This is a genomic window from Bradyrhizobium sp. LTSP857, from assembly GCF_000938285.1.
Taxonomy (GTDB): domain Bacteria; phylum Pseudomonadota; class Alphaproteobacteria; order Rhizobiales; family Xanthobacteraceae; genus Bradyrhizobium.
This window is the reverse complement of the sequence record NZ_JYMS01000019.1, coordinates 55,632-111,812: the sequence shown is the minus strand read 5'-3', so window position 1 is coordinate 111,812 and position 56,181 is coordinate 55,632. Positions and strand designations below refer to the sequence as shown.

Annotated in this window: 57 protein-coding genes (2 of these 57 running past the window's edge); 21 read left to right on the top strand and 36 right to left on the bottom strand. The window is 63.5% G+C overall.

The genetic code is table 11. The annotated features are described in order from the left end of the window. On the bottom strand, positions 1–287 hold the beginning of the coding sequence (locus tag UP06_RS10305; RefSeq protein ID WP_045002434.1) for a LysR family transcriptional regulator. It extends 619 nt beyond the left edge of the window; 287 of the gene's 906 nt are visible here — the first part of the coding sequence; its start codon is at positions 285–287; its stop codon lies off the left edge, out of view. A 252-nt stretch (positions 288–539) separates the two neighbouring features. Here UP06_RS10305 and UP06_RS10300 point away from each other — a divergent pair, with 252 nt between their 5' ends. The 6 genes from UP06_RS10300 to UP06_RS10280 all read left to right on the top strand — a co-directional run bounded on the left by UP06_RS10300 (position 540) and on the right by UP06_RS10280 (position 5,094). Further along, positions 540–1,475 carry a hypothetical protein gene (locus UP06_RS10300; RefSeq protein ID WP_045002433.1) on the top strand — a complete coding sequence of 312 codons (936 nt, stop codon included), beginning with the start codon at positions 540–542 and terminating at the stop codon, positions 1,473–1,475. A gap of 75 nt (positions 1,476–1,550) precedes the next feature. Beyond that, the gene (locus tag UP06_RS10295; protein WP_045002432.1) at positions 1,551–2,192 is read left to right on the top strand and encodes a glutathione S-transferase family protein; all 642 of its coding nucleotides are present in this window, start codon (positions 1,551–1,553) and stop codon (positions 2,190–2,192) included. A gap of 47 nt (positions 2,193–2,239) precedes the next feature. Further along, the gene (locus tag UP06_RS10290; RefSeq protein ID WP_045002431.1) at positions 2,240–2,563 is read left to right on the top strand and encodes a DUF1330 domain-containing protein; all 324 of its coding nucleotides are present in this window, start codon (positions 2,240–2,242) and stop codon (positions 2,561–2,563) included. A gap of 154 nt (positions 2,564–2,717) precedes the next feature. Beyond that, the gene (locus tag UP06_RS10285) at positions 2,718–3,422 is read left to right on the top strand and encodes a zinc-dependent alcohol dehydrogenase family protein (protein WP_349509928.1); all 705 of its coding nucleotides are present in this window, start codon (positions 2,718–2,720) and stop codon (positions 3,420–3,422) included. Continuing rightward, positions 3,419–3,637: a zinc-binding dehydrogenase gene (locus tag UP06_RS42525; protein ID WP_349509927.1), complete on the top strand. Its 219-nt coding sequence runs from the start codon at positions 3,419–3,421 to the stop codon at positions 3,635–3,637. Before UP06_RS10285 ends, UP06_RS42525 begins: the two co-directional genes overlap by 4 nt. Continuing rightward, positions 3,634–5,094, top strand: a complete 1,461-nt coding sequence (locus UP06_RS10280) for an MFS transporter (protein WP_045002430.1) — start codon at positions 3,634–3,636, stop codon at positions 5,092–5,094. The genes UP06_RS42525 and UP06_RS10280 overlap by 4 nt, the downstream gene beginning before the upstream one ends. A gap of 30 nt (positions 5,095–5,124) precedes the next feature. Here UP06_RS10280 and UP06_RS10275 read toward each other — a convergent pair whose 3' ends face one another. Both UP06_RS10275 and UP06_RS10270 read right to left on the bottom strand, forming a co-directional pair. Next, complete coding sequence (locus tag UP06_RS10275; protein ID WP_197087165.1) at positions 5,125–6,339, bottom strand: MFS transporter; 1,215 nt, start codon at positions 6,337–6,339, stop codon at positions 5,125–5,127. Between the two features lie 99 nt (positions 6,340–6,438). Further along, positions 6,439–7,185 (bottom strand): SDR family NAD(P)-dependent oxidoreductase, encoded by a 747-nt coding sequence (locus UP06_RS10270; RefSeq protein ID WP_045002428.1) that lies wholly within the window; start codon positions 7,183–7,185, stop codon positions 6,439–6,441. A 180-nt stretch (positions 7,186–7,365) separates the two neighbouring features. On the opposite strand from UP06_RS10270, the gene UP06_RS10265 reads away from it, so the two are divergent. Further along, on the top strand, positions 7,366–8,271 hold the full coding sequence (locus UP06_RS10265; protein WP_045002427.1) for a LysR family transcriptional regulator: 906 nt from the start codon (positions 7,366–7,368) through the stop codon (positions 8,269–8,271). Positions 8,272–8,296: 25 nt separating this feature from the next. Here the strand turns inward: UP06_RS10265 and UP06_RS10260 are convergent, their stop codons facing one another. The 6 genes from UP06_RS10260 to UP06_RS10235 form a co-directional block, all read right to left on the bottom strand. Continuing rightward, positions 8,297–9,355 (bottom strand): SDR family oxidoreductase, encoded by a 1,059-nt coding sequence (locus tag UP06_RS10260; RefSeq protein WP_045002426.1) that lies wholly within the window; start codon positions 9,353–9,355, stop codon positions 8,297–8,299. Between the two features lie 14 nt (positions 9,356–9,369). Further along, on the bottom strand, positions 9,370–9,744 hold the full coding sequence (locus UP06_RS10255) for a DUF427 domain-containing protein (protein ID WP_045002425.1): 375 nt from the start codon (positions 9,742–9,744) through the stop codon (positions 9,370–9,372). 38 nt (positions 9,745–9,782) lie between these two features. After that, positions 9,783–10,487 carry a flavodoxin family protein gene (locus UP06_RS10250; RefSeq protein ID WP_082081321.1) on the bottom strand — a complete coding sequence of 235 codons (705 nt, stop codon included), beginning with the start codon at positions 10,485–10,487 and terminating at the stop codon, positions 9,783–9,785. A 48-nt stretch (positions 10,488–10,535) separates the two neighbouring features. Continuing rightward, a complete protein-coding gene (locus UP06_RS10245; RefSeq protein ID WP_045002424.1) occupies positions 10,536–11,396 on the bottom strand; it encodes an alpha/beta fold hydrolase in 861 nt (286 codons plus the stop codon). Between the two features lie 137 nt (positions 11,397–11,533). Further along, a complete protein-coding gene (locus UP06_RS10240) occupies positions 11,534–12,280 on the bottom strand; it encodes an SDR family NAD(P)-dependent oxidoreductase (RefSeq protein WP_045002423.1) in 747 nt (248 codons plus the stop codon). A gap of 199 nt (positions 12,281–12,479) precedes the next feature. Next, positions 12,480–13,400 carry a LysR family transcriptional regulator gene (locus UP06_RS10235; protein WP_045002422.1) on the bottom strand — a complete coding sequence of 307 codons (921 nt, stop codon included), beginning with the start codon at positions 13,398–13,400 and terminating at the stop codon, positions 12,480–12,482. Positions 13,401–13,609: 209 nt separating this feature from the next. Here UP06_RS10235 and UP06_RS10230 point away from each other — a divergent pair, with 209 nt between their 5' ends. After that, positions 13,610–14,131: a redoxin domain-containing protein gene (locus UP06_RS10230; RefSeq protein ID WP_045002421.1), complete on the top strand. Its 522-nt coding sequence runs from the start codon at positions 13,610–13,612 to the stop codon at positions 14,129–14,131. A gap of 64 nt (positions 14,132–14,195) precedes the next feature. Here UP06_RS10230 and UP06_RS10225 read toward each other — a convergent pair whose 3' ends face one another. Further along, positions 14,196–16,352: an alpha/beta hydrolase fold domain-containing protein gene (locus UP06_RS10225; protein ID WP_045002420.1), complete on the bottom strand. Its 2,157-nt coding sequence runs from the start codon at positions 16,350–16,352 to the stop codon at positions 14,196–14,198. A 126-nt stretch (positions 16,353–16,478) separates the two neighbouring features. On the opposite strand from UP06_RS10225, the gene UP06_RS10220 reads away from it, so the two are divergent. Next, entirely contained in the window at positions 16,479–17,120 is a 642-nt protein-coding gene (locus tag UP06_RS10220; RefSeq protein WP_245305448.1) for a TetR/AcrR family transcriptional regulator, read from the top strand. Between the two features lie 163 nt (positions 17,121–17,283). Here the strand turns inward: UP06_RS10220 and UP06_RS10215 are convergent, their stop codons facing one another. Continuing rightward, positions 17,284–17,745 (bottom strand): DUF6314 family protein, encoded by a 462-nt coding sequence (locus tag UP06_RS10215; RefSeq protein WP_045002419.1) that lies wholly within the window; start codon positions 17,743–17,745, stop codon positions 17,284–17,286. 115 nt (positions 17,746–17,860) lie between these two features. On the opposite strand from UP06_RS10215, the gene UP06_RS10210 reads away from it, so the two are divergent. Next, positions 17,861–18,094: a hypothetical protein gene (locus tag UP06_RS10210; RefSeq protein ID WP_045002418.1), complete on the top strand. Its 234-nt coding sequence runs from the start codon at positions 17,861–17,863 to the stop codon at positions 18,092–18,094. 127 nt (positions 18,095–18,221) lie between these two features. Here the strand turns inward: UP06_RS10210 and UP06_RS10205 are convergent, their stop codons facing one another. Next, entirely contained in the window at positions 18,222–19,181 is a 960-nt protein-coding gene (locus UP06_RS10205; RefSeq protein ID WP_045002417.1) for a helix-turn-helix transcriptional regulator, read from the bottom strand. Positions 19,182–19,475: 294 nt separating this feature from the next. Between UP06_RS10205 and UP06_RS10200 the strand changes: the two genes are divergently transcribed. From UP06_RS10200 to UP06_RS10190, 3 genes are all read left to right on the top strand, one after another. Further along, positions 19,476–19,718, top strand: a complete 243-nt coding sequence (locus UP06_RS10200; protein WP_045002416.1) for a hypothetical protein — start codon at positions 19,476–19,478, stop codon at positions 19,716–19,718. Positions 19,719–19,736: 18 nt separating this feature from the next. After that, positions 19,737–19,988 carry a GCG_CRPN prefix-to-repeats domain-containing protein gene (locus UP06_RS10195; RefSeq protein WP_050031594.1) on the top strand — a complete coding sequence of 84 codons (252 nt, stop codon included), beginning with the start codon at positions 19,737–19,739 and terminating at the stop codon, positions 19,986–19,988. Between the two features lie 293 nt (positions 19,989–20,281). Further along, positions 20,282–22,984, top strand: a complete 2,703-nt coding sequence (locus UP06_RS10190) for a T6SS phospholipase effector Tle1-like catalytic domain-containing protein (protein ID WP_045002415.1) — start codon at positions 20,282–20,284, stop codon at positions 22,982–22,984. 54 nt (positions 22,985–23,038) lie between these two features. On the opposite strand, the gene UP06_RS10185 is transcribed toward UP06_RS10190, so the two are convergent. The 13 genes from UP06_RS10185 to UP06_RS10120 all read right to left on the bottom strand — a co-directional run bounded on the left by UP06_RS10185 (position 23,039) and on the right by UP06_RS10120 (position 35,381). Next, a complete protein-coding gene (locus UP06_RS10185; protein WP_045002414.1) occupies positions 23,039–24,928 on the bottom strand; it encodes a PQQ-binding-like beta-propeller repeat protein in 1,890 nt (629 codons plus the stop codon). A gap of 2 nt (positions 24,929–24,930) precedes the next feature. Next, positions 24,931–25,398 carry a hypothetical protein gene (locus UP06_RS10180; protein ID WP_045002413.1) on the bottom strand — a complete coding sequence of 156 codons (468 nt, stop codon included), beginning with the start codon at positions 25,396–25,398 and terminating at the stop codon, positions 24,931–24,933. 9 nt (positions 25,399–25,407) lie between these two features. Next, the gene (locus UP06_RS10175) at positions 25,408–27,150 is read right to left on the bottom strand and encodes an alpha-amylase family protein (RefSeq protein ID WP_045002412.1); all 1,743 of its coding nucleotides are present in this window, start codon (positions 27,148–27,150) and stop codon (positions 25,408–25,410) included. A 146-nt stretch (positions 27,151–27,296) separates the two neighbouring features. After that, a complete protein-coding gene (locus UP06_RS10170; RefSeq protein WP_045002411.1) occupies positions 27,297–27,980 on the bottom strand; it encodes a hypothetical protein in 684 nt (227 codons plus the stop codon). Between the two features lie 87 nt (positions 27,981–28,067). Then, positions 28,068–28,799: a hypothetical protein gene (locus tag UP06_RS10165; RefSeq protein WP_045002410.1), complete on the bottom strand. Its 732-nt coding sequence runs from the start codon at positions 28,797–28,799 to the stop codon at positions 28,068–28,070. Between the two features lie 132 nt (positions 28,800–28,931). Continuing rightward, a complete protein-coding gene (locus UP06_RS10160; protein WP_045002409.1) occupies positions 28,932–29,180 on the bottom strand; it encodes a hypothetical protein in 249 nt (82 codons plus the stop codon). A 564-nt stretch (positions 29,181–29,744) separates the two neighbouring features. Continuing rightward, entirely contained in the window at positions 29,745–30,518 is a 774-nt protein-coding gene (locus UP06_RS10150; RefSeq protein WP_045002407.1) for a thioesterase family protein, read from the bottom strand. A gap of 188 nt (positions 30,519–30,706) precedes the next feature. Then, a complete protein-coding gene (locus tag UP06_RS10145) occupies positions 30,707–31,675 on the bottom strand; it encodes an NAD(P)H-dependent flavin oxidoreductase (RefSeq protein ID WP_045002406.1) in 969 nt (322 codons plus the stop codon). A 155-nt stretch (positions 31,676–31,830) separates the two neighbouring features. Then, positions 31,831–33,231: an aspartate ammonia-lyase gene (locus tag UP06_RS10140; RefSeq protein ID WP_045002405.1), complete on the bottom strand. Its 1,401-nt coding sequence runs from the start codon at positions 33,229–33,231 to the stop codon at positions 31,831–31,833. 35 nt (positions 33,232–33,266) lie between these two features. After that, positions 33,267–33,803, bottom strand: a complete 537-nt coding sequence (locus tag UP06_RS10135; RefSeq protein ID WP_045002404.1) for a hypothetical protein — start codon at positions 33,801–33,803, stop codon at positions 33,267–33,269. 46 nt (positions 33,804–33,849) lie between these two features. Continuing rightward, a complete protein-coding gene (locus UP06_RS10130) occupies positions 33,850–34,452 on the bottom strand; it encodes a YqaA family protein (RefSeq protein WP_015688913.1) in 603 nt (200 codons plus the stop codon). A 36-nt stretch (positions 34,453–34,488) separates the two neighbouring features. Continuing rightward, on the bottom strand, positions 34,489–34,893 hold the full coding sequence (gene hisE, locus UP06_RS10125; protein ID WP_045002403.1) for a phosphoribosyl-ATP diphosphatase: 405 nt from the start codon (positions 34,891–34,893) through the stop codon (positions 34,489–34,491). Between the two features lie 116 nt (positions 34,894–35,009). Beyond that, complete coding sequence (locus tag UP06_RS10120; RefSeq protein WP_045002402.1) at positions 35,010–35,381, bottom strand: hypothetical protein; 372 nt, start codon at positions 35,379–35,381, stop codon at positions 35,010–35,012. Between the two features lie 386 nt (positions 35,382–35,767). On the opposite strand from UP06_RS10120, the gene UP06_RS10115 reads away from it, so the two are divergent. The 4 genes from UP06_RS10115 (at position 35,768) to UP06_RS10100 (ending at position 41,852) form a co-directional block, all read left to right on the top strand. Next, complete coding sequence (locus UP06_RS10115; protein WP_045002401.1) at positions 35,768–37,576, top strand: glucan ABC transporter ATP-binding protein/ permease; 1,809 nt, start codon at positions 35,768–35,770, stop codon at positions 37,574–37,576. A gap of 188 nt (positions 37,577–37,764) precedes the next feature. Continuing rightward, positions 37,765–39,216 (top strand): D-alanyl-D-alanine carboxypeptidase family protein, encoded by a 1,452-nt coding sequence (locus UP06_RS10110; protein ID WP_045002400.1) that lies wholly within the window; start codon positions 37,765–37,767, stop codon positions 39,214–39,216. Positions 39,217–39,410: 194 nt separating this feature from the next. After that, complete coding sequence (locus UP06_RS10105; RefSeq protein WP_045002399.1) at positions 39,411–41,096, top strand: long-chain fatty acid--CoA ligase; 1,686 nt, start codon at positions 39,411–39,413, stop codon at positions 41,094–41,096. A gap of 270 nt (positions 41,097–41,366) precedes the next feature. Beyond that, on the top strand, positions 41,367–41,852 hold the full coding sequence (locus UP06_RS10100) for a peroxiredoxin (RefSeq protein ID WP_045002607.1): 486 nt from the start codon (positions 41,367–41,369) through the stop codon (positions 41,850–41,852). Between the two features lie 200 nt (positions 41,853–42,052). Here the strand turns inward: UP06_RS10100 and rnhA are convergent, their stop codons facing one another. The 3 genes from rnhA to ispH are packed head-to-tail and all read right to left on the bottom strand — an operon-like array spanning position 42,053 to position 44,472. Beyond that, positions 42,053–42,517: a ribonuclease HI gene (gene rnhA, locus UP06_RS10095; protein WP_045002398.1), complete on the bottom strand. Its 465-nt coding sequence runs from the start codon at positions 42,515–42,517 to the stop codon at positions 42,053–42,055. Next, positions 42,514–43,497 carry a homoserine kinase gene (locus UP06_RS10090; RefSeq protein ID WP_045002397.1) on the bottom strand — a complete coding sequence of 328 codons (984 nt, stop codon included), beginning with the start codon at positions 43,495–43,497 and terminating at the stop codon, positions 42,514–42,516. The genes rnhA and UP06_RS10090 overlap by 4 nt, the downstream gene beginning before the upstream one ends. A gap of 6 nt (positions 43,498–43,503) precedes the next feature. Then, a complete protein-coding gene (gene ispH / locus UP06_RS10085; RefSeq protein ID WP_045002396.1) occupies positions 43,504–44,472 on the bottom strand; it encodes a 4-hydroxy-3-methylbut-2-enyl diphosphate reductase in 969 nt (322 codons plus the stop codon). 242 nt (positions 44,473–44,714) lie between these two features. On the opposite strand from ispH, the gene UP06_RS10080 reads away from it, so the two are divergent. Beyond that, positions 44,715–45,410, top strand: a complete 696-nt coding sequence (locus UP06_RS10080) for a DUF1013 domain-containing protein (RefSeq protein ID WP_045002395.1) — start codon at positions 44,715–44,717, stop codon at positions 45,408–45,410. Between the two features lie 89 nt (positions 45,411–45,499). Here UP06_RS10080 and UP06_RS10075 read toward each other — a convergent pair whose 3' ends face one another. The 4 genes from UP06_RS10075 to UP06_RS10060 form a co-directional block, all read right to left on the bottom strand. Continuing rightward, positions 45,500–45,769 (bottom strand): hypothetical protein, encoded by a 270-nt coding sequence (locus UP06_RS10075; RefSeq protein WP_045002394.1) that lies wholly within the window; start codon positions 45,767–45,769, stop codon positions 45,500–45,502. Between the two features lie 143 nt (positions 45,770–45,912). Further along, positions 45,913–47,823 (bottom strand): propionyl-CoA synthetase, encoded by a 1,911-nt coding sequence (locus UP06_RS10070; RefSeq protein ID WP_045002393.1) that lies wholly within the window; start codon positions 47,821–47,823, stop codon positions 45,913–45,915. 191 nt (positions 47,824–48,014) lie between these two features. Continuing rightward, complete coding sequence (locus tag UP06_RS10065; RefSeq protein ID WP_045002606.1) at positions 48,015–49,391, bottom strand: tetratricopeptide repeat protein; 1,377 nt, start codon at positions 49,389–49,391, stop codon at positions 48,015–48,017. A 128-nt stretch (positions 49,392–49,519) separates the two neighbouring features. After that, positions 49,520–50,299: a tetratricopeptide repeat protein gene (locus UP06_RS10060; RefSeq protein WP_045002392.1), complete on the bottom strand. Its 780-nt coding sequence runs from the start codon at positions 50,297–50,299 to the stop codon at positions 49,520–49,522. A 104-nt stretch (positions 50,300–50,403) separates the two neighbouring features. On the opposite strand from UP06_RS10060, the gene UP06_RS10055 reads away from it, so the two are divergent. Then, the gene (locus UP06_RS10055) at positions 50,404–51,948 is read left to right on the top strand and encodes a cation:proton antiporter (protein ID WP_045002391.1); all 1,545 of its coding nucleotides are present in this window, start codon (positions 50,404–50,406) and stop codon (positions 51,946–51,948) included. A gap of 137 nt (positions 51,949–52,085) precedes the next feature. Here UP06_RS10055 and UP06_RS10050 read toward each other — a convergent pair whose 3' ends face one another. Together UP06_RS10050 and UP06_RS10045 are read right to left on the bottom strand one after the other, a co-directional pair. After that, a complete protein-coding gene (locus UP06_RS10050; RefSeq protein WP_045002390.1) occupies positions 52,086–52,892 on the bottom strand; it encodes an SDR family NAD(P)-dependent oxidoreductase in 807 nt (268 codons plus the stop codon). Positions 52,893–53,004: 112 nt separating this feature from the next. Further along, on the bottom strand, positions 53,005–53,484 hold the full coding sequence (locus UP06_RS10045; protein ID WP_045002389.1) for a hypothetical protein: 480 nt from the start codon (positions 53,482–53,484) through the stop codon (positions 53,005–53,007). A 195-nt stretch (positions 53,485–53,679) separates the two neighbouring features. On the opposite strand from UP06_RS10045, the gene UP06_RS10040 reads away from it, so the two are divergent. After that, entirely contained in the window at positions 53,680–53,982 is a 303-nt protein-coding gene (locus UP06_RS10040; protein WP_045002605.1) for a hypothetical protein, read from the top strand. 141 nt (positions 53,983–54,123) lie between these two features. Here the strand turns inward: UP06_RS10040 and UP06_RS10035 are convergent, their stop codons facing one another. Together UP06_RS10035 and UP06_RS10030 are read right to left on the bottom strand one after the other, a co-directional pair. Further along, positions 54,124–55,344 carry a hypothetical protein gene (locus tag UP06_RS10035; protein ID WP_045002388.1) on the bottom strand — a complete coding sequence of 407 codons (1,221 nt, stop codon included), beginning with the start codon at positions 55,342–55,344 and terminating at the stop codon, positions 54,124–54,126. Between the two features lie 56 nt (positions 55,345–55,400). After that, positions 55,401–56,030 (bottom strand): NUDIX hydrolase, encoded by a 630-nt coding sequence (locus UP06_RS10030; protein ID WP_156162882.1) that lies wholly within the window; start codon positions 56,028–56,030, stop codon positions 55,401–55,403. A gap of 67 nt (positions 56,031–56,097) precedes the next feature. Here UP06_RS10030 and UP06_RS10025 point away from each other — a divergent pair, with 67 nt between their 5' ends. Then, on the top strand, positions 56,098–56,181 hold the 5' portion of the coding sequence (locus UP06_RS10025) for a PaaI family thioesterase (protein ID WP_045002604.1). 342 nt of this gene lie beyond the right edge of the window; only the first 84 of its 426 coding nucleotides appear in the window; the start codon lies at positions 56,098–56,100; its stop codon lies beyond the right edge, outside the window.

The following is a 56,181-nucleotide window of genomic DNA, read 5'->3' as shown; positions in this document are numbered from 1 at the left end:
CCGATCCTTAGCCGGTTTGGCTGACCAAGGACGGTCTTCCTGCAATCGTCCAGCGTGGCATGCAGAACCAGCGCGGCGGGTTCAACGCCGAGGCGAAACTTCTCGCCAAGAGAGGTCAGCTGAACGCGCCTGCTCGTTCGGACCAGCAGCGGTCCACCCACTTCCTGCTCCAGGGAGCGTATCGCTTCGGAGACGGAGGATTGCGCGAGAGAGAGTCTTTTCGCCGCTTTTCCGAAATGGAGATCCTTCGCAACCGCCAGGAAGCAGTCGATCTGCCGCAGTTCCACGCTGATCCTCGCGTCAACCGATTGATCGGATGGGTCGATTGAACGCGAGCCTACGCTGCGGTGATGCTGCCTGCAATCCGAATGAAGCAGCAGGCGCACAACCTCGCTCAGCGCTGGACATCAGCTTGCAAGCAACGGCCGATCAATCGGCGTTGCCGATTGAATGCACGGCTATTGGCCCTTGTTGCGAACGACCCCAAGGAAAACATCAGTCGGCGAGTTGGCCCGACCCAACGCCGCTAGGATTTTTCCATGACCCAGCACAGCCACCCGAACGAACCGACACAGTTCGTGGACACCGCCAACTTTGCAGGGCGCGATGGGAATCTCCGTTGCCTTTCCTACGGTGTCCTCCGCAAGCTTGCCGGGCTTCCGCAGGATCTGTTCGCCGACTATTGGCGCGATGTCCTCGGGCCGCTCTGCGCGCGGCTTCCCGGCATCAGCTACTACGTGCAGCACCACTTTTCACAGGACCGCCGGGCAAACCTCTGGCCTCTGCCGGATGGCGTTCGCCACATGGACGTCGTGCTCGACGGCGCCGCGGAGATCGGCTTTGCCGACATCGACGGCCTCAACCGCTACGCCGAGGCAAGCCCGGTGTTGTTCGGAGACGTGTTCCATCTGTTCGAGCACATCGTCGCCTACAATCTGCCGAGGGGGTCCCACACGCTGGTTGATCGCGAACCCGACGGCATTCCAAACGGGCCGGACCGATTGTACCGCCTGCATTTGCACCTGAACGGCGGATCTGCCGAGGGATTTCGGCCCTGGCTGTCGGAATGGGCACGACATCTGTCATCCGCGCCGGCGGTGCGGAAGTTGCGCCTGCATTTGCCGGAGCCGTACGACAACGCGCGTCCATCGCCGGCGTCGCCCCATGGCGATCATCGGGTCAGCGACGAACGCAAGGACATCGGCGTCATCGAGATCGGTTTCGCAAGCGCGCTCACCGCACGAGAGTTCTGCGAAAGCGAGATCTATCGCGCAACCATCGCGGACCAGCGCAGGCATCTCCGCTCGGTCGGCGCTTTCCTGGTGAGCGGTGTCTACACCTATGTCAGCGACGGCGTGATCACCACGGCCGGTTTGAGAGGCAGCCGGACCGCGGAGCTCATCGAGCGAATCGGGGCCGTCAACCAGACGCGGAATGAGGTGACACGGCGCTTCGTGCAGGACACGCAGCGGTGACGTCGCCCCGAACCGAGGTCCCTGACCGAGGACGAGCGCATTAGGCCATCCAAGTCGAACACGAGGAGTCACGGGATGTCAGACACATTGAAGCTTTACCACGCCGCCAACTCGCCCAATTCGCGGCGCGTCCGAATTTTCCTGGCCGAGAAGGGACTCAAGCCGACGCTGATCTCCGTCGATCTCGGCGCCGGCGAGCAACACTCGGAAGCCTACAAGGCAATCAATCCCGGCCGCGTCGTGCCGGCACTCGTGCTCGAAGATGGCACCGCCATCGGCGAGGTGCCGGCCATCATGCGGTATCTCGATGAAGCCTTTCCCGAAACGCCGTTGCTGGGCGCGACGCCCAAGGACAAGGGCTTGGTCGTGATGTGGGAGCGGTTCGCTGAGCTCGAAGGTTTTGCGCCGGTGATGGAAGGCGTGCGCAACAAGGCGGAGCGGCTGAAGGGCCGCGCCATCGCCGGACCGCACGGCTATGAGCAGATCCCGGGATTGGTCGACCGCAGCATGCTGCGCGTGAAGAACTTTCTCACCGACTTGAACGAACGGCTCGAACAGGTGCCCTTCGTCGCCGGGGAAAGGTTTTCGGCAGCAGACATCACTGCGCTGGTGACGATCGATTTCGCAAAGGCGCTCGACATATCGATTCCGGCGGAGCACCGAGCGCTGATGCGCTGGAAAGATGTGGTTTCGGCGCGGCCCAGCACAAATGCATGACGCGAAAGCAACCCCGTGGCTGACTGCAGGCCAATAGGAGATAGGTCATGCCCAAAGGATACTTCTTTGTCGAAATCGAGATCACTGATCCGGCGGCTTATGAGGCCTATCGCACGAGCGTTCCGGATATCATCGCAGCACACGGCGGCAGGATTCTCGTGCGCGGCGAAGACGCGCAACCGCTGGATGGCCTCGTTCAGCACCGCCGCCGGGTAATCGTCGAATTCGATAGCCCCGAGGCCGTGAAGAACTTCTATCACTCCGAGGCATATCAGGCGGTGCAGCCGATCCGGCTCAAAGCCAGCAAGGGCTTCGTGTGCCTCCTGACCGGAACGGAACAGATCCTCCAGCTTTCCGGACACCTTCTCTAGACGCGCGCGCTCGTAACCGGCTCTGCGCAGACTGCCGTTTCGCGCACGTGCCGAATACCATGCCCCAACCCCACTTGACGGAAGCATCATGTCCCGCACGATCAAATTCGCACAGGCCGGAGGACCGGAGGTCCTCGAATTCATCGAGACGGATGTGCCCGATCCCGGCCCGCACGAGGTTCGCATCGAGGTGAAAGCAATCGGCATCAACCGCGCCGATTCAATGTGGCGCAACGATAGATATGTCGAGTCACCGATATTCCCGGCTGGTCTCGGATATGATTGCGCCGGCCTTGTCGACGCCGTGGGCAAGGACGTCACCGATTTTGCAGTGGGCGACACAGTCAGCACGATCCCCGCATTCTCCCTAAACAAGTACTTCACCTACGGAGAGATCATTCTTGCGCCCGATCATGCTGTCGTGAAGCATCCGAAATCGCTGTCATTCGCTGAAGCGGCGTCGGTTTGGATGATGTTCATAACGGCCTACGGCGCGCTCGTCTTCGACGCCGACGTCAAAGCCGGTGAATTCGTCATCATTCCCGCAGCTTCGAGCTGCGTCGGCCTGGCGGCGATTCAAATTGCCAACCATGCCGGTGCGACTCCGATCGCGCTGACCCGCACGTCGGACAAGAGAAAACGGCTGCACGAGGCCGGCGCAGCCCATGTCGTTGCGACCCAGGAGCAGGATATGGTCGCCGAGGTGATGCGCATCACCAACGGTCATGGCGCACGCGTCGCCTTCGATCCCGTAGGCGGTGCAGACTTTCCCAAGCTGATCGCCGCGCTGACGAACCAGGGCATCGCCTACATCTACGGCGCACTGAGGATGACACGCCGATCCCGGTGCTGGAGATGATCCGCAAGATGACGATCGTCAAAGGGTACAGTATCCGGCTGGTCACGGGCGACGCGGCGCGCCGGAAGGCCGCGGTGGAGTACGTTACCAAGGGTCTTGCGAGCGGCGCTCTCAAGCCGATCATCGATCGTATCTTCAAGTTCGACGATATGGTGGAAGTGCACCGCTATCTGGAGAATAGCGGCCAATTCGGCAAGATCGTCGTTACCCTTTGAGCGACCACGAGCCGAGCGCAGAGGTCGCCAGCGCGGGCATCGGCGCCCGCCGCTGGGTTGCGCTCGCCGTCGTCCTCTCGGGCATTTTCGTGACAGTCATGGACAATTCGATCGTCAACATTGCGATTCCGGCAATCAGAAGCTCGCTGCACGCGAGCTTCGGCGAGGCCGAGCTCACGGTAGCAAGCTACGCACTGGCCTTCTCAGCAGGCATGATCACCGGGGGACGACTTGGCGACATCTGGGGCCAGCGTCGTGTTTTCATGGTGGCCTTTGCAGCGTTCACGCTGACGTCGTTCGCCTGCGGGGTCGCGCCGAACATTGAGGTTCTGATTGCCGCCAGGCTGCTACAGGGCGCCTCGGCGGCGATGCTCGCGCCCCAGGTATTTGCCTTGGTGCGAATGTCCTTTGCCGATGGCGGCGAGCGCACGGCAGCGTTCGGCGCAATGGGCGTGGCGATCGGCCTTGCCAACATCGCCGGGCTTATCCTTGGGGGATTCCTCGTCCAAGCCGACCTGTTCGGCCTTGGCTGGCGCATGATCTTTCTGGTGAACCTCCCAATTGGGATCGCTGCAATGCTCCTGACACCGCTCGTGCTGGCCGACGTCCGTTCTGGTGAGCACAAGCGCCTTGACCTTGCGGGTGTCGCGCTGAGCACACTCGCTATGTTGCTGCTGATGCTGCCGCTGGTCGAGGGCCCGGAGCGCGGCTGGGCCGGGTGGCCGACCGCGATGCTGGTCGCGTCCCCGGTCGCCTTCGTCGGGTTCTACCTCCACCAACGCTGGAAGTCCCGGCGCGGTCTCTCTCCGCTGCTCGATACCGACCTGTTTGGCGACCGCGCGTTCAATGTCGGCGCGCTTCTGATCCTCATCTTCTGGGCATCCACGACGCCCTTCAGCTTCTCCTACGTGTTGCTCATGCAGATCGGCTATGGGTACTCGCCACTGGCCACAGCAGCGAGCCTGGCAATGCTTGGTGGTGCGTTTGGAATCGTTTCGCCGATTGCAAGTCGGCTTGTGTCGTTCGGGGTGCGCCGCATCATGATGGCAGGCGTCCTCGTGGACTTGACCGGCATGCTTTTGGCGCTGGTCCTGTGCAGGACGATCGATCCGCTTCCGGCCGCATGGCTCCTTCCGTCCCTGTTGCTCGTTGGCATCGGTATGGGCCTTTTCATGACGCCCATCCTGAACGTGGTGATGAGCGGCATCCACGACCGCCACGTCGGATCCGCATCCGGGGTCCTGACGACGATGCAGCGCGGCGGCAATGCATTGGGGGTAGCGGCACTGGAGGTTCCTTTCTTTCTGACGCTGTCTGGTGCCGGATCGAGAGGCCTCAACCAGACGGCATCCTATGTCCAGGCGTTTGGTGCGGTCGCCCTTTGCAACGTGCTGATGCTGCTCGCAGTCGTTGGACTGCTTCTCCTCCTGCCCGACAGGACATCGGGTCCGTCATAACCGACCGACGCACGATCGTTCGCGTGGTCATCACGTGGATACAGGTCCGGTGGCAGAAGGCGATATGGTGGGCGTCGCCGTTGCGAGCACGAGCGTGGCGACGTTCATCAGGATGATCGCAGCCGCACCGATATCGACGGCGAGACTGAGTCCCCTCGCCGTCGCAATAGCGCCCAGAACGAGGGCGAGCGCGCCCATCGACAGATAACCCAGGAGATAGAGGGCGGAGAGTATGCCGCCGCGGTTGCGCTCGGGAGCCATCGCGCTGATCAGCTGCAGGCCGCCGACAAACAACAGGCTGTAGGCCCCTCCAGCGGCGGCGGTCGCCAGCAGATAGATAACCAGATCGCGCAAGCTGACCGCGAGGACGAGCAGCACCATGCCCGAACACGAGATCAGCGCACCGACGATTAGCGCCGCCCGCGGCGAGAACGGCCGGGCGATGATCCCAATCGCGCCCATCACGATGGGAAACAACGAAAGAACGGCGCTGTTGAGAAAGGCGTTGGGCGAGCCGATGAGATCATGCGCGACCTGGCCGCCGAGCGAGAGGATCAGGACGCCGAATGTATAGGCCGCGACCATGGCGGTCGATGACACCGCAAAAGCCCGACGTACATGCTTCGGAACGAATGGCATCCGCGAACGCCAGTCACCGCCCGCATAGCCAAGTGTATGACGGGGCAAGAACCACGTCCCGATCAGAAGGACGATGAGAAAAAGGGCAAGTACCCAGAAGCAAAGGCGCGTCGGCCATGGCCCGTATTCCGTCAACGCGCCGCCGAGCAGTAAAGCCGCAACGAATCCGATGGCCTGCGCCCCCATCGTAAGCGAGGCGGCGCTCTTCGCATGCTCCGGGCTTGTGAACTCCAGAATCGCGGCGGTCGACGGGCTCGCCGCCAGGCCGACGCCGATGCCCATCAGCGCGCGCCCTGCAAACACCCACCACACGCTAGGTGCGACCGCAAACAATAGCGCACCGACGAGTGAGGCAAAGAGGCCCGCCAGCATCGTGACACGGCGGCCAATCTGGTCGGAAATGCCGCCGAAGCCGACCAGCATGACGACGACGGTCATCGGATAGATGGCGAAGATGCCCGCCGTCATCGTATGGGTGAGATGCCACTCCTCGGCATAAAGCCCGTAGGTCAGTGCCGGCGCCGCACTTGTCCAAAGCGTATGACCGACCACGCCCGCCGACACCAACAGGCTCGCCCGACGCCCGAGGACGAACCGCCCTCCCATCGAAGGCTGAGTCCGGTCCGCCATGCTACGGCGAACGGACGCAGGCGCTACCTTGGTCATCGCTGTCGTCCTCGCGAATTCCACAAAGCGTCTGGAAGTTTACGAAGCGGTTTTGCCGCCATTCACGGCGATGATCTGGCCGGTGATGAACGACGCCTTGGCGGAAGCGACGAACACGATGGCATCGGCGATCTCCGTAGGGGTGCCGACACGCTTGAGAGGCACTCCCGCGATCAGTCCGGCCTTTCTCTCGGGCGTGCCGGTGAACCGGTCCAGCATTCCCGTCTCAACGGGCCCGGGCGCGACCGCATTGACGCGAATGCCTGATGCCGCACCTTCGAGCGCTGCGGATTTGGTCAGACCTTCGACCGCGTGCTTGCTGGCGGTGTAGAGCGATGCACCCGGCGCGCCTCGATGTCCCATGGTCGACGAGAGGTTCACGATACTGCCGCTGCCCTGCGCCTGCATCACGCGCATCTCATGCTTCATGCTGAACAGCACACCGAGCACGTTGGTGTCGAAAGTGGCCGCGTAGCTTTCGGCGGTCTGTTCCGTCACCGGACCGGGCTTGCCTTCGGTGCCGGCGTTGTTGACGGCTACATCGAGTCGGCCGAACCGTGCCACGGTCTTGTCGATCAAGTTGCCGACTTCGTCTTCGTGGCGAACGTCAGTGCGAATGAATTCGGCTTCGACGCCGAGGCTGCGGAGCTCCTGGGTCAAGGCATGTCCCGCCTCATCACGGCGGCCGGAGACGACGATCCGAGCCCCCTCCTGCGCGAAGGCCAGGGCGGTGGCACGGCCAATACCGGCCAAGGCGCCGGTGATCAGGACAACGGAGGTGGTCATGAAGCTTCTCCTGTAAGATCGGGCAGTATTGCTGGAAAGCCTTGCTTGGCAGGTGACCCCTAGGGTCAAGGCGGCCGCCGCGTTCCCGCAAAGCTTTGTTACAAGTGATTTAGGTGGCCATGGCGGAAAGGAGAAAGACTTTGTAGAGTCCACGCCATACTCTAAAAGTATGGATAGAGCATGGAGCTGCGTCATCTGCGCTATTTCATTGCAGTGGCTGAGGAAGGAAGCCTCACGCTGGCGGCCGAGCGGCGGCTTCACACTGCCCAGCCGTCCCTGAGCCGGCAGATCCGCGATCTCGAGTTGGAGGTCGGCGCCCAATTACTGATACGCAATCCGCGTGGAATCGAACTGACCCCGGCAGGCCGCGCCTTTCTCGATCACGCACGCCTGGCGCTGGCGCAGGTCGAGGTGGCCGGCGAAGCGGCGCGGCGGGCGGCCCAGGTCGCCAAGCCGTCTTTCGTTCTTGGATTTCTGACCGGGCACGAGGTGACGTGGCTTCCCGAAGCGCTGAGGATTCTCCGCGACGATCAATCCAACATTGAAGTGATCGTGCACAGTCAGCTATCGCCCGACCTTGCAAGGGGGCTGCTTCAGGGCAAACTCGATGTGGCGTTTCTCCGGCGGGAAGACCAGATGCCGGGCCTGGCATTCAAGTTTCTGGCCAAAGAGCCCCTCGTCGTCCTTCTGCCCAGCGATCATCGCCTCGCCACGCACGATGCCATTCGCCCGCAAGACATCCCGCGCGAAACCTTCATCAGCGTTCCCAAGACGACATCACCCGCGCTCAGGACTGTGATCGACGATTACGCGGCGCGCACCGGAATCGATCTCACGCCTGACCAGGAAGTCGATAATATCTCGATGGCGATCTCAATGATCGTATCCACGCGCGGCCTGGCCTTGTTGCCCCTCTATGCCCGAAATCTTCTTCCACCATCGGTCGTCAGTCGCCCTTTGCAAGGCGAAGCACCGATGATCGATCTTGTGATCGGCTATAACAGGGCAAACACGTCCTCACTTCTCAAGGTGTTTCTGTCCAGAGTGGACGACCTGATCGCGCGTGGAAGCGGGAGCATTTCGTAAAGGGCTTGCCGCTCGGTCCGGCAGGTCACGGAATGATCCGCTCGCGCCGAAAGTCTGAAAACATCCGGAAAAACATGTCCTCGGTGTCCACTAGGTCGTGGAAGCCGAAACGGCGGGCCTTGCTGGTATCGGAGACGATATCGTAATCGGAGGCGAATACGCCGTCCGGGTAACCCCAGGCCGCAATCTCTTCGAAGCGGAATTTCTGCAATCCGTTCTTCTCGACGATTTTGTCCCAGATCGGCCCCTTGTCCGCCATGGACCGCGCAAGGTTGATGTGCCGTGGCGGCGCCAGCTCCATCTCGAAGAAGCCGGCGAATCTGGGCCACAAATTCTGCCATCTGATGAGATCACTGTTGGTGATGTTAAACGCCTGGTTGGCGCATTTCGGATCGGTCGCCATCCACGCGACGGCCTTTGCCAGAAGGGCGGCGTCCGTACATTGGTAAAGTGCGGTATAGGCTCCCGGCTTACCCGGAAAGCTGAGAGGCAGCCCCAACGCCTTGCAGACGTTCGCATAGACTGCGATCGCCAGCGTCAGGTTCATCGGTCCTCCCGTGGAGAATCCGCAGACCGCGTGCGGACGCCCGACCGACCATGTCCAGAGCTTTCCTTTCTGGAATTCTTCGAGAAAGTCCTGCTGATCGTAATAGAAATTCGGCGGCATGTGCCGCGGATCGTCTTCTTTGGTCGGAGTCTTGTAGGGACCGAGGTGATTTCCATACCACCTGGTGCCCTGGGACAGATGAACGTGCTCGAGCACAGGTGACGCGGCGTCGACGGTCTTGACGAGGTTGAAGAACATGTTGGCGTTCGCCGACATCGTCTCGCCGGTATCCGCCCGCTCCGTGATGGCCAGATAGAACAGGTGCGAGATGTTGGTGAGCGGACCGAGCTTGGCCTGGCAGTCAGCCGGATCGATAAGATCCACGGCAATGTGCCTGTAGTCACCGGGTATCTGCGGCTTGCGGCGCGACGCCGCAACGACATCCCAGCCACCCTGCTCAAGCAGGTGAGCCAGCATGTAGCCGCCGGCCAGGCCGGAGGCGCCTGTGACAAGTGCGGTACGTTTTGTCGTTGGCATCCGTGCTGTCTCCCCTACGCCAGCCTGATCTCGTCAACCCGGTCCGAGTAGAACGCGACGTAATCCTTGATCTGCGCCATCGCCTCAAACGGGGTCTCATAAGTCCACACAGCGTTGCGTGAACGATCACCCCCCGCTGGAATGCTGTAGTAGGAAGCGTCGCCCTTGTAGGGGCAGTAGGTGGTGTGTTCGCTGCGCGTAAGCGCGGCCATATCGACATCGCGACGGGGAATATACTGAACGGGCGGGTAGGGCGCCTCGCGAAGCGTCAATGCATCGCTTGTGTCGGCGATAATCTTTCCGCCGACTTTGACAACGACGCGAGACGGGTTCGCCTCGATCGAAATGGGGTGATCGAGCCCTGGAATCTTTATCGGCCTGTCAGTCATGATGTCTCTCCTGAATGGAAGCGGATCGTGCGAAAACCTTAGGCGGTGACCAGTCCAGTCGTGCTTCGATTGTGTTTGGAAGCCACCACGCCCCGGCCTTCCGGATCCTGATTGTCGGCACCACCCGAAACGCCGCGGTGAGCTGGCCGGCCGAGCGCCGCCCGGCCAGCCGACAACTCCTGCGCGACCTCGGCCACTCGGCGGCCGAGGAATTCCGCGGTCCGAAGATCGGAGAGCGGAGGGGCAACATCGCCGCTCAGATCCATATCGGCCTGGCCGGCCATCCCGAGCGTGTAGCTGTCGCGGTTGAGGATGTCCTCGTTAGTGTAGGAGCGATTGTTCCCATAGTTCAGCCCGAGATTGACCCAATGCATTTGGTGTTGGGCCGCGAATGTCATCAGCTGAACCAGCGAGTTCTGCTTGTCGCCGCCGCGGGACGCGCCATTGGTGAAGCCGGCGGCGACTTTGCCTTCCCAGCGCTTCTCGGCATATTGAAGGTGCGAGGTCGCATCCATGAACGCTTTGAACGGTGCCGACAGGCTCCCCATGTAGGTGGGAGCTCCCATGATGATGGCGTCTGCACCATCGAGAAGCTCCCATCGGCCGGTCGCTTGCTCTGCCGTTACAAGTTCCACGCTCGCGCCACTGATGGCTGCTGCGCCACGCGCGACTGCCTCGGCGATCTTCACGGTGTGGCCGTATCCGCTGTGATAGACGACGACGATTTTCACTGGAACTGACATGGGTGCTCTTGGATCGGGGCAGATTTGACAAGCGGCACGAGCGCTGCGTTATCGCGCTTCCGCTTCGGACAAGAATGCGGAAACGTGCTGGACGAACTGCTTGGGATATTGGTACTGCGAACCGTGATTGGCGTCTGGATAGAGGACGAGCTGGGCGTCAGGCAGGTGCTGCTGCAGGATGAACGAGTTCACGGAGTAGATGATCACGTCCTTGCCGCCGTTCACGACCAGCGTCGGCTGACGAATCGACTTCAGATATTCGAACGGCTTCTCCCGCGGCGCGCCCCATTCGCCGATCGCCTCGATCTGGGCGGGCGCAACCGTCTCGTTAACCTCGGGATCGCGGTGCTCGGCGCGTAGCCGGAAGCGCTTGAGGAACTCGCGGCCCGCAGCCTGGCTCTTCTCGGACTTCGTGAAATGCACGCGAAGCCAGAGATGATCGGGCTCGTCGTATGTGGCGCCGAAGATTTCCTGCGCCTCTGGCGTGAGCGCGGCCATGCCCTCGCCACCGCGCGGACCGGTGCCGACCAAGACCAGTCGCCTCACGAGGTCGGGCGCCTGAACGGCGATTTCCTGCGCGACAAAGCCGCCGATCGAGAAGCCGAGCACATCGACCTTCGTCAGTGTTAGCGCCTTGATGAACGCCACCGCATTGGCGCCCATTTTCGCGATCGTGGTGGGCACCTCTCCAGAGGAGCTGGATACACCGGCGTTGTTGAACAGGATCACTTCGCGGTCGTTGGCAAGACCGTCGGTCATTGCCGGATCCCAATGGTCCATGGTGCCGGTGAAATGCTGGTTGAAGACGAGCGGCGCGCCGGCTGCTTTGCCAAAGCGGCGATAGGCAAAGCGGATGCCGTTGGCTTCGACAAACTGCGTCGGCGCGGTCTGGTGATTATGGTGAGTCATTGATTCCCTTCTTGCGGCAGCTCAAGCCTAGGTACGAAGCGGTTGAAAGTGGTGACGTCCGGACGCGCCGTGAAGCTGCGAGACGGGAAGACCACGCGCGTATTGGGCGCGGAGTAAGCCTCCGCGCCCAAACAGGATCAGTTGGCGCTGTGTCCGCCGTCGACGTTGAGAACGTGACCGGTGATGAACCTGGCTTCGTCCGAACCGATGAACACGATACCGTCGGCGACCTCCTCGGAGAGTCCGAGCCGACCCAGCGGAACTTGGGTCACCAAAGCCGCCTTGTTCTCCGTCGTGCCGGTGAAGCGGGTCAGCATGCCGGTGTCCGTCGGACCAGGCGCGACCGCATTCACGCGAATTCCCGACTTGGCAACTTCGAGCGCCACCGATTTGGTAATGCCTTCGACCGCATGCTTGGCGCCGACATAGATCGAGGCAAAGGCCGCGCCCTCGTGCCCATAGGTCGAGGAGATGTTGATGATGCTCCCGCTCCCCTGGGCCTGCATGACACGCACTTCGTGCTTCATGCTCAGGACCACGCCGACAACGTTGGTCTCGAACGTCGCGGCAACGGTCTCGGCGGTCTGGTCCGTGATCGGGCCAACCTGGCCTTCGGTAGCGGCATTGTTCACTGCGACATCGAGACGACCAAATCGTGCGACGGTCTTGTCGACCATGGCGCGGACGTCATCTTCCTTGCGGACATCGGCCTTGATGAACTCAGCCTCGGCGCCGAGAGAACGAAGCTCCTTGACCAGCTCCTTGCCAACCTCATCCCGCCGGCCGGCAACGACCACCTTTGCGCCCTTCTTGGCGAAGGCGACGGCAGCGGCGCGCCCGATGCCTGTGAGTCCACCGGTGATCAAAACAACTTGCGTGCTCATTCTACGATCCTCTGTTGGTCGCCGGAAGCCCGACGGCGCTGTCGTCCATGCGTGATCGCACCGTCGCGTGACGATGATCGTCAGCGTCGTTCGATTTCAATCATCGAAAGCAAGGTAGCGGCAGGATCATCTCGGCATTAGACACGAGGGGGGACTAATAGATATTCTGACCAAGAATGAATGGCCCGCGCGCCTTACCTCACGCGGTCAGAGGTCTCTTCAGAGACTCGCTCTGTGCGGTCGGAATACAAGTCTCGACAAATGAGGCGAACTCTCTTGCCTTAGCGCTCGCCATCCGCCCGGTCGGATAAACTGCCCAGAGCTCCAAGCCGGGAAGCTCCCACTCATCCATAACGGATTTGACGATGCCTGACGCAAGTTCGGGAGCGAAGTTCCACTCAGACGTTATGGCAATGCCGAGGTGGGCAAACACCGCCTCCCGCAATCCCTCCGCTGCGGTGACTTTTAACCTGCCCCCGACCGCCACCGACGTCTCAGCCGATCCTTGACGGAACGTCCAGGACACGCCGCCTCCATCCGGAGTGTAGATGACGGTCTGATGCGCGATCAGCTCTGCCGGACTTTTGGGTTCTCCGTGTTTCGCGAAGTAGTTTGGGGTCGCGATGACCCGCCGGCGCGCCTGACCAAGCTTTCGTGCCACCAAGGTCGAATCCGCCAACGAGCCACTGCGGAAGGCAACATCGATGCCTTCCTCCACCAGATTGATGGGTCGATCATCCAGCACCATGTCGATCTCGAGTTCGGGGTTTTTCTCCAGAAAACGATCAAGCTGGCGCATGATGTGAAGGCGCCCGAAGCAGACAGAAGCCGCAATGCGCAGCTTTCCAGTCAGTGCGGCTCCGGCGCCGCGCGCTGCCAGAACGGCCTCTTCAGCCTCTTCGATAGAGCGTTTTGCCCTGACATAAAAATTCATCCCCGCTTCGGTAGGGGTCAGGCTGCGCGTCGATCGCAACAGAAGACGAACACCAAGCCATTCCTCAAGCTGAGCAATCGCTTTGGATACCGCTGGCTGCCCCACTCTCATCTGACTCGCTGCGGCGGAGAACGATCCCGTGTCGACGACGCGAACGAACGTCTCCATCGCAAGGTGCCGGTCCATATCCATTCTCCCTTGGAATGAGCATTATCACCCCGAGAAGGGTGCCGTCAGAGCGATAGATCGCCCATGGTGTGGCGCTTCGACCTGCCCGAGAATAGATGGTGACCAGATTGATATGGTCAAACGACGGATCGGACCCACCTGGCTTACCCGCCGGGCGCTCTCGCTCGCCTGATGACACCGATACGCGTGGTCCTGGCTTGCGCGCCATGCGAGCGGGGAAGAAGGCCGCTGACTTCCGCCTTCGCGATCAACACGGCCGTCGCGTGGCGCTGAGCGAGCTGTTGCTTCGCAGCGCGGTTGTTCTTCGATTCTGCCGCAATGAGAATACGGCCAGCTGTGTTCGCGAATTCAACTCTTTGTCGGCGCTCCAAGGCGATATGGAACGATTAGGGGCGGCGCTGGTCGTTATTGCAGTCGAACCGTTCGACCCTCGTCCCTTGGGCAAAGACACGGCGTCCTTTCCCTTTCCCATCCTGGCCGACAAAAACGGAGACGTGGCCCAGTCCTACGGATTGACCTTCCAGGTGTCGGCACCAAATGGCCCAGACACTGATGACGCAACCGGTAACCCACGGGGACGTGAGATTAGGTCCGCCCCTGCGACTTATGTCGTCGATCAGACGGGACTGGTTGCCCTGGCCTTCGTTGATGTGGAGTGCCGCAGTTTGATGGACCATGGTCAGATTCTGACGGCGCTCGAATGCCTCGCTAGGCGGAAGCAATCATGATCGGATTGCCGACGTCCCTATTCGACCGAATGTCCGCTCAGAGCCATGACTGGTCCTGCATCTCTCATTCCGCGGCTTGCGAGTGCGCGGCACCGCGTTGCAGATTCCGCCGCGCCCAATCAGCGACCTCGCCCATCGTGCTCTCCGTTTCGGGGAGGAAGGGAAAGATCGTGTAAACATGGACGGAATCCTCTACCAGACGCAGCGTCACGTCGACACCGGCCTTTTCCGCGCGTTGGGCCAGGCGTATGGCGTCGCTGAGCAACACCTCGCCTTGCGTTGCCGTAACGAAAAGCGGCGGTAGGCCGGTGAGATCGCCGAACAGTGGCGACACCAGAGGATCCGTCGGCTCATGGCCCTGGAAATACGACGCTCCCATGAAGGTCAGGAGATCGCGGTTCGCTGCGGGATCATCTCCATTGAACGCGCGGACGCTCTCACCCGATAGGGTGAGGTCGGCAAATGGCGCGACCGCAAGGATGCCGGCGGGCAAGGGATCGCCGGCCATGCGCAGCGCAAGCGCCAGCGCGACCGCAAGGCCGCCACCGGCGGATTCGCCCGACAGCAAAATTGAACCCGCGGGGACGCCTTTTCCCAGCAATGCACGATAAGCGACGACGGCGTCGTCGATCGCGGCCGGATAAGGATGCTCAGGCGCAAGCCGGTAGTCTATGGTGTAGCAGACCCCGTCGGCAGCTGTTGCCAGCCTGCTTGCATATTCGAGCGACCCCTCGGCCGAACCGATCAGGTAGCCGCCGCCGTGGAAGTGCAGCACCACACCGTCGGAGTGAGCTTCCTTTGCTGAGACGCGGAACGCCCTGACGTCACCGAGTTCGTCCTCGATCGCCTCGAAGCCGTCGGGCAACGGGAAGTTCGTGGTCAGGAAGCGATCATAGGCCTCTCGAAGGCCGTCATGCCCACGCGCCACGTCCTCGGGACGGAACGCGTATTTCCAGAGCTCGAAGGCGCGTTGGCTCTCCGGACGCTTCAGCCGCTTGCCTTCACGCAGGCCAGTGACATTGACGACCTCGCCCGGCGCCCCCTCCACCGCCTTCACGACATCGTAGTCCCATGCCAGGCCCCAGCTCGTCTCCGCCAGCGGATCGATGCGTGCCATGCCTTTCCAGCGCGCATTGCGATTGCGCAGGCGAGCCGTGTCGGTCTCATGCACGAGCTTTACGGCCGCACGGGCTCCAGCCTGGATGCGCGTCGTGCGTGGCAGGCGACGCCGCTCGTACTCGAGGAGCGCGCCCGGGACGTCGTCTTGCCGTCGGGACAAGACGCGCGAGAGCGTCCAGGCATCCTCGATGCTCTGTCCGGCTCCCGCCGCCAGGAACGGCACCATCGGATGTGCCGCGTCGCCCAGCAGCGTGACGCGCCCCGAACTCCAGCTGTCGATCGGATCGCGGTAGTACATTCCGGTGATGAAGGCCGTCCTGCACTGCTCAAGCATGGCGCGCGCCCGCGGCTCGGCATCCTCGAAAGAGCGAAGCATTTCGGCAATGTCGCCGCTCTCGGTCCAGGATTCGCGGCGTACTTCATCGGCCGGCACCGAAGCCAGGATGCTGTACAGATTTTGGGGCCTCACCCAATAGGTGATCAGCGTACGGCCGGGCCCAAACCAATAATTCCCGCGCTCGGGAAGCTCGAGGCCTTCGAGCCGCTGCGCCGGAATCAACGAGCGCCACATCAGAATGTTGGAAAAATGCTTCTCTTCCTGCCCGCGCAGGTACTGTCGCACGATGGAGTGAATGCCGTCACACCCCACCAATACGTCGCCCTTCAGCGTCTCGCCGGTCTGCAATCTGACTTCGACCGCGTCATCCGTCTGCGAGAGCGCGACGCAACAGGCGCCCAGCCGCTTCGATTCCGCAGGGACAGCGTCGAACAGCAACTGAATGAGATCGCTGCGATGGACGTTGTACATCGGCGCTCCGTAGCGGCGGGCCGCCTCATCGCCGAGCGGCGCCTGATAAAGCAGGCGCCCCGTGCGCAGATCGCGATAGTCGTAGGATTCAGGTTTGACGCCGACAGCCTGCATGGCGGTTTCGAGCCCCAGTTCGCGGAGCACGATAGCGGCATTGCTGCCGATCTGGATGCCGGCGCCAACCTCGCCCAGCGCTTCTGCTTGTTCGAGGACAATCACCTCGATCCCGTGATGACGCAATGCAATTGCAGTCACCAGTCCGCCGATGCCACCACCCGCCACGAGCACGCGCATAGTTGGTTTCCTCATCTTGACTTATTAAGCGATTTCACTTAACTTAGGATCGGGCAGGTTTGAATGTCAAGCAGAATGAAAACGGCGCCCCGCGCCGCCTCGGAACAGACCAGGGACCAGATCAAGATGGCGGCGCAAATGCTGTTCGCGCGCCATGGCATCGACGCCGTGACGGTTCAGCAGATTGTCGATGCCGCCGGACAGCGGAACAACGCCGCGCTGTACTATCACTTCCGAACAAAGGAAGAGCTGATTCGGCAGATGGTGGTCGATGGAGCCGCCGTGCTCGACGCCCGACGGCGCGAAATGCTCGACGACATGGAAAAGCGCGGCGGCCCGGCGAGCATTCGCGAGGTGATGCTGGTCCTGTTCATGCCGGTCATCGAGCTCGGCGAGCACGAGCGATGGCGCGGCTATATCCGATTTATCTCACACCTCCAGGCATCCGACCCCAAGGTGCTCCGCGATGCGCTGAGCAACCGATGGAACGCCGGCTATGTCGAGTGCGTCAATCATCTGAAGCGGATGTTGCCCGGACCCGCGGCCATCGTCGAACAGCGCCTTTCGATGTTGGCGATCTATTCCAACGCGGTTCTGTCTGCGCAGGAAGCCGCGCGGGAGTCACGGAATACCAAGAGCAGTCGTCTGTGGGGCCAGCCCTTCACCATCGAGAACATCCTCGACATGCTGGAGGCTGCGATCACCTGCCCGCCTTCGCAGGCCACCTTGCGGATCGCCATGTCAGAGACGTCAGCTGGGCGGCAATAGTATCCGGGATGAGGCGCTGTTCGCTCCGCTTCGCGAGCTATGTCGAGGCGTTTGACGAGGCCCCGGCTTGCCGGTCGCGGTCGCCAACGACGCCTATCATCGCCTGCTGATCGCGTGGCGACCTGCGAGCTCTGGCAGCGACGCCGCACTGCGGCCACGCGTGTCACGACACCCGCGTGTATGTCGTCGTCATCGTGTAGTCCTTGCGTGGACCCGACACGACGTGACGCACGACAAAGCGACCGTCGGCCAGGAAGGTGTAGCTCGACTGATAATTGTCGAGATTGCAGAGATGGCCCGCGCTTCCGCTCAACGCTCCGCCAACGGAGGCAGACAGTGATATCTCGTGGAATAGCCGCCGCGGATTCTCCTTGAAGAAGACCGCGAATCCTCCGTTGCTGTTGCTGAAGATGTACTCGCGCTCCGTCTCTAGCTCGGTGCCGTCCAGGAGCTTCAGATGTCCCTGCTCCCGGTAGGCCAGGCTTGCCTCGTCCACTGGCGTGAAGGTCGCGGTGCCCTGCATCGTCGCTTGACCTTCGATAAGTCGGTTGAACGACCAGGAGCCGATCAGCTTTTCCGTCACCTCCGAGGCGTCACCCCAGCCATCGATCGCGGTTTCGTTCATATCTTTGGACCTACGCGTTCACCGGCCGGTTCGGCTTCTAAAGCCGGGGAGTTCGACTTCACCGAGCCGATGCCTATATCCTATCGGCAACGCGTGTCGATGTAGCGAGCATGTGATGGCCAGGAGACGCACGACGGAGACGGATGCCGACGACCTCCCCCGCTATTTCGTCTGGGTCCGGGGTCTCGAGGGGCCCGAGCCACAGAAATGGGTGGCGATGGATTTCGGCGTCGGTGACTGGAAGCGGCCGCTTGTGCTGGCGTGGCTGGAGCTGCCGGCGGACGAGCGGCGCCTGCCGCTGTCGATGCTGGCCGGGCGTTATCCGCCGCCGAGGGTCGAGATTTCGTAGGGTGGGTTAGCGAAGCGTAACCCACCACTGTCTTTCTCCACGGGGGCAGAAGAGCTGGGTTACGCGCCCAGCCTTCGCTTTTCGAGCTTCGGCAGGCCGCTAACCCACCCTACGCAGCATCAATCCCTCACTTCCCCCGTGCCGCGGTCGGCGTCAGGCCGTAGCGGCGGCGAAAGCAGCGGTTGAAATAGGAGAGATCGTTGAAGCCGCAGGCGAACGCGATATCGCTGATGCGGCCTACGCGATGGGCGAGCAGGTCGGCGGCCTTGCGCAAGCGCAATTCGGTCAGGCGGGTGGTGAAGCTGGCGCCGGCTTCGAACAAGAGCTCATTGACGTAACGCTCCGAGAGACCGGCGCCGGCCGCGAGCTTCTGCGCGGAAAAATCCGGTTCGTGGAAACGCGCCTCCAGGATCGTCAGCACGGCTTTCAGCCGCACCGCGCGCAGGCCCCGGCGGCGCGCCGAGGCCGCGACGTCGCTACGCGCGCCGAGGCCAATCGCGGCGAGATCGAGCAGGTGGGCGGCGATCGCCATGCCGGCTTCGTCGGCGGCAGTGGGATGGCGAAGCAGGAGACCGCTGTAATCCATGGCCAGCGACAGCGCGCCGCCGGGCTCGAGCTCGCGGCCGACGAGATCGTCCACGTCGGGCACCATCGCCCGCAGCGTGGTGACCGGCAGATGCACGTTGGTGAAGCGCTTATGGCTGGCGCCGTCGGCTGCGAAGAACGGCTCGTCGAGCTTCAACAATACCATCGATCCCGGCCGCATTGTGAATTCGCGGCCGCGATGGATCACCTGCGAGGGCCGATCACCAGTGTTGCGCGCGAGGCAATAGCGGTCGTCGCCGGTCTCAATCACCTGGCGCTTTTCCCGACGCACCGTGATGAAACTGCCGTCGCAGCGGCCCAGCATGGTGGTGCCGATGTGGATCGAATTCATCGTCGCGCGAAACGGCACGTCGGCGGCCGGATCGAGCTCACCGGTGTTCGAGAAGTGCTCGAACAGTTCAGCGAACTGGATGAAACGCTGCCGGTCGGACAGACCCTGCGGCAGCATGTCGGTCGAGAGCGTCTTCTTGATCACGGGCATCGATACGGACTTCCAGGAAAGACTTTTTCGAAAAAATCGCGCGCGAAATGGCCGAGCCTCGCAGACCGGGGATGAACCTGCGCTGAAGGTCGGCGGTCACAGGCTACCAGCACGGCGACCTGATTCAAGCAGCGCCGGTCAGTCCAAGCCGGCGCGCGGCCGGCGCCGGATAGTCCAAGACGGGCGGCCCGCCCTCATCCTATTCAGGCCGCGGATGCGACATCCCGCCACACGCGAATCGCGTCCGGGCAACCGGGCGGCCCCAGCCTGACGCCCGCTGGAGGAGACAACGACATGCGAACCTCTCTACCCCGCAGCCTCGTGCTCGGCGGCGCCATCGCAAGCAGCCTCTGCATCGGCTATGCGCTCGGCGCACAGCCGCACATGGACGAAGCCGTCGCAATCCTGCAATCGGCGCGCGCCGAACTCGCCAAGGCCGAGCCTAACAAGGGCGGCCATCGCGAAAGGGCGTTGGGACTGATCGACCAGGCGATCGCCGAAGTGCGCGCCGGCATCGCCTTCGCCGCTACCCACTGACATCCGGGAGGACAACGCATGATACGGACCATTTTTGCCGCGGCGCTCGCGCTCGGCGCGATCGCGGGCTCTGCCCAAGCCATGCCGCTGGCGCCGTTCGGCGCGCAGGGCAATGGCGATGTCATCGCAATTGCCGGCGGCTGCGGCGCCGGCTGGCACCGCGGCCCCAATGGCGGCTGCCTGAAGAACTTCGCGGATCCCGCCGCGCATGCCTGCCCGCGCGGCTATCACATCGGCCCCGGCGGCGCCTGCCGCGGCAACGGCCGGTAAGGATTGAGCCACGCGACCTCTCTGCGCTGTTGCACAGCGTCACGAGCGGCCGCTTCACAAAACATGTCATGCCCGGGCAAAAGCGCGAAACGCGTCTTCGCGCCAGATGTCCCGGGCTTTTTCGTCCTTCATTCCGCGGCGAGCCGCCACGGCGAGGCACCGCAATCGCACTTGCTACCTCGGCGGGTTTGTGCACAGAATGCACTCACATTTTAATTACGCAAACCATTGATTGAATTCGGGCGCCGCCCGATCCGGAATCGGACGCGCTCCCGCAATTGCCGGAGGGGCTCATGTCGCACCACGACGTGGAAGATCGTGCCGTTCATTCCGCTCAAGACGACGCGCGCAACCAGGCCAATGCCGGCGCCAGTCAGGCGAAGCGCAAGCTGGTGTTGTTCGCGGACGGAACGGGCAACGCGTTCACGACACAGGAATCCAGCGTCTGGCGCCTCTACGAGGCGCTGGACCATACCCAGCCAGATCAGATCGCGCACTACATCAAGGGCGTCGGCACCGCCGGCTGGGCGCCGTTTGCGGCCATCGACGGCGCCACCGGCATTGGCGTGCCTTCCAACGTCCGTAAGCTCTATCGCTTCCTGTGCTGGAACTGGCGCGAGGGCGACGAGATCTACATCTTCGGCTTCAGCCGCGGCGCCTTCACCGCGCGCACGCTGGCAGCCTTGATCGCAAGCCAGGGTCTGGTGCCGGCGGTGATCGGCGACACCCCGGTGTCGCATGCGGAGATGGAGCGCAACGTCATGTCCGCCTGGCGGGAATACCGCAGCGACACCGTGCCGATGAAGAAGAGCCTGCCGACGATCTGGATCGCGCGTTTCATCCGCGACGTCCTGCTCCATCTCTATCATTCGATCTGCGGACACCGCTCCTACGCCGATGTCCGTGCGGCAATGAACGGCCGCAAGGACGTCAACATCGAATTTCTCGGGCTGTTCGACACGGTCGAGGCCTTTGGCGTTCCAGTCGAGGAGCTGCGCGTCGCGATCGACTGGGCGATCTGGCCGATCTCGTTCCGCAATCACCGGCCCTCGCACAAGGCGAAGCACATCTGTCACGCGCTCGCGCTCGACGACGAGCGCACCACCTTCCATCCGCTGCGGATCGATCAGAGCCACCTGGCGCCCGACCAGACCGTCAAGGAGGTGTGGTTTGTCGGCGTCCATTCCGACATCGGCGGCGGCTATCCGGATTGCACATTGTCCTTCGTGCCGCTGGTCTGGATGGTCGATCAACTCGCCGGCAGGCTCCGCTTCCAGAGCGGCACCATCCAGCACTTCGAGGACTATCAATCGGCGATCGGGCCAAGGCATGATTCACGCAGTGGCGCGGCGGTGCTGTACCGCTACGGCCCGCGTCCGGTCCTGCCAGGCGCGGCGAATGGCGGCGCGCCTGTGGTGCATTTCGCCGTGGTCGAGCGCATGCTGCACGGCTGCGACGACTATGCGCCGATCATGCTTCCGGCCGACGCCCGGGTGCTGATGCCGAATGGCGACGAGCTCGACCTCACCGACGAGGGAACTCGCGAGACGATGAAGACGGCCTATCTGGCGAAGGCCAGGGGACCGCGACGGCTAAAGGAGGCCGACGCCTTCACCGCGATGAGCATGCCGGACGCCGCGATGGCCTCGCTCACGCGCGACACAGTGTGGTGGCGACGCGTCGCCTATTTCTCGCTGCTGTTCATGGTCGGCGTGATCGCCGTCTGGCCCTTGATCGCGCATCCGCTGGTGCAATGGTCCAAGCAGCCGGTGGGCCACCAGGGGATCTCCATCATCGCCAACATCGACTGGGTGTTTGGCGCCGTGGTGGCTCCGCTCGCCAATCTCATCAGGGACGTGCTGCCGTCCTATGCCGCGCCCTGGCTCAACATCGCGATTTACTATCCTTTCCTGACCTCGATCGTGGTCGCACTGACCTGGTGGGTCTGGAACAAGAACTCGGAGCTGCGCGACACCATCCAGGAGCGGGCGCGTCTCGCCTGGAATACGCCGCGCCGCAAGGCGAGCCGCAGTCACATCGACGAGCCGGGCCCGCTCCTGAAGTTCGGCCACTGGATGCGGATGCATGCCGGACCGGCAGGCCGGGTCATCACCAAAGGGCTGGTGCCAGCGGTTTTCCTGTTTGCGGTCTTCGGCTCGACGGCGCTCGTGCTGTCGAACAGCCTGTTCACCGGGCGCGTTGCGCTCGGAAAGGTCTGCATGACGAGCCAGGATCCCGCCCCACCTCAGATCGGCACGCCAGTACGCGACGAGCCGACCGACGCAACCACGCTGTTCGATACCAAGGCCTTCTGCTGGTGGAGCGGGCTCGCCGTCGAGAAGGGCCGCAAATACCGCGTCTTTGTCGAGGTCAAGGACCCCTGGTTCGACCGCACCACCATGAGTGGAGCGAACGGCTTCCAGACGCACGGGCTGCGCCACTACGTCGCTTTGCCCGAGTTGCGTCTGTACGCGGCAAACTGGTTCCAGCCAGTGGTTCGCATCGGAACGAAAGGAATGAATGATCTGCCGTTGCAGGCCGTCAACGTGATCCCGGCTGACGCTTTGCCGCGTCGGACGAAGCCGACGATTCCTGCCGAGGACGATGTTGAAGGACAGGATCAATACCCAGTCAGCCTCGACGACATCGACCAGTTCAAGGGCGGGCTGAAAACCCTCGGCAATTTCGAGCCAATCCCGCAGGCCATGCTCGATGATGCAGGACAGGTCTGGAAAAAGGAAGGGCTGACTGATCGCGTCGTCGCCGAGTTCGTCGCGCCCGACTCCGGCGAGCTGTTCTTCTACGTCAACGATGCGGTGCAGATCTTTCCGCAGCTCATGCCGGAATCGATGGTCCCGTCGTGGCTCCAGGTCCTCCAGGGACCGCCGGATCTGTACTACCACAACAACACCGGCACGGCGAAGATCACGGTGCAGCGCCTGCCCGCACCGCCGCTGCCCTCGGCGAAGACGGCGTCGCCGCTGGCGAGCAAGTAGCGTCGCACCACCTCGCGATGCGCCTGCGGACGGCATAAGCCGGTCGCGACAAAGCTAGTTGGTCAGTCCATAAACATCGAGGCGCCCGTCATAGGTCGGGCGATAGATGCGGCCTTTCCAGATGATCGGGCGATTGAACTTGGGGTGCGTGAAGGCGTGCTCCGGGCCCCAGTTCTCGCTGTCCCAGATCACCTGGAGCCGCTTCGAGCCATCCGGGTTGGTCGCAAAGTTCTGCACGTCATAGACCAGGAAGCGGCCGGGGCTGCGCAGCATGTTGCTGTCCTGGTAGGGCACCATTGCCACGATGATGCCGTCCGCGCCGTTGTTGGCGGCGAGCGTGATGCTCCAGCCGGGCATGCCGCCCGGCGGACGCGGCGATTGCGGCGAGGCGATCTCGTTGGATCCGGCGAGATAGGTCGTGGTCCCGTCGGCCGCGATCGACCAGGCCCTCAGCGCGCTGTTCTCGCCGCCAACGAAATGCATCGTACCGTGGACGGCGGACGAGAACAGCAGCGGCGTGCCGTGCAGATGCCGCGTTGCGCCACCGGGAAACAGATTCAATTGCATGGGCGAAGCCGGCGCCGGCGGCACGGCGGGATCGAAGTAAGTATAGAGGATTGGCGGCATGCGCAGCTTGGCATAGTTTGCGGCGAAATGGCCGGCCGCGAGATCATCCGGCTGCGTGTTGCCGAGCGCATCGGCGTTGCCGGTGTAGAGAACGCCATCCTTGCCCGCGGCAAGCACGGCGTGTGACGAGGCGACATAGACCGGACCGCCCGATCCAAAATCCTGATCACTCCACATCGACTCGTTCATCGCTTCCATCTGCTGCGCAACGACCGGCGCGATCCGCGCATCCATCGCGTCGGGACCGGAGGTCACTGCGACATGCGCCATCTCGCGCGCATGAATAGGCTTCAGAGCCATTCCCATCCGCCTGGCATGGCCGATCACCGAAGTCAGTGAGACGTTGGACGGCAGCGCGTGCTCGTCATCATCATCGTCGTGGAGCGCCGCGGCGGCTGTGGCGCCGACGCGGTTGGCATCGGTCCATGGGGACCACCACGACACCACCTCGAAACGCGCATGTTGCCCCGTGTGCAAGGCCAGCCGCACGATGCTCTCGCCGAAATCGCCATGCTGCGGCGAGAACGCGCCGTTTCCGGTGATGACGTAGATCGCACCGTCGGGCCCGATCGCGGGACCGGCCCCGCTCTGCCACAGCCCGCCACCGATGCCGGTGACGGTGGAGCACCATGCGGCCGCAAGATGCCAGGCATGGACGTCGACCGCGATCAGCCAGCCGCGCGCCGTCTTCGACGTCTCGGCGATCGTGCCGAAGGGAATCAGCACATGATTCTGTGTCAGTGTCAGCGCGCTGCGTTGCTTGCGCTCGGCCGAGACGAATTTCTGCACGGTCAGGCCGCCCGGCGGCGTATAAACTGCGCCCTCGAGGTTCAACAGCCCGTGCACCTTCGAGCCGTCGCTGATCCGCAAGCCTGCGAGAAAATGCCGGCCCTTGGCGACACTGCCGTCATCGCTGATCCAGGTGCAGGCGTAGAGAATGCCGGCCGCCTCGTCGATCACGGGGGTCGAGAGAATCCCCCAATTGACGTTGGTCAAATGGCCGTCGATGGCCCGTGTTCCGACGATCGGCCGACCAAGATTCGTCGCCCAGACCTTCTCGCCGGTCGCCGCATCGAACGCATAGACCCAGTTGCCCATTGTGGCCTGGAAGATGAGATCGCGGGTTTTGCCATCAGGCGTCTGCACGCCGCCGACCGCCAGCGGCTGCGCCTCGAGCCGCGGATCGTCCGGTATAGGAATGCTGAAGAGTTTTGCGATGCCCTTGGTGCGGACGGCGGTCGCCGTCAGCACCGTCTCGGAATCGTTCGCGCCGGTCCTGGCCTGGTCATAGCTGCGGGTCGTGACGGAGGCGGCCATGGTCAGGCTCCCCAAACAAGCAGGCTTCCGGCTGCGATCAGGCAAGCCGCCGCAAGCGGTCGCGTATCACGCAAGCCTGCACGCCACCAGTTCAGCACGATGGCCCCACAGGCAAAGCCGAGCCCAGCCATGATCGCGCTCGCCAGCGCCGCAAGAACCGGCGCCTCGGGCGTAGGCGACACGACGTTGTCGATCGCCAGCAACGGCGGCAGCACATAGAGCCAGCCCGGCGCGTTCAGGAGACGTTGCGCGATCGGATGGCGCACGACCAGCACTGCGCCACACGCCATCAGCAGGACCGCGGCAATCCCACCCGCGAGCGGCACGCTGACCCCGAGTGCCGAGCCGAGGCCGTCGCAGAGGCCGAACATCAGCGCGAGCGGCAGCACGTGTCGCCCTGGAACGATGAATGAGAGCGCAAAGGCAGCAATGAGACTGTCGGCGGACGTCCACAACAGATGGAATGACATGAGACCCTCTCAAATGACTTGTGGAGCAAGGTAGGTAAGATCGATTGAAAACGCTGCGCCGTGCTCCGGTAGCTGCCGGCCCGCGACACGGATATGATGTTCGCCCGTCACACCAGTCGTTCCTTCCGCGCTGACGTGGTCGCCGGTGCACAAGGCCTCGACCACGCTGTGCCCGCGCGCGTCGGTGACGGTGACCTTGAGCGAACCATCTGCCGGCACGCCGTGGCGATCGAGGCCGACACGCAGGGCGATCTTCGAGCCCTGCTCCACCCAGATTTGTCCTGTCTCGGTCTCGGCATTGGTGGCAGGTCTCGTGTCGAGATCGGCCGCCCCAAAGATCGTCTGCGTGGTGTGGCGCGGATGCCGGATGGACGCGAGGTTCAGGCCGGCGCGCGAGAAACACAGATAGCTCTGGCCCTTGCTGAAGGCGTTGCTCGGAATCGTGAAGCTCGCGACGCCATTTCCGTCCGTCCGGATATCGTCGTGATGGCCGGTGTAGTCGTGCAGATCCACATTGGCCCCGAACGCGGTCTGGCAGCGGATCGCACGCGCGTTCATGGTGTCGAAATTCAGCGCGGTCAGCAGGCCGGGGGCGCCGGTCCTGTTGAGCACGACGACCTTGTCATCGAGAAAGCGGCCGGCGGTTGGCCCGTTGGCAAGGTGCTCGTGGATCCAGACGAGATTGTCGATCCACGGCTTCAGTCCGTAGGCACCCGGCCAGACGCTCGGCGGGAAGTAGTCCTTGCCGTAAACGAACGGGTAGCCTTCGATCGACAGCAGGAAGGCATAGGCGAGCAGCTTGTTGCTGATGACCTGCTGGCCGGGCGAAGTATCGGTGTCGGGATTGTCGACGAAGGTACAGGTGAGATCGGGACGCCAGCTGGTGTAACCCGCGCCGTCGAGCACGCGCGCATTGCCGCCGTCGCAGGCCGATTGCAGCGCCCAGTGCATCGGGAAGTCGGCCACGAGCGAGCGGCCGCTGAGCGGTGGTTGCGTCGCCCAGCCGTTGAGGATCGCGCGATTGCCGTCGAAATACTCCGAGTAGAAGAATTTCGAGGCCATCACGCCATGGGTCATGAATTCCCGGACGAAGGGCGCCCAGGTGCCCTTGACGTCGTCGAAGCGCGCACCGTCTGCGCCGGTGGTGCGAAACACCCATTCGCCGAAGTCGAGCGCGTCCTCGATCGTGACGCGCGGCGGGCGGCAGCGCTGGTAGGATAGCTCGCGACCGAACGGAAAATCGTCGGGCGGGCTTGGCACGTCATCGTCTGGTAGATCGTCCGGCGGCACACCGCGAAACCAGCCGGGCGCGGTGGTGCTCCGGCCATTCAGCGTCTCGCCGTCCGCACCGAGATAGCAGAAGACGCCGGGACCGCCATTCTCTCCGCTGCGCTGGTGCAGAACGAGATCGAGATAGACGTCGATATCGCAGGCATGCGCAACGGCGACCAGACGCGTCAGCGACGTTTTCGTACCGTAGCGTGTGGCGAGCGAGCCTTGCTGGCTCTTGCTGCCGATGTCGCGGGGATCGAACACGCCGTAACCGTCGCAGCCGGGACCGGCGCCGCCCTGCGCCTTCGACGTTGGAGGTAGCTGGATCGCAGTGAAGCCGACATTGCGGAGTGCGCGAACATGTGTCGCGAGGAAATCGAGCAACCAGGGTGCGCCGCGCCCATCGACGGGCGCCGGCACGGTCACGCGTTCGCCGTGCGGACCGAAGAAGCGTCCCCAAGCTAGCAGCGCTACTTCCATGACGCGGCCTCTGGCTGGCAGCGTCAATCATGCCTTGGGCGGAGATCATCCGGAAGTTGAAATTTGCGGCAAGCGCTGCCGTAGAACGAACCCCCGCTCACGATCGCGTGCGCAGCGAGGCGAGGCAAGGCGAGATGCGTCAGGTGTTAATCGTCAGTCCCGAACAGCATGAAGCCACTGCGCGGACGGCGGGCAACATCGCGTACATCGGAATCTTGGCGGACGTTGCGCGCGACATCATCCCAATTGGTCTGATCGCGTGCGCCGCTCGCATCGCGCGGGTCATAGCGGCGACGCTCGGCCCAACGTTCGCGCCGCTCCACACGTCGCCGCTCGGACGCCGCACGCTTCACGTCAGAATCCCTGGCCTTGGCATAGGCGTTGTCAGGTGAGGAGGCCGGCTCTGTGGATGCCTGCTGCTCGACGGGTTTCGTTACTTGCGGAGGCGATGCGGGAGCCGGTTTCGGCGGCTCGACCGCGGCTGTTGTCTGCGGCGGTGGCGGCGCCGGAGGTTCCGCGCTCGCCTGAGTGGTCTGCACATCAGGCTTTGCTTCTGGCTTCGCTTCGTCCTGCGCCTGCGCAGGCGCCGCGATTACTCCGCCGAAGGTCTGCGATCCGGTGAGATATTGAACGCGCTCTGACGGCGCGCTCGTCGTGGTCGTCGGGCTCGCAGCCGGTTCAGTGCGCTGCGCCATCTTACCGGTATCCGGCCCCTGCTTGGGCGCGATCGGATGCATGATGTTGCCGCCGACGATACCGCCGCCGAGGCCAATAGCGATGGCGGCGACGATCGATCCGGCACCGACGAAATAGGCTGTCGAGGCGCGCATTGGTCCACTCCCTGTTCGGAGCGGGCAACGCGTGAGGATTGCCGGATGTTCCTGATATTCAGTGGTTCCCCGAGGGGAAACCGGGCGTCAGATCTGCTGCGCGACCTTCTCGAGCCCAATGATGCGGGCGAGCTTGCGCACTTCCTCTTTCTGGTCGTCACGCAGCTGGAACAGCAGCGGCATCGCGGCCGACTTCAACTGCTGGACTTCGTCGCAATTCGGATCGATCGGCACGCCAGGCGCGTTCGGATTGGAGAGCTTGTTGGCCGAGATCTTGCGGACGACATTGCGCAACGCGGTCTCGACCGAGGGCCAGTAATATTCCTGCGAGGACGACAGTTTCAGGCGATCCCTGATGCCCGCGATCTGCACTTCAGACAGCAAAGAATAGGACTTCTGCGGCTGCGGCTTGGCGGCGACCTTCGGCTTGGCAGGGGCCTCGGAGAGCGCACCGGTTGGCGCCTCTGCGGTGGCTGGCGCCTCCAACGAGGCAACCTTGGTCTCGCTCCCCTTGAGCTTGGGGAAATCAGACGGCGCGGCCGCTGCAAAGGCCTGGCGCAACGGCTCGGTCAGGACGGGGGCCTGCGACAGCTTGTCGGCGGGAACCTGCACCGGATCGATCGCGGCCGAGGCCAGGGCCAGCGTCGGAACCAGCCGGTCGGCCTTGGCGGCGCGGTTGGCAGCGAGCGGCTTCGGCGGGGCCTGGGTGATCATCTCGGCGCTGACGCTGGGCACGCTGTCGCGCCCGAGAATGGCAGTGGTGGCGGCGCCGAGGACGAGGAAACAGGTCAGCACAATGATGGTGATGGCTCTGGACAAACGTCTCTCCGGGAGGGCCGCTTCACGATGTTGTTAGCAATGCCGGGAAAAACGGCAATAATTAAGGCTTGAGTGTGCCTTTCAGGCGACAATTGCCATGCCTGCGGCGACATGGCCAAAAGCCGAGTGAAATCAAGCAGCTGCGGCCAGATCGTAGGCGTCCTGGATGTCGGCGACGATCTCGGAGGCTTCCCAGACGGCGCGCGGCTCGACCGATTGCAGCGTCACCGTCCAGTTGCCGCCCCGGCGGGTGCGGGGAACGCTGAGGATGTCAAAGCGGACATTGCGGCACATCGGATGACGGGCCAGCGCATGCGCCACGCGGACGCGGATTTCGTCCAGCGAAGCCTGTGTCTTGGAGTTGAGAAAATCGAAGTCCATAGCCTGTCCCTCTCGGTCCTGATTGGCGGCCGTGAGGGGGATTCTGGGCGAACGATGGTTAATCTGCCGTTAAGCGCGGCGGGCCGGAGCTATGCGGGATTAACTGTGCTGGTGGGCCGAAGCCTGCTCTCCCTCCCCGCGCACATGCCGCGCGAAAGCCGGCGCGCGGCAGCATCCTCACCCGGGATTTTACGGGGTTGTTGTGGCCGGCAAACAACAGCGCGCCACAGAGCGTGTGGAGGCGGTGCGCGCGCAATTGCCGGCGAATCTACGAATCAACTAGATCGCTGAACGGGGCTGGGAAGCGGAGTATCAAATGAGAGTCGCTTCCTTGGAAAGTGCGGTGGCTGCGGTCACGTTGATCACGGCTACCGTTGTGGTGCTGTGGGAGATCAAGATCTTCTACGGCATGTGAACTGGCAGGACGCTGGCGTCGAACAAGAGAGCCTCCGGACAAGAAGAGGTTCGCGACCAGGGCATCCCTTCCGCGGCGGCGGAAGTCTGCCATTCAAGTGGCACCAGGACAAATAGCACCCGGACTTGGCGCGGCCAAAGCCGTCACGCTCACCGCTTCTCGATCACCAGACTCTGCACCGCTCGCCCGAAATAGCCTTGCCTGTCTGCGAGCCGCGACATCGCGAGGCCCGCGCCGTCGGGACCGATCCAGGATTCGCCGTCGAGCAAGATCCACTCACCGACCGGCTGGCGCGCAAAGTTCACGGTAAGGTCGGCGTTGATGTAGGTCCATTCGCGGAAATCGAGCGTCGAGGCGGTGCCGTTGGAGAAATCCGCGGCGACCACGGCGCGCATCGCCTGCGAGATCGCTTCGCCCGCGATCAGCGGATGGTCGACGCGAAACCAGATCGCGCCCGCACCGGCCTGGCCGAAGCGACCGCGCGCGGCGCGCATCGAGACCGATCGCACGAACGGGCTTGTTGCGGCGTGGCCGTCCTCGGCGAGCGAGTCCTCCGGCGAGGGCAAATTGACCGGCAGCTCCCTGACGTCGTCAGGGAGCGTCAGCGCCTGCGTCTTGATCTTGAGCACGGTGGCGCCGACAACCTGCACGCCGTCGGCGAGCAGCTTGATCTCGCAGAGCTGGATCTTGCGGCCCTCGCGCAAGACTTCGGTCTCGATCGTGAGCGGTGCCACCGGGACGGGGCGCATCAGATCGATAGTGACGCGCGCGATCGCCATCGGCACCGGCGTCGGGATGCGTTCCGCCGCCCACGTCACCAGCGAAGCCGGCGCCGAGCCATGCTGCATCCGCCGGTCCCACGGACCCGCGGCATCCGGGCTGGTGACGACACTGTTGCCGTCGACGCGGTAGATCGCGGTCATTGTCTCTCCGTGATGCACATTCGGAGTTCAGCAAAAAGTGTCGTCCCGGCGAAGGCCGGGACCCATAACCACAGGGAGCAGTTGTAAAGCGAAATCGTGGTTGGTATCGAGCGCAACAACGACCCGTCGGGATTATGGGTCCCGGCCTTCGCCGGGACGACAGATGAAAGATGCCGGGACGACGGTGCCTACAACGGCGGATCGATCGCCTCGTCATATTCCTTCTTGAAGCGCGCGATCAGCTCGGCGGCGGGCAAGACCTTGTCGACGCTGCCGATGCCTTGGCCCGAGCCCCAGATCTCCTTCCAGGCCTTCGGCTTGGCGCGCTCGCCGGAGGCGTCGGTGCCGAAATTCATCTTGGAGGGGTCGGAGGTCGGCAGGTTTTCCGGATCCATGCCGGCGGCGAGGATCGACGGTTTCAGATAATTGCCGTGCACGCCGGTAAAGAGGTTGGAATAGACGATGTCGTCGGCGCTCGCACCCGCGATCATCTCCTTGTAGTTCTCGACCGCGTTGGCTTCCTTGGTCGCAATGAAGGCCGAGCCGATATAGGCGAAGTCAGCACCGAGAATGCGCGCGGCACGGATCGCCTTGCCGTTGCCGATCGCGCCCGACAGCGCGATCGGGCCATCGAACCATTTTCGCGTTTCGGCAACGAAGGCCAGCGGCGAAATCGTGCCGGCATGGCCGCCGGCGCCGGCCGAGACCAGGATCAGGCCGTCGGCCCCCTTCTCGATCGCCTTGTGCGAGAATTTCTGGTTGATCACGTCGTGGAAGACGATGCCGCCCCAGCCGTGCACGGCCTGATTGAGCTCCTCGCGCGCACCGAGCGACGAGATGACCATCGGCACCTTGTACTTGGCGCAAAGCTGCATGTCGTGGTCGAGCCGGTTGTTCGACTTGTGCACGATCTGGTTGACCGCGAACGGCGCCGACGGCTTGTCGGGATGCGCGCGGTCATAGGCCGCGAGCTCTTCGGTGATCCGCGCCAGCCATTCGTCGAGCAATTCCGGCGGCCGCGCGTTCAGCGACGGAAACGAGCCGACCACACCCGCCTTGCACTGCGCGATCACGAGATCGGGCACCGAGATGATGAAGAGCGGCGAACCGATCACGGGGATCGACAGACGCCCCTTGAACAGAGCAGGCATGGACATTGCGAAACGATCCTTTGTTGGCAGGCAAATCGAAAGCTGGAAGCCATACCAACAAGGCAATCTTTCCACTGTCAAGTATTGCGTTTTGACGCCGCCCCCGGACGCCGTTACCGCAATTCCAACGCGCGGAATTCGCTACACAAAGCCGGCTGCCATCACCCGAGCATATCCGGATTGATCAGCCGCTCGAACGAGAACATCTCATCCCATTTCTCCTGGGTCAGCAGCTTGCGCTCGACCACGACGATCTGGTGCAGCGACTTGCCGCTCTTGTAACCCTCGCGCGCGATCTCGGCGCACTGCTTGTAGCCGAGCAGCGGCTTCAGCACGGTGACGATACCCAGCGAGTTGAGCACCATGTTGCGGGTGTGCTCGTCGTTGGCGGTGATGCCGACAATGCAGTTCTCGCGCAGGCTGTTGACAGCGCGCTCCATGGTGCGGATCGAGAAGAACAGCGCGAATGAGATCACCGGCTCCATCACGTTGAGCTGGAGCTGACCGGCACTTGCTGCCAGCGTAACGGTCATGTCGAGGCCGATGACGAGGAAGCTGGTCTGGTTGACGACTTCGGGGATCACCGGATTGACCTTGCCCGGCATGATCGAGGAGCCCGGCTGGAGCTGCGGCAGGTTGATCTCGTTGAAGCCGGCGCGCGGGCCGGAGGCGAGCAAGCGGATGTCATTGCAGATTTTTGTGAGCTTGCTCGCGGTGCGCTTGAGCACGCCGGAGAGCTGCACATAGGCGCCGGTGTCCGACGTCGCCTCGACGAGATCGCCGGCGAGAATGAAGTCGACGCCGGTCAGCGCGCTCAGATGCCGGACGGCGAGCTTGGGATAGCCGACTGCCGCGGTGACGGAGGTACCGATCGCGGTGGCGCCGAGATTGATCTCGCGCAGCAGCGCACGCGCTTCCGAGATGCGGTCGACCTCCTCGCCGATCGTGGTGCCCCAGCCGCGGAATTCGGCGCCGAGCGACATCGGGACTGCGTCCTGCAGATGCGTGCGCCCCATTTTCAGCACGCGTTCGAACTCGCGGCCCTTGGCGAAGAAGGCCTCCTGGAGCTGGCGCAACGCCGTCATGTAGCTCTCGAGCCGCAGGATCAGCGCCAGCCGGAACGCGGTCGGATAGGTGTCGTTGGTGGACTGGCCGTAATTGACGTGGTCGTTGGGGCTGACGTGCTGGTAGTCGCCCTTGTTGAAGCCCATCGATTCCAGCGCGAGGTTGGCGATCACCTCGTTGGCGTTCATGTTGGTGGAGGTGCCGGCACCGCCCTGGATGAAGTCGGTGACGAACTGATCCATCATGTCGCCGGCGATGACGCGGTCGCAGCCCAGGATGATCGCATCGGCCACTTTTGCATCGACCGCGCCGAGATCGCGGTTGGCCATGGCGGCGGCCTTCTTGACGTAACCGAGCGCCTTCACGAAGTAAGGCTCCTGGTTCATCGGAATGCCGGTGATGTGGAAGTTCTCCTTCCCGCGGATGGTCTGGACGCCGTAGTAGATGTCGTCGGCGATCTCACGCTGTCCGAGGAAATCCTGCTCTGTACGGCTCATGGGTGCTCCTTGTTGCATGCGCGCAGGCTATCGCATCAGTTCTGGCACAGCGCGCTGGTCACGAAAGTATCGGTGCGACAGTCATCCGGCTTGCGGGCTCGGCCCGGGATCAAAACCTTGGCCGAGCATTTTTCGGCGGAGTCGGCGTTCAGGCTCTTGCCTTCCTTGTAGCCCTTGCTCTGGCAGAGCTGGTCGGCGGCCTGCTTGCAGTCGGGCGCGCCGTTTGACGAGACCGGGCAGGCCGCGCGCCCCGAGACCATGGTGGACGGCTTCGCCAGCCGCGACAGATCGTTCATGGTCTCGCTCGGGCTTTTGATCGGCGGCAGCAACGAGGGCAGCTTGTCGAACAGCTTGCCCATTTCGTTGATCAGCCCGGGATTTTCCTCGCGCGCCGAGGGCGCCGACGTCGATGGCGGTGGTGCTGGCGCGGCCTGCGACCCCTGCTCCTGGAGACCGAGCGCCGGCGGCGTCGATTGCGGCCAACCGGCCCCGCCGGAGCCGAGCAGGACCAGCAGCATCGCTGAAACAAGCCACCCCAGCCGCACCGCCGGATTGCCGGATCGAACCATCATGACGGCAACCGTAACCGAAGCCGGCGCAGCGGCAAAGCATTGAGGTTTAGATCAGCTTGATCGCGATGACGAAGCCTAGCACCAGCACGGCGGCGCCAAGCGCGACCCACAATCCAAGATGCTTCTCGATCCTGACCCGGATCCAGTCGCCATAGCGGTTGAGCAGAATCGCCACGATGAAGAAGCGTCCACCGCGCGCCACGATCGAGCACAGGATGAACAGGCCGATATTATAGCCGGCAAAGCCCGAGGTGATGGTGACGAGCTTGTAGGGGATCGGCGTCAGCCCCTTGAGCAGGATGATCACCGCGCCCCATTCCGCATAGGAGGCGCGGAACGCATCGACCTTGTCGCCGAGACCGTAGACCTGGATCAGCCAGTGGCCGACCGAGTCAAACAGCAGCGCGCCGATGGCGTAGCCGAGCAGGCCGCCCACCACCGAGGTCGCGGTGCAGATCGCCGCGTAGAGCCAGGCGCGCTGCGGGCGCGCCAGCGACATCGGGATCAGCATCACGTCCGGAGGGACGGGAAAGAAGGAGCTTTCGGCGAAAGCCACGGCGCCCATGATCCAGAGCGCGTAAGGCTTGTGGGCGGCGTCGATGCACCAGTCGTAGATACGTTTCAGCATGGCGCCGCGATGAAGCACCATGGGGCGGATTTGTCCATCGCGAGTTTTGTGACGATTTTAGTGGCGCTTGCGCGCCACGCGGCCCTCGAGCGCGACAATTGGCCGCCGCGCCGCCACGCGCGGTGACGCGACTTTGGGCAGCTTCATGGAAGACTTCGGCAGCTTCTCGGCAATGCCGAGCATGTCCTCACGCCGAGTCATCTCGCGCCAGACATCCTCGGGACGCACGCCGGCCGAGGCCCAGAGCACGGTCAGATTGTAGAGCAGATCGGCGCTCTCCCGGATCACGGCTTGGCTATCGCCGTTGACCGCGTCGATGACGACCTCGATGGCCTCTTCGGCCAGCTTCTTCGCCATTTTGGAGGGGCCGCGCTGAAACAGCCGCGCGGTGCGCGATGTTGCCGGATCAAGATCCTTGGCCGCGAGCACAGCCAGATATAGCCGCTCAAGCGAATCACTCATGGTACTCAAAACTACTCTAAACCAATGGCGGACGCGTTAACGCCTGACAATAAAGCCAAAACAGGCCGGCGCGGCAAGCGCGACGGCCTGTTTTGGTCAACCTTTGGTAGCCAAAGCTAGTAGCAGTTCGTGTAGTGGCCCTGACCGCACATCTCGGACGGCGCGGTGCCACCGTAGCGCTGATACTGGTAGTCCGGGCCCGGGCCGTAATAGGGGCCGTTGCCGTAATAGGCAGGGCCGCTGTAGTAGGCCGGACCGCCATAATAGGGACCGTCGTCATAGGCGTAGGCGTTGCGGCTCGCGGCGATCGCAAGCCCGGTGCCGACGATACCGGCAATGGCTGCGCCGGCGAAAGCCCCCCCGCCGCCGCCATGCCAGTGGCGGCCGCCAGCGAACGACGCGGTGGGGGCGACGGTGGTCAGCGCCAGCACCGCCGCGGTGGCGAGAACGGCCTTGCGGCCGGCAAATTTCGAAAATCGGTCAAACATGCCTTGGACCCTCCTTGGGACCTTCAATGGTGCCTAGAGACAGGCTCATGCCCTTCAACACCCGCATCCCATGTTGGGTTCCCCAACCCCAACAGAAGCTGAACGGGGTTGCGTGATCATGACGCAACTGCCGCTCATCCGTCGTTCATATTGGAGTTTCAGGACGGCGGCGAACGGCGGGCTAAAGCGACACCAAACTGTTGCGGCGCAGACCCAAGAAATTTTGCCCAAGGAATTTCGGATTCGGAGGACGCGTCCATCAGCTTTCGCGAGCGGGGAGTTGATCAACTGAAGATAACCGGAAGCTTCCGCTGTATCTCGCGGGCCATCCCTGCTTAAAATGTCACCTCGCCGTCTCACCGGTTGCCTGGGTTAGTGCCTCCTTCATGTCCATTTTCAGCCTCTACACCCGTGTTCTCGAGCTGCTCGGCAAGGAGGCGCGGCTGGGCTGGCTGCTGGCGTTTGCCAATCTTCTGCTTGCCGCCTCGCAATTCGCCGAACCGGTGCTGTTCGGCCGCATCGTCGACGTGCTCTCCGGCAAGTCGGTGGCCGGATCGAACTCGGCCTGGCCGTTCCTGATGGCATGGGTCGCATTCGGGCTGTTCACCATCGCCTGTAGCGCGCTTGTGGCGCTGCAAGCCGACCGGCTCTCGCATCGCCAGCGCCAGGCGGTGCTGACTGACTATTTCGAGCACATCCTGCAACTGCCGCTGACCTTCCACTCGGGCACCCATTCGGGCCGGCTGATGAAAGTGATGCTCAACGGCACCGATGCGCTGTGGCGGCTCTGGCTCGGCTTCTTCCGCGAGCACTTTGCGGCAATCCTGTCGGTCATAGTACTGCTGCCGCTGTCGCTCTATCTGAACTGGCGGCTCGCCATCCTCCTGTTCGTGCTCTGCATCGTCTTCACCGCGCTGACGACCTTCGTCGTGCGCAGAACCTTTGGCATGCAGATGCAGGTCGAGGAGCACTATAGCGAGCTTTCCGCGCGCGCCTCCGACGCGCTCGGCAATGTCGCGCTGGTGCAGAGCTTCGTGCGCGTCGAATCCGAGGTGCAGGGCTTGCGCTCCGTCGCCAGTCAGTTGCTCGAGGCGCAGATGCCGGTCTTGTCCTGGTGGGCGCTTGTCACCGTCATCACGCGCGCCTCCACCACCATCACGGTGCTCGCGATCTTCACGCTCGGCATCTCGCTGCACGACCAGGGGCTCACCTCGGTCGGCGAGATCGTGATGTTCGTGAGCTTCGCCACGCTGCTGATCCAGAAGCTCGAGCAGGTCGTGAGCTTCATCAACAACGTCTTCATGGAAGCCCCGCGCCTGCGCGAGTTCTTCAACGTGCTCGATGCCGTGCCCGCGGTGCACGACCGTTCCGACGCGATCGATGCCGGCAGGCTCTCCGGCCTCGTCGAATTCAACGACGTCACCTTCTCCTATGACGGCAAGCGGCCGGCGGTCGAAGATCTCTCCTTTACCGCGCTGCCCGGCCAGACCATCGCGCTGGTCGGCCCGACCGGCGCCGGCAAGTCCACTGCGATCGCGCTGCTGCATCGCGCCTTCGATCCGCAGTCCGGATTCATCAGGATCGACGGCATGGACGTGCGCGGCGTCACGCTGACATCGCTGCGGCGGAACATCGGCGTGGTGTTCCAGGAGGCGCTCTTGTTCAACCGCTCGATCGCGGAGAATCTGCGCGTCGGCAAGCCGGATGCGACCGAAGCCGAGATGCGCAAGGCAGCCGAGCGTGCGCAGGCGCTTGAATTCATCGAGCGCAGCGGCGGCTTCGAGACCAATGCCGGCGAGCGCGGCCGCATGCTGTCCGGCGGCGAGCGGCAGCGGCTGTCGATCGCGCGCGCGCTGCTCAAGGACCCGCCGCTCCTGATCCTGGACGAAGCGACCAGTGCGCTGGACGCCGTCACCGAGGCCAAGGTGAACGCCGCTCTCGATGAAGTGATGAAGGGCCGAACCACTTTCGTGATCGCCCACCGCCTCTCCACCATCCGCAACGCCACGCGAATCCTGGTGTTCGACAACGGACGGGTCACCGAAAGCGGAACTTTCGATGAACTCGTGGCCAAAGGCGGCCATTTCGCCGAGCTCGCCAAGGCCCAGTTCATGGTGCAGGAGCAATCGCAAACGAATCCGCGGGCCAGCGTGACACCGGGTGAGGCTATCGCGACCGCGGCCAAATCCCCCTAGCAAGTCCCCGCAGGACCGTCGAAATTCGGCCTATTTCATTGCGGAATACCGGGTGGAAACCCCTATTCTCGACGCAAGAGCCGGTATAGGTTTGCGACGCCGCAAGCGGCGCCGCTGGATTTCAGAACCGAACAAAGATCACGAGAGCCGCCCGGAACCGGCGGGTCTCCAAGGACCGGAATCGGATAGTGCACGCCTTTCGCCCGCTGCTTCGCAAACCCCTGTTCAACCTGTTCGCCGCGGCTCTCGCAGTTGCTGCGCTGCTCGCACCGCGCACGGCGCATGCCGAAGCGCTGCTTCTGATCGAGGCCGACAGCGGCAAGGTGTTGCAGGCGGATAATGCCACCATTCCCTGGTACCCGGCGTCCGTCACCAAGATCATGACCGCCTATGTGACGCTGAAGGCGGTGAAGGACGGCAAGATCACGCTCGACACCTTGATCACGGTGTCGCCGACCGCGGCCTCGCAATCGCCGTCGAAGATGGGGTTCCGTCCGGGAACGCAGCTCACCGTCGACAACGCGCTGAAGATGATGCTGGTCAAGTCGGCGAACGACATGGCCGTGGTGCTCGCCGAAGGCGTAGGCGGTTCGATCGACGGCTTCTCGGTGATGATGAACGATACCGCCAAGAAGCTCGGCATGACGCAGACGAGCTACGTCAATCCCAACGGCCTGCCCGCCGACGGCCAGATCACGTCCGCGCGCGACCTCGGCATTCTCGCGCGCTCGTTCCTGCGCGACCTGCCGGAGTACGAATATTTCGTGCACATCCCGGCGATCCGCCTCGGCAAGCGCGTCACGGGGAATTTCAACAAGCTGATCGGTCGCTATCCCGGCGCCGACGGTTTCAAGACCGGCTTCATCTGCGCCTCCGGTTACAACCTCGTGGCCTCGGCCACGCGTAACGGCCGCCGGCTGATCGCGGTTGTGCTCGGCGCGAACTCGGGCACCGCGCGCGCGGTGAAGGCGGCGCAGCTGCTGGAGCGCGGCTTCAGCCAAGACAATCTGTCGTGGCTGCGTCCTTCGCTCGGCACCGTCGAAAACCTCGTGCCGGTCGACGCCTCGCCGCCGAACCTGCGCGAGGAGATGTGCGGCGGTCACCGCAAGCGGCCCGCCAGCGACGATGACGATGCATTGATCGCGACCAATGGCGGCACGTCCGGATCGGCATCCGCCACCGGCGGTGAAGCCCAGGTGACGTTCTTCACCGCGGGGCTTCAACCGCCCCTGATGAAGGCCTCCGAGTTGATGGCCTCGGCCCCGGCGGCCGCGGAGCCCGTGATTGTCTACACCGGGCCGACCCGCACCGGCACCGCCCTGATCGCAGCGGTCGCGGCCGACGCCGACCAGCAGGCCACCCCGAAGCCGCGTGGCAAGAAGTCGCGCGTCGCCAAGAAACCCGACGCCGGCAGCGACGCCAAGACGGATGGCAAGACGGCGACGGCAAAGCCGGATGCTGCGAAGCCTGACACCAAGAGCGCAGCCAAGCCGGCTGCGATCAAGCACGCCGCGGCCAAGCCCGATGCGGCGGCGAAGCCGGCCGCGAGCGGCGATCAGGCGGCCAAGCCCGCCAAGCCCAAGGCAGCACCCAAGGCGGCCACCAAGCCTGCGGCCAAGCCCGCGCCGAACAACAGCTAGGTTAGTGGCGCAAACCCGTTACGCTGCACCCGCACTTCGCACTTGCGGCAGCGGTTTGCGACAATTCCAGTAGCCACTTTTCGGCCTTTGCCCTAAGCCTCGACCGCTTGCCAGCCGTTCCGGCAGGCTCGATACTGCCGGCAATGAGGCAAGCCCGAGACACAACGGGCTCAGGTCAAGAGAGGGGAGTTTCCATGGAGCGCATCTGGCTCAAGCAATATCCGCCCGGCGTGCCCGCTGATATTGAGCCGACCCAATACGCATCGCTGGTCGACCTCTTGGAGGAGAGCTTTACCAAGTTCGCCGACCGCAAGGCGTTCATCTGCATGGACAAGTCGATCAGCTACCGCGACCTCGACCAGATGTCGCTGGCGCTCGGCGCTTACCTGCAAGGCCGCGGCCTCCAGCGCGGTGCGCGCGTCGCGATCATGATGCCGAACGTGCTGCAATATCCGATCGCGACCGCCGCCGTGCTGCGCGCCGGTTTCGCGGTGGTCAACGTCAACCCGCTCTACACGCCGCGCGAGCTCGAGCATCAGCTCAAGGATTCCGGCGCCGAAGTCGTCATCGTGCTGGAGAATTTTGCTCACACCGTCGAGCAGGTGATCGCCAAGACGGCGGTGAAGAATGTCATCGTGGCCAGCATGGGCGACCTGCTCGGCTTCAAGGGCGTGATCGTCAATCTGGTCGTCCGCCGCGTGAAGAAGATGGTGCCGGCGTATTCGCTGCCGGGCGCGGTGTCGTTCAACGACGCGCTCTCGGCCGGCCGCAGTCTGACCTTCAACAAGCCAAAGCTGTCGCCGGGCGACGTCGCCTTCCTGCAATATACCGGCGGCACCACCGGCGTCTCCAAGGGCGCGACCCTGCTCCACCGCAACATCGTCGCCAACGTCTTGCAGAACGACGCCTGGCTCCAGCCGGCGCTGGCGCAGCCGCCGCAGATCGACCAGCTCCTGATCGTCTGCGCGCTGCCGCTCTATCACATCTTCGCGCTGACAGCCTGTTACCTGCTCGCGGTGCGCGCCGGCGGCTGCAATCTCCTGATTCCCAACCCGCGCGACATCGCGGGCTTCATCAAGGAGCTGGCCAAATACCAGGTCAACAGCTTCCCGGCCGTCAACACGCTCTACAACGGCCTGATGCACCATCCCGACTTCAAGAACCTCGACTTCTCCAAGCTGAAGATCTCCAACGGAGGCGGCATGGCGGTGCAACGCCCGGTCGCCGAGCAGTGGAAGGCGCTCACCGGATGCTCGATCGCCGAAGGCTACGGCCTGTCGGAGACGGCGCCGACGCTGACCTGCAACACCGCGACCAATTCGGAGTTCAACGGCACCATCGGCATTCCCGTCCCGTCGACCTGGATCTCGATCCGCGACGACGACGGCAATGAGGTGCCGCTCGGCCAGCCCGGCGAGATCTGCGCCAAGGGTCCGCAGGTGATGGCGGGCTACTGGAACAGGCCGGAAGAGACCGCCAAGGTGATGACGGCCGACGGCTATTTCCGCACCGGCGACATCGGCGTGATGGACGAGAAGGGCTACTCCAAGATCGTCGACCGCAAGAAGGACATGATCCTGGTCTCGGGCTTCAACGTCTATCCGAACGAGATCGAGGAAGTGATCGCGAGCCATCCGGGCGTGCTCGAATGCGCCGTGATCGGCATCCCCGATTCCAAGTCCGGCGAGGCGGTGAAGGCCTTTGTGGTGAAGAAGGATCCAAACCTTACGGCGGAAGATGTGGTCAAGTTCTGCCAGGGGCAGCTCACCGGCTACAAGGTGCCCAAGCACATCGAATTCCGCGCCGATTTGCCGAAGACCAATGTCGGCAAGATTTTGCGCCGGCAGTTGCGGGACGAGAAGAAGGCGGAGGCGGCGTAGGCTCGCCTCTCCACCGTCATTGCGAGGATTTCATCGTCGTCCCGGCGAAGGCCGGGACCCATACCGCGGAATCCATCAATGGCGCATGTTCGCCGCTCCGAACGACGAGTCTTCGCCAAATCACGTCCTGTGGCTATGGGTCCCGGCCTTCGCCGGGACGACACCGAAGATGTAGCCGCAGATGTGCCTCATCACACAGCGGTGAAGCCGTTTCCCTCTCCGCGTAAAATGCTCTAGAACAGCCTCGGCCCCTTTCCACGGAGACTAATGATGACCATCCAGATTGGCGACAAGCTGCCCGAGGCGAAATTCCGCGTGATGACGGCGGAAGGCCCGCAGGTGAAGACCACCGACGATATCTTCAAGGGCAAGAAGGTGGCGCTGTTCGCCGTGCCCGGCGCCTATACCGGCACCTGCCACAAGATGCATCTGCCGAGCATCTTCCTCAACGCCTACGCCATCAAGGACAAGGGCGTCGACAGCATTGCCATCATCTCCGTCAACGACGCCTTCGTCATGAACGCCTGGAAGCGCGACACCGACCAGCGCGACGAGGCCACCTTCCTCGCTGACGGCAATGCCGACTTCACCAAGGCGATCGGCATGGAGCTCGATGCTTCGGCCAACGGCCTCGGCATCCGCTCCAAGCGCTATTCGATGCTGATCGAGGACGGCGTGGTCAAGAAGCTGAACCTCGAGGCGATGCCCGGCAAGGTCGAGGTGTCCGGCGGCGATACGCTGCTCGGGCAGCTCTGAGGCGACCAACGCTTTCAGCTACATACTCGGTGTCGTCCCGGCGAAGGCCGGGACCCATAACCCCAGGGTAGAGTTGCGGCGCGAGCTGGCAACCGCGAGTCTCCGCCAAACTTGATCCTGTGGTTATGGATCCCGGCCTTCGCCGGGATGACGGTAGGGCCTGGGGCGCGAGACGACGGCACAAGCAAAATGCGCCGCCCCTACTCCGCCACCCGCTGCTGCGTTCGCGCCTTCACAATCCCATCACGCGCGAGCTGATCCGCACGTTCATTCTCCGGATGGCCGGCGTGGCCCTTGACCCAGTGCCAGCGCACGTCATGGGCCTTCAGCGCGGCATCGAGCCGTTGCCATAGCTCGACATTCTTCACCGGCTTCTTGTCGGCGGTGCGCCAGCCGTTGCGCTTCCAGCCGTGGATCCAGCCGGTGATGCCCTGCCGGACATATTGGCTGTCGGTGTAGAGATCGACGGTGCACGGCTTCTTCAGCGCTTCCAGCGCGGAGATCGCCGCCATCAATTCCATCTGGTTGTTGGTAGTGTGCAGCAGGCCGCCGTTCAGCTCCTTCTCCTTGTCGCCGAACTTCAGGATCGCGCCCCAGCCGCCGGGCCCCGGATTTCCCGAGCAGGCGCCGTCCGTATAGATCGTGACAGTGGGAAGCTCGCTCACGCGACCAGTCCTGACGGCATCAGCCCATAGTCGCGCGCGGTTGAGACGCTCTGGTGGAAGCGCAGCTTGCGGACATATTCCAAAGGATCCTTCGGCTTCACCAGCGCACCAGGCGGCACGTTGAGCCAGTCGACCAGCCGCGTCAGCAGGAAGCGGATTGCCGCGCCACGCGCCAGCAACGGCAGCGCGGCCTCCTCGGCCTCACTCAGCTTGCGCACCCGGCCATAGGCATTGAGGAAAGCGCGGGCCTTGGTGACGTTGAAGGAATGATCCGGCTCAAAACACCAGGCGTTGAGGCAGATCGCGACGTCGTAGGCCAGCATATCGTTGCAGGCGAAGGTGAAGTCGATGATGCCCGAGAGCTGGTCGCCGAGGAAGAAGACGTTGTCGTTGAAGAGATCGGCGTGGATCACGCCTTCGGGCAAATTGTGCGGCCAGACGCCGCTCGAGAGCGTGTCGAGCTCGGCAGCGAGAAATGCGCGCAGACCCGGCTGCACCTCGTCGGCCCGGTGTGCTGCCGCATCGAACAGTGGCCGCCAGCCCGAGACCGAGAGCGCGTTGGCGCGCTGAACCGCGAAATTGGCGCCGGCCAGATGCATCTTCGCCAGCGCGTCGCCGACGCCGGCGCAATGCGCGGCGCTCGGCTTGCGCGGCCAGACGCCTTCGAGAAAGGTGATGATCGCCGCCGGCCGTCCCGCCAGCTCGCGCAGCGCCTCGCCGTCTTTCGCCTTCACCGGTAGCGGGCAATTGATGCCGTGCTCGGCGAGATGCGTCATCAGCGCGAGGAAGTACGGCAGATCGTTCTTCGCCACACGCTTCTCATAGAGCGTGAGGATGAACGAGCCTTGAGTCGTGTGCAGCAGGAAGTTGGAGTTTTCGACGCCCTCGGCGATGCCCTTGTAGGAGAGCAATTCGCCGAGATCATATTGCTTCAGGAAATCCGCAAGCTCGTCGGCGGCAACGTCGGTGTAGACCGCCATAAAAGTCTACTCGGCGGCGGCTTCGGGGCGCACCTGGCGCGGCAGCGGGAAGAACTCGTTCTCTTCCGCGGCCGAGACCGTCTCCACATGCAGCGTGAAGCGCTCGGCGAAGGCGTCCATGATCTCCTCGACGATCACCTCCGGCGCCGAGGCGCCCGCGGTGATGCCAAGGCTGGTGATGTTCTCGAACCGTTTCCAGTCGATCTCGGTGGCGCGCTGCGCCAGCACCGCGATCGGGCAGCCCTCGCGCTCGGCGACTTCGCGCAGGCGCTGCGAGTTCGACGAGTTCGGCGCACCGACCACGATCAGGGCGTCGACCACCGGCGCCACCTTCTTGACCGCGAGCTGGCGGTTGGTGGTGGCGTAGCAGATGTCTTCCTTGTGCGGCCCGTTGATGTTCGGGAAGCGCTCCTTCAAGAGCGCCACGATCTCCGCGGTGTCGTCGATCGACAGCGTGGTCTGGGTCACGAAGGCGAGGTTGTTCGGATCCTTCGGCGCGATGGTCTTGGCGTCCTCGGCGGTCTCGATCAGCGTCACCGCACCAACCGGAAGCTGGCCGAGCGTGCCGACCACTTCGGGGTGATGGGAATGGCCGATCAGGAAGATCTCGCGGCCGCGCTTGAAATGGATCGCGGCCTCGCGGTGCACCTTGGTCACCAGCGGGCAGGTCGCGTCCAGCGAGAACAGATTGCGGGACTGGGCGTCTGACGGGACCGACTTCGGCACGCCATGGGCCGAGAAGACCACCGGCGCAGTGGTGTTTACCGGAATCTCGGCGAGCTCCTCGACGAAGATCGCGCCCTTCTTTTTCAACCCATCGACGACGTATTTGTTGTGCACAATCTCATGGCGAACATAGACCGGGGCGCCATACTTATCGAGCGCCCGTTCCACGGTATCGATCGCCCGGACCACCCCGGCGCAGAAGCCGCGGGGAGAACAAAGCACGATCTTGAGGTCTGGTTTGGCTGACATTGAGCAATCTCGGGACCGAATCACCTGCCAAATGGGCGGGAAGCGGTCGATGAATGGAATAGGGCTTGGGTACGGGCTTACAGGGAATTGGGCCCCCTTTCGGGCGCTGTCAAGGCACTATCTATAGCAGAACCATTGCGTGGCTACCCCCTCCGGGCTTATATAGCGCGAATTCCCAGTCATCGCTGATGACCACCGGCTTCGCCTCCAAAGGGGTGGGCGAAGCACAAAGGAGATTTGCCATGAGCAACGCACCTCTGATGCCCAAGGCGACCGCCGTCTGGCTGCTCGACAACACCGCGCTGACCTTCGACCAGGTCGCCGATTTCACCAAGATGCATCCGCTGGAGATCCGGGCGATCGCGGACGGCGACGCCGCCCAGGGCATCAAGGGCATGGACCCCATTTCCAACGGCCAGCTGAGCCGCGAGGAGATCGAGAAGGCCGAGAAGAACCCGGATGCCCGGCTCCGCCTCCAGGAGAGCAAGGTGATCCTGCCGCCCCAGCCCAAGCGCAAGGGTCCGCGCTACACCCCGGTGTCGCGCCGCCACGAGCGCCCGAGCGCCATCCTCTGGTTGCTGCGCAACCATGCCGAGCTCAAGGATGCCCAGATCATGCGCCTGGTCGGCACCACCAAGAGCACGATCGCGAGCGTCCGCGACCGCACCCACTGGAACACCTCGTCGTTGACGCCGATCGATCCGGTGACGCTCGGTCTCTGCTCGCAGATCGAGCTCGATTTCGAGGTGGCGCGCGCGGCCAAGGAAAAGCCGATCGACACAGCCTATGGCGGCGCGACGCTGCTGCCGGCGTCCGAGACCACCAAGAAGGACGAGTTCGAGCCGGCGGAGAAGTCGAGCGACGACCTCAACGTCGACGCAGTGTTCGCCAAGCTGAAGACGCTCGGCGGCAAGAAGCAGGAGCAAGAGGAGGAGTAGTCCTTCGCTCTCCATTCGCTATCGAATACGATTCAGACGCGGCGGGGCGACCTGCCGCGTTTTTGTTTGATCCTCTCCGGCGTCGCGCCTTACGGCCGCTCCGGATGGTTGAGCATGTACTCGCCGAGATCGCGCTGGCGGCGGTCGGAACGGGCGACTGCGGCATTGCGCTGAACGTCACGGTCCTTGCGGCAGGCCACGTATTCGGGCGAGCCGGATGCATAGCCGCGGCTCTGGCAGACCGCATCGTCGTCGTCACCGCCCATCGCCGTCGGCGTCTGGTAGCGCGCCGAGCAGGCGGAGAGCGCCATGGCGAGCAGCACGGCAGTGAGCAGGCGCGGCGCAGTGGAGAGCGGCATCAAGGGTCCTCTATTGTCCGGCACTTGTAGCGCCGAATGAGGAAAATGTAAGTCCGCGGACGCCGCTCCCCGCTCGCTGTCATTCCCCGCTTTCGCGGGTGATGACAACCGAGATCGGAGCAGTGGCGTCGCAAGACGCGAACCTACACCCTCCCCTTCAGCGCCTCCCCGATCTCGTCCAGCACCTTCGGATCCTCGATCGTCGCCGGCATCGTCCACACCTCGCCGTCGGCGATCTTCTTGATGGTGCCGCGCAAAATTTTTCCCGACCGCGTCTTGGGCAGGCGGCCGACGGTGATGGCGAGCTTGAAGGCGGCGACGGGGCCGAGCCGGTCGCGCACAAGTGCTACGATCTCCTTCTCGATCTCGGCGGGTGCGCGCTTCACACCAGACTTCAACACCAGGAAGCCGCAGGGCACCTCGCCCTTGATCGCATCCTTGATGCCGAGCACGGCGCATTCGGCGACATCGGGATGCGAGGCCAAAATCTCCTCCATGCCGCCGGTGGAGAGACGATGGCCGGCAACGTTGATGATGTCGTCGGTGCGGCCCATGACGAAGACATAGCCGTCCTCGTCCTTGTAGCCGGCGTCGGAGGTTTTGTAGTAGCCGGGGAATTCGGTGAGGTAAGCTTCCCTGAAGCGTGCGTCCTGATTCCACAGCGTCGGCAGGCAGGCCGGCGGCATCGGCAGCTTGATGACGATCGAGCCCATGATGTTGGGACCGACCGGCTTGGCCGCTTCATCCACCACATCGACCTGATAACCTGGCATCGGCACCGTCGGCGAGCCGTGCTTCACCGGCAGCATGCCCAACCCCACCGGATTGCCGGCGATGCACCAGCCGGTCTCGGTCTGCCACCAATGGTCGATCACCGGCACCTTGAGCTGCTGCTCCGCCCATTCCACCGTCGGCGGATCGGCGCGCTCGCCGGCGAGGAACAGCGTGCGGAATGTCGACAGATCGTATTGCCGGATGAACTTGCCTTCCGGATCCTCTTTCCGGATGGCGCGGAACGCGGTCGGCGCGGTGAAGAAGGCCACCGCCTTGTGCTCGCTGATGACGCGCCAGAACGCGCCGGCATCGGGCGTGCCGACCGGCTTGCCCTCATACATGATCGAGGTCGCGCCATGCAGCAGCGGGCCGTAGATGATGTAGCTGTGACCGACTACCCAGCCGATGTCGGAGCCACACCACCAGACCTCGCCCGGCTTGACGCCATAGAGGTTGAACATCGACCATTTCACCGCGACGAGATGGCCGCCATTGTCGCGCACGACGCCCTTGGGAATGCCGGTCGTGCCCGAGGTGTAGAGGATGTAGAGCGGATCGGTGGCGGCGACCGGCACGCAAGCGGCTTTCTTGCTGTCGTTCATCGCCTTGCGGCGCAGGCTCGCCCAATCGTAGTCGCGCTTTGGCGTGAGGTCGCAGATGTGTTGTGGACGTTGCAGCACGATGCAGGCCTTCGGCTTGCTTCCCGCAAGCCTGATCGCCTCGTCGAGCAGCGGCTTGTAGTGCACGATGCGGCCGGGCTCGATGCCGCAGCTCGCAGACAGAATGAGTTTTGGCTGCGCATCGTCGATGCGGGTGGCGAGCTCCTTCGCGGCAAAACCGCCGAACACAACGGAATGCACCGCGCCGATGCGCGCGCAGGCGAGCATCGCCACCACGGCCTCCGCCACCATCGGCATATAGAGGATGACGCGGTCGCCCTTGGCGACGCCGAAATCCTGCATGATCGCGGCGAGCGCATGTACCTCGGCCAGCAGCTCGGCATAGGTGAATTTGGTGACCGAATTGGTCAGCGGCGAATCATGGATCAGCGCGACCTGGTCGGCGCGACCGCGCTCGACATGGCGATCGAGCGCGTTGTAGCAGGTGTTGACGACACCGCCTGTGAACCAGCGGCCGTAGACGCCCTGTGCTGGATCAAAGATCTTTTTCGGCGGCTCGATCCAGTCGATCTCCTTCGCCGCCTCGGCCCAAAACGCCTCGGGATCGGCCAGCGAGCGCGCATGGACCTCGTGATAGCTGCTCTTGCTCTGGATGGTCATGCCCGCGCTCCCGTTCCCTTTATTCGCCTGGCTTTGACCAGACGGCAGGACAGAAATCCCGCCATGACCCGGATCAAGTGCCGGCCTTGTTTGAGGGGTATTTTCCCGGGAACGGGCCGCGGTTCAAGCTGAAAGAACGCCTTCTCCCTCTCTCCGCGCTTACAAGGGGAGACGTAGATCGCGAACGCCGCTCAGCTCTCCATCGCATTCAGCCGCTGCAACCGGTCCTGCATGACCTTCTTCAGATCGTAGCCGGGTCGGCGGAAGCTGGCATCGCGGGTGGCGAGGAAATCGTGCTGGGATTTACGCAGATCAGCGGCCGAGCGCCGGCTCATCGATTTCAGCACGCGTTCATAGGCCTCGGCGAGCCGGCGGTCGAGCATGCCAAGCTGCGGATCGGCGCAGATCACCCTCTCCACCTCGCGCTTCGCATCCGCGCAATCGAATGACGGGCCGTTGCCGGAATTCGCGGCCAACGGGCGCGGCGGCGCGGCGCCGAACTTCGCGATCTCCGCCATCATGGTGCGGCGGCCGTCTGCGGCGTTCGCGTTGCCGGGATCGAGCCGCAGCGCGGTCTCGTAATCGGCCAGCGCCTTCTTGCGGTCGCCCATCTTGGTATAGAGCACGGCGCGGTTGTTGTAGGTCTGCGCGAAATTCGGATCGAGTTTCAGCGCGTCATTGTAGTCGCTGAGCGCGGCGCCGAACTCACCCTTGAACTGGTAGGAATCACCGCGGTTGGTGAAAAAATTCGGGCGCGGCGCCAACCGCAGCGCCTGGTCGTAATCGGCGATCGCCTTGTCGTAGTCCTTCATTGCGGCCAGCGACAGCCCGCGATTGTCGTAATACTCCGGCACCTTTGGATCGAGCCTGATCGCGTCGCTGTCGTCAGCGATCGATTTGTCGAGTTGGCCGAGCTTCTTGTAGGCAGCGCCGCGATTGGTGTAGCTGCGCGCCCGGTTCGGATCGAGCAGCAAGGCTTCGCTGAGATCGCTGACCGCCTTGTCGTTGTCACCGTTGAGATAGTAGGTCGCGCCGCGGTCGGACCAGGCCTGCGCATAATCCGGCTTCAGCTTGATCGCCTGGTCGTAATCGGCGAGCGCGCGGTCGAGCCGGCGCTGGTTGGTGTAGGCCACGCCGCGCAGTTCATAGGCCTCCGCGTCCTGCGGATCGAGCTCGATCGCCTTGCTGAGGTCAGCTGTCGCCCGGTTGAGATCACCGCCGGCCTCGCGCAGGAGGTCGCCGCGCAGACGCCAGGCCCGTGCATTCTTGCCGTCGAGCGCGATGGCGCGGTCGATATCCCGCAGCGCCGCCGTAAGACCGCCCGAGGTCCGCGCATTGGCATCAGCGCGCACCAGCAGCGCCGCGGCCCGATCGGACGTTGAATTTGTGGCCCGATCGATGATGGCACCGCACACCGGGATCAGCTCGGCCGGGGTGGCCTTGCTGCCGGACACACAATCGACGGCGGCCGAGGCCGGGCCAGCGAGTACGAGGCTCATCGCAGTGCCGAGCAGGAAGGCACGCAGCGGGATTTTGGACGTTTGCGCGGAAGGACGCGTGCCGCACATGAGCATTACTCCGTGACATCAGGTTTTCACCGTTGTCGCGGCGGGCAGGGGTTCGGTTCAAGCCGTGAGGGACGAACCGCCGCCTGCACTCCCCTCGCTCCGCTTGCGGGGAGAGGCGAAGACCGCCGCTAGTACCCGTCCACCCCGTTCAGCCGTTGCAGCCTATCCTGCATCGCCTTCTTCAAATCATACCCCGGCCGACCGAACCCGGCATTGCGGCGCGCGATGAAATCATCCTGCTCGCGCTGGAGCGCTTTTGCCTCGCCGGCATTGCGGGCTTCGCGCAGCACGCGGGCGTTGGCGGCATAGACCTCACGATCGAGATCGGCGAGCTCATGGTTGGCGCAGATCGCTTTCTCCACCGGACGGCGCGCGCTTCCGCAACTGAAGCTGGGCTTGCCGGCGACCGCCATTTGCGCGCCGATCCGCTCGAGTTCGCGCGCCATCGCCTTGTGATTGGCCTTGGCCTTCTCGTGGTTCGGATCGATCCGGAGCGCTGCGCCGAAATCCTGCACCGCCTTGGGCTTGTCGCCTTTCTTCAGCCAGAGCTCGCCGCGCGCGTTGAAGAGGTCGGCCGACGTAGGATCGAGCTGCAACGCGCGGCTGTCGTCGGCGATGGCGCGGTCGATCTGGTCATGCCGCGCAAACAGCGCGCCGCGCGCGATCAGGGCGTTGATCAGGTCCGGCTTGGCCGTCTTTTCGTTGTCGATAACAGCGGCGCAGGCCGGGGCTGCCTTATCCAAATCATCAGCGGCCGCAGCAGTGAGGCATGACCCGACGTCGACCTGCGCGACCACGGCGGCCGGCTCGCCGCCCGTCGCGGCATGGGCCGGGCCGAGCGAGAGCGCCAAGAGCCGCGCCGAAAACAGCGCCACACCGAAAAATCGAATCAGCGAGAAAAAACGCATGCTCGTCGCATTTGGAAGCTCTTGCTTTGTAGCCACACTATCCATCATACGGCCGGATTGATGCTAGCCTATGGCGTCGCTCAAATCTTGTTTCGGGGATCGTCGTGTCGACATTCGAATGGATCATCGCGCTTCTGCTCGGCGCCGTTGCATTATCGGCGCTGGGGCGGCGGATCAAGGTCCCCTACCCGACCTTTCTCGCGATCGGCGGCGTACTGATCGCCTTTGTACCGAACAGCCCGTCCTGGGCGCTGGAGCCCGACCTGGCGCTGGCGCTTTTTGTCGCACCGGTGCTGATGGATGCCGCCTTCGATACCTCGCTGCGCGATCTCCGCAACAACTGGGTTCCGGTCTCGACCTTGGTCGTGGCCGCGGTCGGCCTGACCACAGTCGGCGTCGCCTTCGTCGCGCACCGGCTGATCCCGGACATGCCCTGGGCTGCCGCGGTGGCGCTCGGCGCGATCGTAGCGCCGCCGGATGCCGCAGCCGCGGTCGCGATTCTGAGCCAGGTGAAGCTGCCCTACCGCATGGTGAAGGTGTTGGAGGGCGAAAGCCTGCTCAATGATGCCAGCGCACTGCTGATCTATCGCATCGCGGTCGGCGCGGTTGCGATGGAGCATCTGAAATGGAGCGAGGTCGCGCCGACGATCGCGCTGGGATTGGTCGGCAGCGTCATCGCCGGACTTCTTGCCGCACGCATTATCCCCCTGCTTCTGGAGCGCGTGACGGAGGTGCCGAGCGCGATCATCGTGCAATTCGCCACCACCTTCATGATCTGGATTGCCGCCGAGCATCTCGGCCTCTCCGGCATCCTCACCATCGTGATCTACGCCATCGCCATCGCGCAAACGGCGCCGGCCCGCATGCCGGCGCGGCTGCGGGTACCGTCCTATGCGGTGTGGGAGACGACGGTGTTCGTGCTCAACGTGCTCGCCTTCATGCTGATCGGCATGCAGATGCGGCCGATCTGGGCGCGGCTCGATGAGGACGTGCGCTGGGAATATTGCGTGGCGGCGGGCTGGATCCTGCTCACGGTGATCCTGGTGCGGCTGGCCTGGATCACGTTCTACCGCACCACACTGCGCGTGCTGATTGCGCACGGAATCTATCATCCCAAGGATCCGAAGCAGGTGGCCTCGCCGAAGGGCGGCCTCATCATCTCCTGGTGCGGCATGCGCGGCCTCGTCACGCTCGCGACCGCTTTTGCGTTGCCGGAGGGTTTTCCATACCGCGATTTCATCCTGTTCAGCGCGTTCGCGGTCGTGCTGGGCACGCTGGTCGTGCAGGGCCTGACGCTGCGGCCGCTGATCCTAGCGTTCGGCCTCAAGGACGACGATCCCGTCGGCGCCGAGGTCGCGCGCGCCCGTGCGGTCGCCTATCGCGCGGCGCTCGATGCGATCGAGGACGATCCGTCGGAAGAGGCGGAAATCCTGCGGCTCGAATATCGCGCCGTCCTGATGCGGGCCGACGACGATCCCAACGGCGGCATTACCAACGGCGAACTGCCCGCCGATCCCCTGCGCCGCCGCGCCATCGAGGCCGCACGAAAATCGATCTTCAGCCTCCGCGCCACCGAAGTGATCGGCGACGACGCGTTCCATCGCGTCGAGGAAGAGCTGGATCGGGCGGAGCTGAGTGCGGGGGGATGAGTATGTCGTCCCGGCGAAGGCCGGGACCCATACCGCGTGATCCATCGATTGCGGAAAGTAGGCGTACCGAGCGACCAGTCTTCGCCAAACCTTATCCTGTGGTTATGGGTCCCGGCCTTCGCCGGGACGACAGTAAACTACGCCCCCGCCTTGCACGTGATCCCGCCGTCGACCACGAGCTCGATCCCCGTCACATATTTCGATTCGTCAGACGCCAGAAAGAGCGCGGCATTCGCGACGTCCCAGCCGTCGCCCATGTGGCCCATCGGCACTTGAGCGTCACGCGCGCGCCACATCGCTTCGACATCGCCCTTGGCGTAGCTCGCCGCGAGGCCAGCGGAATGTTCGACCATCGGCGTTTTCATCAAGCCGGGCAGGATCGCGTTCACCCGCACATGGTGGCGCGCGAACTCGATCGCGGTGGTGCGCGTCATCTGGTTCATCGCGGCCTTCGAGGTGCCGTAGGTGACGTAGGAGATGCCCATGTGGCGGATCGAAGCGATCGAGGAGATGTTGATGATGGAGCCGCCGCCCTGCTTCACCATCACGGGAATAACGTGCTTCATGGCGAAATAAGCGCTCTTGAGGTTGACGCTGAAGACGCGGTCCCAGCTTTCCTCGGTCACCTCGACCACGCTGCCCATCTCGGCGATGCCGACATTGTTGTCGAGCACGTCGATGCGGCCGTAAGCTTTCAGGCACGCCGCGACCATCGCCTCCACCTCGGCTGCGCGCGACACGTCGGCCGTGAACGCGCTCGCCTTGCCGCCCTCGCCCGTGATGATCTTCACCGTTTCCTCGGCCGCCGCGCCGTTGCGATCGACGCAAAACACCTGCGCACCCTCGCGCGCGAACGTCACCGCGGTCGCCTTGCCGTTACCCCAGCCCGGTCCGATCGAGCCGGCGCCCACCACCATCGCAACCTTGCCCTTGAGCCGGTCCATCGCGCGGTTCTCCCTTGTTGTTTTTTCTTTGTAGCCCGGATGGAGCGAAGCGTAATCCGGGATCACTGTCCCCGGATTGCGCTGCGCTCCATCCGGGCTACGCGCGCTTCCCTTACTGAAACGTCATGTCCAGGCACTTGGAGATGTCGGAACCGAGGCCAGAGGAGATGATGATGCAGCCGCGCACCTTCTGCGCGTTGACGTCGGCGGCCCACACCGAGTAGCCGCCGGGGCCGAAGAACGAATTGGTGTTCGGCGGTTCGGTCTCGGTCGCGTCGAAGTCATAGTGGCCGTCGGTCTCGAATATCCGCGGCTTCTTGGTACAGCCGCCATCGGTCTGGACGTTGATGACTTCCTTGTTGTCGCGGGTCAGCGCCAGGGAGACCTGGCAGCGGAAATATTCCGAAGTCTTGGTATTGAAGAGATAAGTGTAGGATTTGCAAGTCGCGGTGTTGAGCTTGCCGGGGGCAAGGCCGCGGCTGCATGAAATCCGCTGGTTGTGGCTGAGCTGGTAATCATCGGCCCGAGCGGCCGGCGCCAGCGCCGTCAGTGACAACGCAGCAGCCCAGCAAATTTTAATGACATGGCGCATTCGAATCATCCCCACCAATATCTTTGTCGAGTTGCGTTCTAGACTGAAAGCGGAACATAGTCGCGAGGGGACGAAGGGAAAATCACAAACTGCTGGGCAAGACGTGATGTTCTGCGGCGCAGTTGAGAATTGACCCGGAGATACCGTTCGCGATTTGTTCAGTCAGGACGCCTCGACGATGGGGAGGATGGGATGATGGCATTTTCAACGAAGACCTTTGTGCTTGCAGCCGTGCTGGGTGCTTTCGCCGCACCCGCAGTCGCGCAAACCGCGGCGACGCCGTGGGAGCTCAACCCCGACACGGGCTATGCCTATGACAAGGAAGGCAAGACCTTCTCCTACAAGATGGGCACCAGCAATGCCGGCGAGCTCCTGAAGGGCGCCAAGAAGGTGCCGAAGGGCACGCTGTTCTTCATCGGCCAGAACGGCCAGCTCTACATGCGCAGCGGCCCGTATCTGGAGGGCGACGGCAAGTTCAAGTTCGGGTCGAATCAGTAGGGGGCGGCGAACGCGCCGCAATCCCGGATCCGTAGGGTGGGCAAAGGCGCGTTAGCGCCGTGCCCACCGTCTACTAGCGCATTCCGATTGAAAGCGGTGGGCACGCTACGCTTTGCCCACCCTACGGCAACTTGCCGCGCCCTAAAACGCTGCCGCCAGCTCCCGCGCCCCACCATTGTTGCTGTTGCTATCCATCCGCGCATCCGTGATCGCCAGCAGCTTCGCCACCGTGTTGTGGCGGATCGCGACCGGGTTGCGCTCGTAGCCGCCGCGCTGGAAGAAGTTCGAGGTCGGCACCTGCTCGCGCATCGCCTGCGGCATCGTCACCATGTCGAGGCCGGTACCGTCGCCGGTGAGGTTCATCATCTCGAGCTCGGCTGCGCTCAGCGGACGGACGTAACCCTTGGCGCGGGCGAACAGTACCGAGGTCAGGAGCTTGTGGGTTTGCAGCATCGGCCCGACATCGATGTCGAGCACCATGGCATGCATCGCCCAGCCCTGCGCGGTGTCGCCGATCTTCTCATGCTCCGACCAGGTGTCCGGCACCGACTTCGCATGCGCCACCATGCGCTTCAGCACAGAGAGCTTGTATTCCAGCGACTTCCGCGCCGGGCCTGAGGTCTGCGCGACTTTCTCACTCAGCGCACGGATGAATTCCTGGCCCTGCTCGGCCAGCAGCTCGACGCTGTTGGTGGTCAGCAACTGGTTATAACCCATCGCGGTCGAGATCGCGCGCTTGCCGCCATGTTCAATTCCTGCCTGCACGTCGTAATTGCCGGTGCCGCCGGTCTCGAACGAATACACCCGCACCGCCTGTTCGCGCGTCAGCCCTGAAGCCAGCGCGTAGCGCGCATAGACACGCTTGAATTCGACCTCGGTCGCTGGCCGCTGCGGCGTGAACTGATAGAGGTCCTGCGCCGCGCGCAGGAGATCGGCGACCACGGGAAGCGGCTTGCGGGCGGGCCGTTCCGGCGTTTCCTCCGGCTCCGGATTCACTGGCCGCTTCGGCCCGTTATAAAGCGGCGCCTGCTCCAGCACGTAATCGTCGAGCGTGATCTGCTGCCCGCTGCGCCGCTTGGCGTTGCGGCCGCGCCGCTTCTCCGAGATCTGGCTCCAATAGGCGCCGGCATCGGCATCGAAGGCGCCGCGGATTTCCTGATACTCTTGCAGCTTGCGGCGATATTCGAGCACGGCCGGCGACGCGCCGCCGCCTTGCGCAAAAAATTGCGACAAGAGCTGAGCGTTGGCATTGCTGACGGCGGGCGGCAGCGCGTCGGCATCGCCGCCACGTGCGACTGGTGCGAGCAGCACGAGCACAAATGGAACCAGCGTCAGGGCATTTCGAATCGGGTGATGATGCATAGCGCCCTCTTAGCAAGCATCCGGTAACCGTCACGTTAACGTGCCGTTTACCATCGTCACTTCCAGGCGAACACCGGCTGTTCCAGTTCCCGCACTCGGGTCTGCCGTCCCGCCAGCACCTCGCGGAACTGATAAATCAAGGCCGCAGTCGGCGCGTGGATCAGGCTGGCCTGATGATGGAAGCGGATCACGCGTCGCGCGCTTTCGGGGATCGCGACGAAATCGAAAGCCGCTTCGCGCTCGGTGGTCGCAAGCGAGATGCGATGGACCGATGCGACCTCATCAGGGTTCGGAACGATCGCGGCACTGTCGGCGGCCCAGACCACCACCGGCGTGATCAGATAACCCGAGCGCGTCGGATAATCGTCGAGTTGGCCGAGCACCTCGCCACTGCCGAGCTTGAGGCCAAGCTCCTCGTCAAGTTCGCGCAGTGCCGCTTCGACCGGCGTCTCGCCTGCGTCGCAGCGTCCGCCCGGCAAAGCCCATTGACCGCGATGGGCGCGCAGGTGTGATGCACGCAGCGTGAGCAGGAGCGCGGTGTCATCGCCATCCCCCGTCGCGGTCAGCGCGATCGCCACGGCCGCACGCTTCAATGCTGACGGCTCGGCCGCATCAGGCAGCCGCGCGAATGCCGCGCAGGCCTCTGCGATATTCCGTCTGGTGGCATCGTCGAAAGGTCTCATGATGCTTGACTACACCAAGACCGCGCTTGATGAAACGAGGAGAGATGCGCCAGCAAGGACGGACCGGGAGATGATCGACAAGACCGCCGCAAAGCTTAAATCAGACGGCTGGACCATCCTCGAGACCACCGGCTTCATGCACCTGATAGGCCCG

Coding starts and splice junctions, on each gene's coding strand:
- UP06_RS10300 (WP_045002433.1), top strand. CDS start 540: ATGACCCAGCACAGCCACCCGAACGAACCGACACAGTTCGTGGACACC.
- UP06_RS10295 (WP_045002432.1), top strand. CDS start 1,551: ATGTCAGACACATTGAAGCTTTACCACGCCGCCAACTCGCCCAATTCG.
- UP06_RS10290 (WP_045002431.1), top strand. CDS start 2,240: ATGCCCAAAGGATACTTCTTTGTCGAAATCGAGATCACTGATCCGGCG.
- UP06_RS42525 (WP_349509927.1), top strand. CDS start 3,419: ATGATCCGCAAGATGACGATCGTCAAAGGGTACAGTATCCGGCTGGTC.
- UP06_RS10275 (WP_197087165.1), bottom strand. CDS start 6,339: ATGGGAGGGCGGTTCGTCCTCGGGCGTCGGGCGAGCCTGTTGGTGTCG.
- UP06_RS10270 (WP_045002428.1), bottom strand. CDS start 7,185: ATGACCACCTCCGTTGTCCTGATCACCGGCGCCTTGGCCGGTATTGGC.
- UP06_RS10265 (WP_045002427.1), top strand. CDS start 7,366: ATGGAGCTGCGTCATCTGCGCTATTTCATTGCAGTGGCTGAGGAAGGA.
- UP06_RS10260 (WP_045002426.1), bottom strand. CDS start 9,355: ATGCCAACGACAAAACGTACCGCACTTGTCACAGGCGCCTCCGGCCTG.
- UP06_RS10255 (WP_045002425.1), bottom strand. CDS start 9,744: ATGACTGACAGGCCGATAAAGATTCCAGGGCTCGATCACCCCATTTCG.
- UP06_RS10250 (WP_082081321.1), bottom strand. CDS start 10,487: ATGTCAGTTCCAGTGAAAATCGTCGTCGTCTATCACAGCGGATACGGC.
- UP06_RS10245 (WP_045002424.1), bottom strand. CDS start 11,396: ATGACTCACCATAATCACCAGACCGCGCCGACGCAGTTTGTCGAAGCC.
- UP06_RS10240 (WP_045002423.1), bottom strand. CDS start 12,280: ATGAGCACGCAAGTTGTTTTGATCACCGGTGGACTCACAGGCATCGGG.
- UP06_RS10235 (WP_045002422.1), bottom strand. CDS start 13,400: ATGGACCGGCACCTTGCGATGGAGACGTTCGTTCGCGTCGTCGACACG.
- UP06_RS10230 (WP_045002421.1), top strand. CDS start 13,610: ATGCGAGCGGGGAAGAAGGCCGCTGACTTCCGCCTTCGCGATCAACAC.
- UP06_RS10225 (WP_045002420.1), bottom strand. CDS start 16,352: ATGCGCGTGCTCGTGGCGGGTGGTGGCATCGGCGGACTGGTGACTGCA.
- UP06_RS10220 (WP_245305448.1), top strand. CDS start 16,479: ATGGCGGCGCAAATGCTGTTCGCGCGCCATGGCATCGACGCCGTGACG.
- UP06_RS10215 (WP_045002419.1), bottom strand. CDS start 17,745: ATGAACGAAACCGCGATCGATGGCTGGGGTGACGCCTCGGAGGTGACG.
- UP06_RS10210 (WP_045002418.1), top strand. CDS start 17,861: ATGGCCAGGAGACGCACGACGGAGACGGATGCCGACGACCTCCCCCGC.
- UP06_RS10205 (WP_045002417.1), bottom strand. CDS start 19,181: ATGCCCGTGATCAAGAAGACGCTCTCGACCGACATGCTGCCGCAGGGT.
- UP06_RS10200 (WP_045002416.1), top strand. CDS start 19,476: ATGCGAACCTCTCTACCCCGCAGCCTCGTGCTCGGCGGCGCCATCGCA.
- UP06_RS10195 (WP_050031594.1), top strand. CDS start 19,737: ATGATACGGACCATTTTTGCCGCGGCGCTCGCGCTCGGCGCGATCGCG.
- UP06_RS10190 (WP_045002415.1), top strand. CDS start 20,282: ATGTCGCACCACGACGTGGAAGATCGTGCCGTTCATTCCGCTCAAGAC.
- UP06_RS10185 (WP_045002414.1), bottom strand. CDS start 24,928: ATGGCCGCCTCCGTCACGACCCGCAGCTATGACCAGGCCAGGACCGGC.
- UP06_RS10180 (WP_045002413.1), bottom strand. CDS start 25,398: ATGTCATTCCATCTGTTGTGGACGTCCGCCGACAGTCTCATTGCTGCC.
- UP06_RS10175 (WP_045002412.1), bottom strand. CDS start 27,150: ATGGAAGTAGCGCTGCTAGCTTGGGGACGCTTCTTCGGTCCGCACGGC.
- UP06_RS10170 (WP_045002411.1), bottom strand. CDS start 27,980: ATGCGCGCCTCGACAGCCTATTTCGTCGGTGCCGGATCGATCGTCGCC.
- UP06_RS10160 (WP_045002409.1), bottom strand. CDS start 29,180: ATGGACTTCGATTTTCTCAACTCCAAGACACAGGCTTCGCTGGACGAA.
- UP06_RS10150 (WP_045002407.1), bottom strand. CDS start 30,518: ATGACCGCGATCTACCGCGTCGACGGCAACAGTGTCGTCACCAGCCCG.
- UP06_RS10145 (WP_045002406.1), bottom strand. CDS start 31,675: ATGTCCATGCCTGCTCTGTTCAAGGGGCGTCTGTCGATCCCCGTGATC.
- UP06_RS10140 (WP_045002405.1), bottom strand. CDS start 33,231: ATGAGCCGTACAGAGCAGGATTTCCTCGGACAGCGTGAGATCGCCGAC.
- UP06_RS10135 (WP_045002404.1), bottom strand. CDS start 33,803: ATGATGGTTCGATCCGGCAATCCGGCGGTGCGGCTGGGGTGGCTTGTT.
- UP06_RS10130 (WP_015688913.1), bottom strand. CDS start 34,452: ATGGTGCTTCATCGCGGCGCCATGCTGAAACGTATCTACGACTGGTGC.
- hisE (WP_045002403.1), bottom strand. CDS start 34,893: ATGAGTGATTCGCTTGAGCGGCTATATCTGGCTGTGCTCGCGGCCAAG.
- UP06_RS10120 (WP_045002402.1), bottom strand. CDS start 35,381: ATGTTTGACCGATTTTCGAAATTTGCCGGCCGCAAGGCCGTTCTCGCC.
- UP06_RS10115 (WP_045002401.1), top strand. CDS start 35,768: ATGTCCATTTTCAGCCTCTACACCCGTGTTCTCGAGCTGCTCGGCAAG.
- UP06_RS10105 (WP_045002399.1), top strand. CDS start 39,411: ATGGAGCGCATCTGGCTCAAGCAATATCCGCCCGGCGTGCCCGCTGAT.
- UP06_RS10100 (WP_045002607.1), top strand. CDS start 41,367: ATGACCATCCAGATTGGCGACAAGCTGCCCGAGGCGAAATTCCGCGTG.
- UP06_RS10090 (WP_045002397.1), bottom strand. CDS start 43,497: ATGGCGGTCTACACCGACGTTGCCGCCGACGAGCTTGCGGATTTCCTG.
- ispH (WP_045002396.1), bottom strand. CDS start 44,472: ATGTCAGCCAAACCAGACCTCAAGATCGTGCTTTGTTCTCCCCGCGGC.
- UP06_RS10080 (WP_045002395.1), top strand. CDS start 44,715: ATGAGCAACGCACCTCTGATGCCCAAGGCGACCGCCGTCTGGCTGCTC.
- UP06_RS10075 (WP_045002394.1), bottom strand. CDS start 45,769: ATGCCGCTCTCCACTGCGCCGCGCCTGCTCACTGCCGTGCTGCTCGCC.
- UP06_RS10070 (WP_045002393.1), bottom strand. CDS start 47,823: ATGACCATCCAGAGCAAGAGCAGCTATCACGAGGTCCATGCGCGCTCG.
- UP06_RS10065 (WP_045002606.1), bottom strand. CDS start 49,391: ATGTGCGGCACGCGTCCTTCCGCGCAAACGTCCAAAATCCCGCTGCGT.
- UP06_RS10060 (WP_045002392.1), bottom strand. CDS start 50,299: ATGCGTTTTTTCTCGCTGATTCGATTTTTCGGTGTGGCGCTGTTTTCG.
- UP06_RS10050 (WP_045002390.1), bottom strand. CDS start 52,892: ATGGACCGGCTCAAGGGCAAGGTTGCGATGGTGGTGGGCGCCGGCTCG.
- UP06_RS10045 (WP_045002389.1), bottom strand. CDS start 53,484: ATGCGCCATGTCATTAAAATTTGCTGGGCTGCTGCGTTGTCACTGACG.
- UP06_RS10040 (WP_045002605.1), top strand. CDS start 53,680: ATGGCATTTTCAACGAAGACCTTTGTGCTTGCAGCCGTGCTGGGTGCT.
- UP06_RS10035 (WP_045002388.1), bottom strand. CDS start 55,344: ATGCATCATCACCCGATTCGAAATGCCCTGACGCTGGTTCCATTTGTG.